Origin of the sequence: Palleniella muris (assembly GCF_004792655.1) — a bacterium.
GTDB lineage: Bacteria > Bacteroidota > Bacteroidia > Bacteroidales > Bacteroidaceae > Prevotella > Prevotella muris_A.
Genome location: NZ_SRZC01000016.1, coordinates 1 through 57671 on the forward strand (window position 1 = coordinate 1; position 57671 = coordinate 57671).

Below are 57671 nucleotides of genomic sequence, written 5' to 3' on the forward strand. Positions count from 1 at the left end.
AGAGGGTTTTCCACAGTTTCCACAGGATATAATAATCATCATAGTATTCTTTTTAAAATAATAAAAGGAATATATATATATTGATGGTCAGTGCCGACATCATTGACGCAATTGTCAGTACTGTCTGTGTTATCATTATTGTCAATTGTGGCAGTAGTGACAGTACTGTCGGGTCGGTCAATATTGTCATTCCTGCCACAATTGACAATGCTGTCGGAAAAAATCTCAAGAAAAATTTGGAATTCTTTGTGAAAAGCATTAACTTTGCAGAAGCACGGAAAGCGTGCGTTTCCAATGTATAACCTTTGTTTATAATAAAAAGACTACAATATTTATGGCAAAAAAAGCGGATGAGCTGACCCCTATGATGAGACAGTTCCGCGAGTTGAAGAGCAAGCATCCCGATGCGCTGCTCCTGTTCCGCTGCGGTGATTTCTACGAGACATACTGCGAGGATGCGGAGATTGCTTCGAAGATTCTCCACATGACCCTCACACACCGAAACAAGGGGGCGGCACAGGGAGAGGCGATGGCGGGATTCCCGTACCACGCCCTCGACACTCATCTGCCGAAACTCATCCGCGCCGGACAGCGCGTTGCCATCTGCGACCAACTGGAGGACCCGAAGAAGACGAAGACGCTCGTCAAGCGTGGCATCACGGAACTTGTCACTCCGGGTGTGGCGATGCAGGACAATGTGCTCGAGAACAAGGAGAACAACTTCCTCTGCGCCGTCCACCTCGGACGCGGGGCGGTGGGCATAGCGTTCCTCGACATCTCCACCGGTGAGTTCCTCTGCGGCGAAGGGTCTTATGACTATGCCATAAAAGCCATTGACAATTTCCAGCCCAAGGAGGTGCTTCTCGAACGCCGGCGCCGCAACGAGTTCTTCTCGCGCTTCCCGGCAAGGCTCTGCACCTACGAGCTTGACGACTGGGCGTTTGCCGAGGAGACGGCGGAAAAGGGGCTCTGCGACCATTTTGCCGTGAAGAGCCTGAAGGGCTTCGGCATCGACCACCTGAAGAATGGCATAGCGGCGGCAGGGGCGATAATGAACTATCTGGAGTTCACGGAGCATAAGATGTTAGGTCATATAACAAGCATCAGCCGCCTCGACACCGACAATTACGTGCGACTCGACACGTTCACCGTGCGCTCCCTCGAACTTCTGCAGCCTATGACCGAAGGAGGCGCATCGCTCCTCGGCATCATCGACAACACAGCCACGGCGATGGGCGGCAGACTGCTGCGCCGCTGGCTCCTGTTCCCACTGAAGGATGTGGCGAAGATTGTGGAAAGGCAGAACGTGGTGGAGCATTTCTTCCGCGCCACAGACCTACGCGCCACTGTCTCGGAACAGCTGCAAAGCATCGCCGACCTCGAGCGCATAACGGCGAAAATCTCCACTTTACGTGTCAATCCGCGCGAGCTCCGCTCCCTTGCCGAGGCACTCAGGGCGGTGGAGGTGCTGCGCACGGAATGCCTTGCCTCGGACAACAATGACCTCATAGCCCTTGCCCGGGAGCTTGACCCTTGTCCGGAGATGAGGGACAGGATACTGCGCGAGATAAATCCTGAGACACCCGTCCAGATTTCCAAAGGCAATGTCATCGGCGACGGCGTGGATGCGGAACTTGACGACCTGCGCCTTCTCCACCGCGACAGCAAGGACTATCTGCTCAAACTGCAGGCGGAGGAAGCCGAGAAGACGGGCATCCTGTCGCTGAAGGTTGGTTTCAACAATGTCTTCGGCTATTACCTTGAAGTACGCAACACGTACCGCGACAATGTCCCCGAGACATGGGTACGCAAGCAGACCCTCGCCCAGGCGGAGCGGTACATCACTCCCGAACTGAAGGCTTATGAGGAGAAAATCCTCAATGCCGAGACGCGCATCGCCGAGATAGAGCAGCGCGTCTACGACCGCCTGCTGCGCGACTGCCAGCGGATTGTCGTGAGGATACAGCGTGATGCTGCCCTTGTGGCGCGCCTTGACTGTCTCCTGTCGTTCGCCCTCGTCTCCCTGCACAGGAAATACAACCGCCCTGTCATCAACGACACGACCGCCCTGACCATAAAGGCAGGCCGCCACCCTGTCATCGAGGCGCGCATGGATTACGGTGAGGTGTATGTGCCGAACGACATACACCTTGACACGGAGAGCCAACAGATAATGATGATAACAGGTCCGAACATGGCAGGTAAGTCGGCTCTGCTGCGTCAGACGGCTCTCATCACACTGCTCGCCCAGACGGGATGCTTCGTGCCGGCAGAGAGCGCGGAAATAGGCATTGTGGACAAGGTGTTCACACGTGTGGGTGCGTCGGACAACATCGCCGCGGGCGAGTCTACTTTCATGGTGGAGATGACCGAGGCGTCGAACATACTTAACAACATCACGGCGCGCTCCCTCGTCATCTTCGACGAACTCGGGCGCGGCACAAGCACCTATGACGGCATTTCCATAGCGTGGGCGATTGTGGAGTATCTCCACGGCAGCAGCGACAGACCATCGGCGGCGCATCCGCGCACGCTCTTCGCCACGCACTACCATGAGCTGAACGAAATGGCGGAGCGGTTCCCGAGGATACACAACTTCAACATCTCCGTGGCGGAGGAAAAGGGCAAGGTGGTGTTCCTCCGCAAGCTCGTGCCGGGCGGTTCGGAGCATTCCTTCGGTATCCATGTCGCCGAGATCGCCGGTATGCCGGCGGAGATTGTGCGCCGTGCGAACATCATCCTGAAGAAGCTGGAGGAGAAAGGCAACGGCGCACGCAATTCGCTGACATCGTCGGAGCAGTCCGCCGGAACCGCCTCTGCGCCTGCCGTCGTCTCGGAAGGGCTGCCGGAGAGGAAGGGCACTGCCCCTGAGCTGTCATTCTTTCAATTGGAGGATCCTGTCTTGGAGCAGATAAGGGACGCACTCCTCTCGCTTGATGTTGACAATCTCACTCCTATCCAGGCTCTTAACAAGCTGAATGAGATAAAAGGAATTTTGGGAAACTGATGCCTTTGCAATTGTACATTTTGTAAAAAAATAAGCTGCCGCACGTGAAAGTGTATGTCTTTCTTACGTGCGGCAGCTATTATTACTGCTTTGTTTTTGTTTTTATTTCATCCGCGAGGTGCGCTGCTGAGTGTCGGAAGGGGATTCGTCGAACTGCTCACGGTAGCATTTGGTGAAGTAGCTTGGGGAGGAGAATCCGACGGCGTAGCACACTTCGGAGATTGTCAGGCGTGTGGATTTGAGCATCTTCTCGGCCTTGCGCAGGCGTATGATTTTCAGGAGCTCTGTCGGGGAATAGTTGGTGAGAGCCTTTATCTTGCGGTAAAGCTGCACACGGCTGAGCCCTGTCTTCGCGCCGAGGTCCTCTACGGTGAGGTCGCTGTTGCCGAGTTCCGCCTCCACAACCTCCACGAAACGGCGGTAGAACTCGTCGTCGATGTCACTCTGCGGCAGGAGATTGCTGTCAGGCTTGGTGAGTTCCGGAGCAGGTTTCTCCTTGTCTTCTGTCACTTGCAGGCTTATCCTTCGGCGGTTGAGAATCAGGGATTCGCACCTTGCCGTCAGCACGCGTGAGTTGAACGGTTTGGAGAGGTAAGCATCGGCACCGCATTCGTAGCCTGCCACGCGCTGCTCGTCGAGGGCACAGGCGGTGAGCAGAAGCACCGGAATGTGGGATGTCGTGACCTCGTTCTTCAGGTGTCGGCATGTCTCGAGACCGTCTGTTCCCGGCATCATCACGTCACAGATGATGATGTCAGGGATGTAGCGTGATGCCATTCGTATGCCCTGTGCACCGTTGGAGGCTTGGATGATATTGTATTTGTCGCAGAGCAGTCCGTAGACCAATGTGCGAATGTCCGCGTTGTCGTCTATGACGAGTGCTGTCGGTCTGCCGTCCGCCTCTTCCTGTTCAGGTTCCGGAGCTTCGATGTCGGCAAGTTCCTCGGTCACATCATCAGGGCTGTTAAGGCTCTCATGGCTTGAGAGATGCTTGTCGACATGGGTGACAGGCAGCTCTACAGTGAACACCGAGCCTTTTCCCTCCGTGCTTTCGACATCTATCGCACCACCGTGAAGCTCCACAAAGGATTTTGTCAGTGCCAGTCCTATGCCCGAGCCGTTAGGGGTAACCTGGTCGGCGCGGAAGAAACGTTCGAAAATCTGCTTTCTGTTCTCCTCGCTTATCCCCTGTCCGTTGTCAGAGACCTTTATGATGAGTTTTCCGTTCTCCTGTCTCATGTCCACCGCCACGCTGCCGTTCTGCGGTGTGTACTTGAATGCGTTGGAGATGAGGTTGAAGTAAATGCGCTCCAGTTTCTCTATGTCCACCGCCATGGAATAGCTTTCCGCCTCCATGATGTTCACCGTGAAAGCCAGATGCTTGCGTGCGGCAGCCCGGCGGAAGGCGTCCGACCAGTCCAGTATTGCCGTGCGCATATCGGTCTCCACGGGGTTGTAGGTCATCTTACCGTTCTCAGCCTTTCGGAAGTCGAGTATCTGGTTGATGAGCCGCATCAGCACCTTCACGTTCTTGTCCGCCAGGCGCATCATGGCAGACTGTTGAGGAGTGATGTTGTCCGCTCTGACCATCTGCGCCACAGGTTCTGCGATGAGCGTCAGCGGTGTGCGCAGGTCGTGGGAGACATTGGTGAAGAAGGTGAGTTTCGACTGTGTGGCATCGCGCAGCTGTTCGTAGAGCGAGGTCAGGGTCGCCTGCTGCTGTTCGAGCTGCTGTTTTTGTGCCATGATTGCCGCATAGTGGTGTTTTCGTGCCCAATAGTAGCGCAGCAGCATATAGAAAAGGATGGACAGCAGCACAAGAATCGCCACGACGGAGTACAGCACCGTGGTCTGTGCCGAATGCCGGCTCCAGTATTCGTCCACCTGCCCTTTCAGAGTCTTCACCTTGCGTGTCTCGTTCTGAATCTCTTGGTCAAGCATAAGCATCAGTTCGGCATTGTCCTTTGTCACCACGGTCGGTGTGGTGATGATTGTCTCTTCCTCAAACGGCGAGCCGTTGACAATGGCCAATGCTTTCCTGAACAGCAGGCTGCCCTCGGTAGGATAAAGGAATGTTGCGGTTATCACACCGTCGGCCACCGCCTTCAGACCTGTAGACGGGACACCGTCCACACCTATTATCTTCATGTCCTTGATGCCATGTTTCTTTGCCGCGTCCGAGGCTCCGATTGCCATACGGTCATTGTGTGCGTAGATGACGTTTATCTCCTGATGGACGGCAAGTATGGAGTCAGCCACGGCAAAAGCGTCCTCATAGTTCCAGTTACCGGCGGCTTTTGCCACAATCCTTGCCCTGCCGCCGTTCTCCGTCATCACCTCATCGAATCCGCTGCCACGCTTCATGGCAGGGGTGGAGCCCGGCAGTCCTGTGATTTCAAGGATGTTGAGTTCTTCATCGGATAGCAGCAAGGCATACTGTGCCGCCTTCACGCCGATGTCGTGATTGTCCGCTCCGACGAAAGCGGAGTAGCATTTCTCGCTTGCCTCACGGTCGAAGACCACGATTGGCATACCGCTATCGTGCAATGCCTTTATCTTCGGTGTGACGGCTTTTGCCTCGTTGGGCGAGACAATGATGATGTCAAAATCGTTCTTTGCGAAATATTCCAGGTCGGCTATTTGTTTGGCATTGTTGTCATCGGCGGAACGTATCTCCACCTCCACTTCCGGATGGAAGATTTCCTCGCGCATTATTTCTTCGTTAAGCGTCATGCGCCAGTCGTCGGTGCTGCATTGCGACACACCGATGCGCACTTTCTTTTCCTCGGTGCATCCTGTCATGAAAAAGGCAGACAGCAGAAACAGATACAGGAATAGTTTCATCTTAGGTTTCAGGTTATGGGTTGTGGTTTTAGTTTATTTCAGGTTCATCTGCAAAATTAATGCTTTTTGCGGAATTATCCACGTTACAATCGTTAAAAATGATGTTACATGAAACGGCATTACTAAATAATGTATCATTTTTTATCGCCTGAATGCCGATTGATTATTAATTTTGCAGCAGAAATCTGAATTAAAAACAAGTACAGACATGAAATCGACACTCGTAACACTAATCTTTATCCTGACAACCCAACTGGCATGGGGAGCACACCAATCCCTCAAATTCATGCACCCCGCACCCGACCACACACTGGTAAAGGTGAAGCCTACCGGAAAGTATCTCATCCTTCCCGTAGAAGAAAACCGCGAGGACTCCAGAATCGATGTCCTGGTGAACGGTGAGAAGGTGACAACGCTCTTCGTGCGCCTGGCAGAGAACAATGTGGACTACAGCGTGCCGTTTGACCTCTCGCCGTATGCGGGCAAGGGCGAGATTCTCCTTAGTATAATAAGCCCTGTTAACAACCGCGAACATTCGCGCCAGGCCACCGAGATTCTTTGCTGGAACGAGATGAGCGTCTCCGACTCCTTTGACACAAGCAACAAAGAGAAGTACCGCCCTACCTACCACCACACTCCGCTCTACGGATGGATGAACGACCCGAACGGAATGTTTTACAAGGATGGCGCATGGCATCTTTATTATCAGCATAACCCTTATGGCTCAAAATGGCAGAACATGACATGGGGACACTCCTCTTCCACCGACCTCGTCCATTGGACTCACCACCCGGAAGCCATACGCCCTGACGGACTGGGGACAATCTTCAGCGGCAACAGTGTCATCGACCATGACAACACCGCAGGCTTCGGCGCAGGTGAGGTGATAACCCTCTACACCTCATGTGACAAGAGCCAGGTGCAGAGCCTCGCGCACAGCAGTGACAACGGCATGACATTCACGAAATATCCGGGCAACCCTGTCATCGTCACTCCCAATGAGGCACGCGACCCTAACATATTCCGGAACAGCGGCATAAACAAATGGAACCTTGTCCTCGCCGGAGCCATGGACCACGAGATGCACATCTTCAGCTCGCCAGACCTCAAGGAGTGGACCTACGAAAGCTCTTTCGGCAAAGGCTACGGAGCACAGGACGGCGTGTGGGAATGCCCTGACCTCTTCCAACTCGATGTGCCGGGGACAAACGAGAAGAAATGGGTGCTCCTCTGCAACCTTAACCCCGGAGGAAAGTTCGGCGGTTCGGCAACACAATATTTCATAGGCGAGTTTGACGGCAAGAAATTCACCTCCGACTACGCCCCTGAGGACACTCTCTGGATGGACTTCGGCAAGGACCATTACGCCACCGTCACATGGAGCGACGCTCCCGAAGGGCGACGCACGGCGATAGGCTGGATGAGCAACTGGCAGTATGCCAACGAAGTGCCGACAAAACAGTTCCGCAGCGCAAACACTCTGCCACGCGACTTATCACTATTCCACAGCCCTGAAGGAAAACTCCTCCTCGCATCCAAACCTGCCAAGGAACTCGCCGATATGCGCGGAGAGGCACGAAGCTACGGCAGATTCTCCGTATCGCAGAAAGGCAGAACGTTCCGTCTCCCTGACGGCAAAGGTATGGAGATAGTCATGGACTACAGCCTCAATGCCAAGTCGGATGTATCACTGACCCTCTCCAATGCCAACGGCGACAAAGTCATCATGACCATCGATGCCAAGGACATGACCTTCACCATGGACCGCACAAAGAGCGGTGAGGTCAGCTTCAGCCGCCATTTCCCTGCCGTCACCGTTGCTCCGCTCTCCAAGGACGCTCCTGCGGGAACCATACGCATCTTTATCGACTCCTCGTCCATCGAGGCGTTCGACTCTGAAGGAAGGTTTGCGATGACCAACCTTGTCTTCCCTACCCAACCGTACTCCACCATCACCGTGAAGGGCAAAGGAAAGGGAAAAATAAAGAAACTGAATGCATATAAAATAAAGTAGATACGACAAATTGACAAGTTGACAAGTTGACAACTTGACAATCTGCCCCCCCCAAAAAAAAAACATCCTCAACAATGGAAAACAACAAAACCCTCGCTGCTGGACAAAAATCATTCCTGGCACAGATAATCCCAGTCATGCTGTGCTTCTTCGCCATGGGTTTCGTCGACCTCGTGGGCACAGCGTCCAACTATGTGCAGAAGGACCTCAGCCTTACCGACTCGCAGGCTAACCTCTTCCCGTCACTCGTGTTCTTCTGGTTTCTCATCTTCTCAGTGCCTACGGGACTGCTGATGAACAGGATAGGACGCAAGAACACTGTCCTCGTGTCGCTCGCCGTCACCCTCACATCGCTCGTCATCCCTGTCTTCGCTGACAGCTTCACGGCAATGCTCCTGGCTTTCTCCTTCCTCGGCATAGGAAACGCCATCATGCAGACATCACTCAACCCACTTGTGAGTAACCTCATGAGCTCCGACCACCTCGCCTCCACACTCACCTTCGGGCAGTTTGTCAAGGCGATAGCGTCATTCCTCGCACCTATCCTCGCGGCATGGGGAGCGACAACCCTCATGCCTACACTCGGCATGAACTGGAAAGTGCTCTTCCCTATCTATGCCGCAGTGTGCACCATCACCATCGCCATGCTCGGAGCAACACCCATCGAGGAGGAGCAGCCTGACAAGGCATCAAGCGTGACGGACTGCATCAGGCTCCTCGGACGCCCGTTCATCCTCCTCTGCTTCCTCGGGATAATGTGCCATGTGGGCATAGATGTCGGCACAAACACCACAGCACCGAAAATCCTCATAGAACGCCTCGGCATGACTCTCGAGACTGCCGGATTCGCCACAGGCGTCTACTTCATCTTTCGCACCGCAGGATGCTTCCTCGGCTCGTTCATCCTGCGCTCCTGCTCCGCAAGGAAATTCTTCACCGTGAGCGTGGTAATGATGCTCTTGGCGATGATAATCCTCTTCTCTGCATCCTCGCTCTACCTCATCTATGCCGCAATAGCCATGATAGGCTTCGGTAACTCTAACATCTTCCCGGTGGTCTTCGCACAGGCTCTGAACAACAGCCCGAAGGAGAAGAACGAGGTCTCGGGACTGATGATTATGGGACTCTTCGGCGGCACAATCTTCCCGCTTGCCATGGGCTTCGCCAGTGACATCCTCGGCGGACAGGCAGGGGCAATTGCCGTGATGACCATCGGAGCAGCGTATCTCCTGCTCTACTCCGCACGCATAAAGAAATAATCACCTTAAAAACAAATACAAATCTATGAACAAATTCATCGTAGGTCTCGGAGAGGCTCTCTGGGATGTCCTTCCGGAAGGAAAGAAAATCGGCGGCGCACCTGCCAACTTCGCATACCATGTCTCACAGTTCGGACTTAAAAGCCTTGCAGTGAGCGCAATAGGAAAAGACAAGTTGGGCGAGGAACTTCTCGAAAGGTTTGACGAGAACGGACTCAACTGCCACATCCCTGCCGTGGACTACCCTACCGGCACCGTGCAGGTGGAAATCGACCGGGCGGGCATCCCGCAGTACAGCATCAAGGAGAACGTGGCATGGGACAACATCCCTTTCACTCCGGAACTGGAGGAGATAGCCCGCAACACTCGCGCCGTATGCTTCGGTTCGCTGGCACAACGCTCCGTGGTCTCACGCACCACAATCCTCAATTTCCTCGATGCCATGCCGAAGGATGAGGACACTCTGAAAGTCTTCGATATCAATCTCCGCCAGGGATTCTATAACAAGGAAATCATCTGCGAGTCCCTCCGCCGCTGCAACATACTGAAAATAAACGATGAGGAGCTTGTCACCGTGAGCCGCCTGAAAGGCTATCCGGGCATAGACCTTCAGGACAAGTGCTGGATACTCCTCGGCAAGTATAACCTCAAGATGCTCATCCTCACCTGCGGTGTCAACGGCAGTTATGTCTTCACCCCGGGCAGCGTGTCCTTCAAGGCAACTCCTGTGGTGGAGGTTGCCGACACAGTGGGAGCAGGCGACTCGTTCACGGCGGCGTTCCTCTCCTCAATCATCAAGGGCAGGTCCGTGGAGGAAGCCCACGAGACAGCGGTGAACACCTCAGCATTCGTATGCACCCAAAACGGTGCGATGCCCATACTCCCGAAGGAGATTATCGGAGAATAAATAAGTGGTTAGTGTGGTGTGTAAGCAAAAATACACACGCACAAAAAAAATGTTAGTTGTTTTTATATTAAGAAAAGAGTGTCGCTCATCCCAATTGACGGCACTCTTTTTTTTACACTGATGATGTTTTTGTTGGTGTCGGTAAAATGCAAATACATCCCTTATTGTGTACGTAATGTACGGATGTTTCTGGGCAGAGAACCGCGTTAGTGGTGACGCGGTTCCCAAGCCCCCTTTTTTTGAAGAAAAACCTCATAAGATGGTGATATATGAGAGTTTTGCTGCTTATCATTGTTTTTTTTACAGGACGACACCAATATATTTTTTTACAGACCATAGCAGCTTGTCACACCAATCGATGTGCCTATCGCCGTAAGGATGGCGACAATAAGCTGGATAATGTATTTCACGGTTTCTTTCTTAGTCATGTTTTTTAGGTTTTGGGTTGATGGTTTTAGTAAAGAAAGGAAAAGGGTGCGCCCTCCCCTATTTTCCCGTTTTGGAGACCGGGGAGGGCGCAAAGGGTCAGGCAGCAGACTCCTTGACAATGTTCTCAGGAACCCTGGTGCACTTGGTGCCATAGGTGAGAACGGAGATTACCTTGCCGGAGGCAGTGTCCTTCTGCTTTGTCGGGAGGAAAAGCACCCTTGTGCCCACAATGTTCTTCTGGACAGAGAACTCCTCAAGGCTCTCGGCACCCTTGCTGCGGAGTGACATCTTGAAAGTGCCGAGACCGTCGAGCTTCACGGCATAGGAATTCTGGAGCTGGGTCTTTATCTCATAGATGAGAGCCTCTATGCAGCCCTTGACATCCGACTTGGTGAGGGAACATTTCTCCTCTATGCGTTCGGCAATCTTGTCCGTGGACACTGTGTTTACGATGACGGCATTGGCGTACCACTTGTTGTTCGCAGGGTCTACACGACCGTCTGAATACTTGCGTTCGATTTTCTTGACTTTGTAAAGTACTGGCATAATAAATTAAATGTGTTTGTGTTGTTAGAAAAAAGGTTAATTAAAAAAAAGACAGTAATGACAATTGTGTCAGTAATGACAGTATTGTCGGGTCGGTCAATATTGTCAATAATGACAGTACTGTCAATACTGACGACCCGTTCCCGGCGGCTCATCCCTACCCCACCTTCCGCAGTGCCTTGGCGGAATTGTCAGGCATCTCGTAGTGCATGAAATGCTGGCGGCGCAGATGCTCGATGCTGTACGAGACATGTATCCACTGCGCATTGTCCCTCCTGCGGCACTCGTAGATGAGCTGGTCGTAAGGCAGCGTCTGGCGGATGAAGTCAAACATCTTCTTCCCCACCTCCGCATTGGGGACAAAGATGTCGGCAGCCTCGCCGTAAAGATGCTGGGAGAACTCCGCCCCGCCCACAGCCTCGTTGACCTTCTTGGAACGGTAGCCGCTCGTGATTCTCAGCACACCGAACCTGCGCCTCAGAGGTTCAAGGACATTCTCGCAGAGCAGCCGCAGATTGACCACCGCAAGCTCCGTGGGCTTGTTGTCCCACCCATGGCGTATCGCCGTGGCAGAACGGCTCATCTCCGTAATGGTGAAATGTTCGCTGAGCTTCTCGCGCTCCGGTTCCCTGACCGGGAAAGGGTTCATCATGATTGTGTTTTCCATAGTAAAAAGAATGATTGTTAGGTTTTTCAATGATTGTTAAAGTGCTTGTTTCGTTTAGCTGGTGCAAAGGTACAACATTCTGCAAGCGATTCCAAATTTTATGGGGGTATGAATGGGGGTATCATGCCCAAAGCCTTACGGTCAGTGCTGAAAATACGGTCGGTACTGTCAGTATTGTCAGTTCTGTCACAACTGTCGGTACTGTCGTTGCATTCATTGCTGCCTTCATCTGACAATCCCCTCCCAGAACCGATCCAGTCCTGCCCTGCCGCCTGCCGAAGCAGCCGACTCCATCCTGCTGAAAAGGCTCGCCCTGCGAACCCCTTTCCTGCCCTCCGCACGGAACGCCTTGGAAGAAGGGTTGCGCGGAGGAACCATACCGAAAACCTTGAACACACGCCCCACAAGATACGTGAACGTGGCATAGCTCCCGTCCGCCATCACTATCCCGCAATGGTAGTAGACCTCATGAAGCAGTTCCAGAAGGTCCCTCTTCGTGCCCCTCCACTGCAAACCGTCCTTCTCCTGCATTGACAGCAGAAGCCTCACTTTCTCCGTCATCTCCACGATGACCATACGTCGTAATTCCTTCATTGTTCTTTGTTTATTCGCCCCGCCGTCACGCGACAGGGCACTGTTCTTACTCTCAGCGGCAACCCATCAGTCTGCACTCCCCTATTATATATATATATTACAGCTATATATCACAGCCAAAGCAGACTACACCACTGTTTCGGCTGCGAAATTACACTATAATCGTGAACAATAAGTTCACTCGCCCAATTTTCTTGGTTAAAAAACATTATATATTAAATAATTTTCAGTTAATGTTTCCATATATGCAATAAAATGCCTGATTGCCTTGGTTTGCATCTTTTTTCCTGTCTTGCAGGATTTCCAACAGCTGCTTATGCCAAAAGGTTACTCTTCAGTCGCATTTCCATTACCTTTTGGACGGTGGAGGGTAGGCTTTTGCATGGCAGGTGGTAACCTTTTGCAGCACGGAATGTGTGGAAAAGTCACGAAAAAGCGTGGAAAAGCGTGTATAAACGGTGGAAAACATGCGGAAAGCGATGTGGAAAAGGCGTGGGTTATCAACAGCGGCTTTTTCTTCAGAAGGCGTGGACGGTGGAGTGGGGATAACTCGCGGAGTTATCATCGTGCTTTCAACAGGTTGTTGTCATCAGGGCGTCGGAATGTAAAGTGCTGAGAGTAAGGGAGGAACAGGAGGGTGGGAGAGGGTTTTCCACAGTTTCCACAGGATATAATAATCATCATAGTATTCTTTTTAAAATAATAAAAGGAATATATATATATTAATGATCAGTAATGACCAACCCGACAATACTGTCTGAAAAAAATCCAAGAAAAATTTGGAATTCTTTGTGAAAAGCATTAACTTTGCAACCGCAATTGGTTCTCCGCATCCGCAAGGGTGACGGGGCTAAGATGGGAACGCGGTGAGATTCCGCGACATTACCCGATGCTGTGAGTCCTTTCTTTCAAGGGCAGCCACCAATCGCCACTGGACCGTCAACGGACATTAGGAAACTCCGTTGGCAATTTGTCCGGGAAGGCGGACTGCCACACATATAACAAGGATGAAGTCAGAAGACCTGCCAACTTTGCCAATAGTAACAAGTGCCCACGGGATTATGGACACGGAAAAAACAAATCTCCAATCATGACCTATGACAGAAGGGCTCTGCGGCTCATCATGTTCGTCTGTACCATTCTCATGTCATGCCCGTACTGTCATCATGTGCGGGCGCAGGACTCCTTTCCGCCTTCCGTGGCAGGGGAGGACCGGCAGGACACCATCGCCACGGTCAATGTCTACGGCAGACGGCCGCTTGCCACGCGCCAGACACTCGCCGGAAAGGAGCTGCAGGCTCTCTCGGCGACAAGCATCGCCGACGCCCTGAAATACTTTGCCGGCGTGCAGATAAAGGACTATGGCGGACTGGGCGGCATGAAGACCGTCAACGTGCGCTCCCTGGGCGCGCAGCATGTGGGGATATACATCGACGGCATACGTGTCACCAACGCACAGAACGGCACCGTGGACCTCGGGAAGTTCTCACTCTCGACCATGGAGACCGTGGAACTCTACAACGCCAACAAGCTCGACGACTGCCAGTCGGCGTCGGAATATGCGTCCGGGGCGACTGTCTACCTCCGCACACGCCGTCCGCAGAAGGACTCCCTCTCGGCACAGCTGAGGACAGGGTCGTTCGGGACATGGATGGCAAAGGTCAATCTGCAGGCAAAGCGGCGGGGATGGGCAGGCTTCATCGACATCGAGGGCTTGACCACAAAGGGCGACTATCCGTTCCGCTACAAGTCGGAATATGAGGACACCATCGGGCGTCGCAAGAACTCCGACATAAAGTACGGCAGGGTAGAGGGCGCACTGTTCAACGGCGGTTTCTCCTCGCACATCTACTACTACTATTCCGAACGAGGATGCCCGGGAGGCATTGTGCGCAGGCTCTCGGACAAGTACACGAACATCGGAAGGGAATGGGACGGCGATTTCTTCATACAGTCGGCTTACTCCCGGCAGTTCGGCAGCCACCGCATAAAGGTCAATGCCAAATATGCCAACGAGTACCTGCATTACTGCACGGACTATCCCGAGAACCAGAACACTGCCCGCGTCGACAACCATTATCGTCAGGAGGACCTCTACGGCGCGGCCTGCTACAGTTGGCAGCCGTGGCATTGGCTGTCGCTGAGCACAAGCTACGACATACGCTATTCTAAGCTGCATGCCGACCTGAAGTATTTTGACACTGTCCATCGCACCGACCAGAAGCAGGTCATCGCGCTGCAGACGGACTGGAGGGGCATACGCTTCGCAGCGTCACTGCTCCACCAGCACTATAAGGATCACACACGCACCCATGCCGGTGCGGCAGAACCGCTTGACAAGTTCACTCCTGCCGTCTCCCTCGCCTGGTCGCTCCGCGGACTGACCGTGAGGGCGTGGTACAAGAAAATCTTCCGCGTGCCGACGCTTAACGACCTCTACTATACTCAGACGGGCAACCGCAACCTGAAGCCGGAGTACACGAAGCAGTGGAACATCGGTGCGGAATGGCGGCACGCCACAAGGCTGTGGACATTCTCCGTGCAGGCTGACGGTTACATCAACAGGATTGAGAACCGCATCGTCTGTCTGCCGCTGAAAGGCACCTACACATGGTCGATGATGAACTACGGCTACACATTCTGCCGCGGACTGAACGCCACAGGCAACGCACGCCTGAACCTCCGCGACTGGAACTTCTCGCTGCTCACTTCCCTGACATGGCAGCGTGACCTTGACCGCACGGACACGGAGAGCGAGACCTACGACAAGCCGATATGCTATTCGCCGACCCTCTCCTACGGACTGACGGGCATCATCGGGTGGCGCAGTCTCTCGCTGACGGTCTCCGACCTCCATGTGTCGGAGCGCATGTGGTCGTATGCCGACCCGGAGGATGTCCTCAAGCCGTACAACAACATCGACCTGAAGCTCTCCTGCACATGGCGCAACTATGGCGTGACACTCGAAGTGAACGACCTCCTGGACGAGCAGTATGAGCATATCCCGCGCTATCCCATGCCGGGACGCAACTACCGCCTGACGGTCAGCTTCTCGCTGTGATTATTAACCCGACAATACTGACAATCCTGGCACAACTGACAATACTGTCGGAAAAAATAAAAAAATAACCAATGAAAACAACCCTCACAACCCTCCTCCTTGCCCTTCTCGCCCTTACGGCTTCGGCGCAGGAGAAAATCATCCTCCTCAACGAAGGCAACTGGCAGTCGGACAATGCGCGCCTGACCTACTTCGAGGACGGCCGCATAGTAAGCAACAAATGGTTCCGCGACGTGAACGGCTACAAGATAGGCGACACGCCCAACGACATCATACAAATCAACGACAACCTCATCGCCATCGCCGTCAACTGGTCAAACATCGTGCAGTTCATCACCCCCTCGGGCAAGGCGGTGGCTGCCACGGAGGATGTGCCGAACATCAGGAAACTGGCAACCGATGGGCGGTATGTCTACGTGACAAGCTATGCCCACGAGTGCGGAGCGATGACCTTCACAAAGGGCTTTGTGGCAAAGATTGACACCGAGACATTCAAGGTCGTGGCAGCCACCGAGGTGGGCTACGAACCGGAAGGCATAGCCTGCTACGACGGACACCTCTTTGTCGCCAACTCCGGAGGCTACGCCTTCCAGGAGGGGCATGACTACGAGCGGACGGTGAGCATCCTTGATGCCGCGACAATGCGGGTCGTGAAGACTGTTGACACGGGAGTGATAAACCTCTATGGCAAGATGTCGCAGAGCGGAAAGTTTCTCATGATAAGCTCTCCCGGCGACTACTACGAGAACCCTGCACGCAGCATCGTCTTCGACTGCCGCAAGGCTCTCGACGGCGAGGCGCAATGCTTTCAAGTGCTTGATTTCCCTGCCACTTACAGCACGGCGACAAGGGAGGGTGCGTTTCTCTGCATAGGTTCGTCGTACTCCTATCTCACAGGCAATTATGAGTTCTCCCACCACACCGTCAACCCTTCCGAGGTCATGGCATCGGGAGGGACAAGTGGAGTAGGGGAGGCGTTCCCCGGCACCGTGGCAAGGGACATTGAGGCATTTGCGCAGCCTTACGCCTTTTACATGAATCCGTACACCGGCTATCTTTACGCCACCGACGCCGCAGGCTATGTCTCCGGAGGAAAGATGCATCAGTGGGACAGCAACGGCAGGCACCTCGGCGAGTATGGCGTTTATATCAATCCCGGACATTTCCTTGCCCTTCCGCCCGACGGCAAGTTTACGGGAATCATGGAGGTTGCCGCCCCTGTGTCTGACGGCGCTTTCTACGACCTCACCGGCAGGCGCGTCACTGACCCTCTCCCCGGCGGTATCTACATAAGGGACGGCAGGAAGATAATCAAGAAGTAAGTTTTTTTTTATTATGTTATGTGGATGATTTGAAACGCATATCCTTCCGCGCCCCATGGTGTGGAAGGATATGCCCAAATCCCCTTTTACCCCTGTAAAAGCAAAAGCCATGAGAAAACTGTTCGCAATCATCAGCATCTACATCAAGAACGTGAGGAAAGCGATATTCCGGAAATAATGATGTCCGATTTTAACCTTTGCATAAAATATGCCGGTGTACATCGGAACCGCGTCAGACTCTATGGTCACAAAGGATGTTCGGGTGTAAACGTATATATAATCAGATATGTATTGTATTTTAAGTAAACAATTAATTTTGTAAATAATATTCCATTTTTATAAACCAAAAAAAATCAATGAGAAGAATCTTTACTTCCCTGCTTTTGACGGCAATGGCTGTCATAAGCGTTTCCGCAGCAAACGTTGTCGTGAAGATGAACAGCATCGCCAAGACAATGACTCTGGCAGAGAAGGCGACGGGAAAGGCTGTCGCCACAGGTGAGCCGTCAGGCACAACCTACACTTTCGAGGCTCCCTCGGGCGAGTATGTCCTCACAGGCTATGCCTCTGACGGCACTACTGTCACAGGAACGACGGAGCTGACTGTCACGGACGCCGGTGGGCAGGAGTTCGCAGTGTTCACCATAACAGCCTATGCCACAAACAAGAAGACTGTCCTCGTGGACGGTGAGGAGAAGAGCGTGGACTGGGAGGAAGGCACTGACTACTCCACCACTGCCTTTGCGTCAAGCCGTGAGGGAGAGACACGCACAATCACTCCGGGTAAGAGCACTTCAGGACAAACAACTTTCAACGTGCTGAGCGGTGACAGCTACCGTGTGGAGCTTGTCCCTTCAGAGGAGCACGCAACAGAAGGCTACCTGCCGTTCATGCAGAGCGGTACGGTGAATTTCAACGTTACAGTCAAAGGCGCTGTTCCTATGGGCTATGCCTACACTGTCACCGTGCCTGCCGATGCCGGACTGATTATAGGGCAGAAGACAGCGCATTTTGTGGACTTTGCGAAGGTTGAGCCTAAGAGCATTGCCAACGAAGGCGGTGCAAAGAAGTACAACTATGTCCTTGCTGCAGGCGGACAGTATAATTTCCGCACATGGCGCAAGGGTGGTTTGACAAATGCCGGTATCTTCACCATGAATGCCGACGAGGCGAAACGCCCTGTGCTGTCTTTCACCGATGAGGACTATAAGGCGGCAGACCCTAAGTTTGTTGACCGTGACGTGAAGTCCAACCAAGGCTACAACGTTGCGGACATCTTCGTGAACATAAACGAGAAAGGTCATCTCAGGATGAATGCCGGCGACTCATTCGACGCTCATGCCATGCGTTCATGGGAAATTGTCGACGGCATAACAAGCAACTATTTCATCGAACCGGATTTCCACTACACCGTGCTGAACGAGGACGGCACGCCTGACAACTCTGTCATCGCCATTGACCGGGAGCCGGGCAGCGCATGGGCGGCAATCAAGGCGAAGAAGGACGGCACTGCCATTGTCCTTGTGGGATATGACGCAATCAGTGCTTGCCAGTATAACAACAACGGCGAGAAGAAGGACATGACAGGCGGCTCACTGTGGGGCGCGATATGGCCGGAGAACACTGCCGCCTACGTTGTCACGGTAGGAGGGAAGGAGAGTGGCATAACTCCTAACATGACCGTCAATGCAGGACGCAACACTGCCGACAAGAAGCTCGCCGGTGACAATGTGGATGCGGAGCTGGATGTCTTCTACTACGCAAAAGGGACAGACGGCTATGCCTACACCTTCAAGCCGGAGGGCGTGCAGACGGTCACTGTGGCTTATCCCGAACTTAGCTCTGCGACAGCGACTTACAAGGGCTTCTCTGCCGAGGGTGTGAAGAAGAACGAGGACGGTTCTTTCACCATACTGCTGAAGCACGGACGACAGATTGTGAAGCTCGAGGCAGAGAACGGTGCTGCCGACTATCAGGTGATGACGGCGAAAGAGGTGGCTTACACTCTCACCAACGCCACAAACCCGGAGAGCGAGACTTTCAGCGCAGGCGACAAGGTGGACATAAGGTTCAGCACCCTGTTCCACCCTGCAAACAAACTTGCGGGAATACATAACTTCCGCGCTGCCATAAACTATAACAAGACCTCCGAGGGTGTTGTCCTCGGCAGTGCAAGCGCCAACCAGTATGCGTTCGCTTCCACAGAGAAGGCGCAGACCGTCTCCCTCACTCTCCCTGCCGATTGGGACGGAAAGGAGAATGTGAAGCTCTCCGAAGGCTCTGTCTGCATCACTTATTTCGGTGACCCTCTCGGCAGCCACCGCACTGTATCACGCCTGAACGGACGCAACCCTAACTTTACTGCTGTGCAGCAGAACACATTCCTCTGCTCACTGCCTGACATCGAGATAGGCAACCCTGCCGTCCACGGACTTGCCGTTGCCACTCTCGAGGATGTGGAGCTTGCCGAGGAAAGCCACATGCCGCAGTTCACCGCAGAGGACGAGGAGGCTATGGGCTTCCAGAGCGGTGATTTCTGGTTTGACATGTATGTGATGAGCGAGTATGAGACATGGTGGGGTTATGGCGTTGCCAACCACACGTCTACGGACTACAAGGAGTTTGCCGACCAGTTCAACTCCTGCACGGGAAAGGGTGCCGACGGTTCAAAGAACTATGGCATCGCTTATGTCAGTGACTACATGGGACCGGTCAATGTGACCCTCACCACCGATGAGATGACGGCTGTGCCGGGCGTACAGGTGACAAACGCCGCATGGAGCCTTTCTTCAATGGCTAACGGCGACGGTGTGGCAAAGAGGTTTGGCAAGGGTGACTGGTTCAAGCTCACTGCCACAGGCTATGACGATGAGGAGAACATCACGGGAACGAAGGAGTTCTACCTTGCCGACTGTCGTTCGGAGGACAACACGGAATGGTTCATCCTCAACGACTGGGCGTTCATGGATCTGTCCGGTCTCGGTGCCGTGCGTCAGATTCGCTTCACTCTCTCAAGCAGCGACAATGGCACATGGGGCATGAACACTCCTGCTTACTTCTGTTATGACAACCTCGGCTGTGAGGGCACGGAGGAGACTCCTAAGGGCAACTACAACGATGTTGTGACAGCGATAAGCAATGTCAGCACATCGACAGTCGCTCTCCGGCAGCGCTTCGACCTTCAGGGACGCCAACTCAATGGTGCACAGCGCGGCGTGAACATCATCCGCACCGCTGACGGCAAGGTGATGAAGGTGGTGAGTGGCAGGTAGTCAGTACTGACATAACTGACAATACTGTCAATATTGACTAATATCCTTAAAAGAGGCGGGCATCCACCACGGATGCCCGCCTCGATTACTTTTTTGTTTGCAGTGAAGCGGCAGACATTCAGAAGGCAGGATATCCCGGATTCTGAGTGTAGCGTCCTCCTGAGAAATTGTATTGTGGGACAGGGATAGGATAGTATTCATCCTTGCCTTCCGTAAACTTTGCGCCTGAGTAGTAAATGCGGTTGTCACATTCTGTCTCAAGGTAGGAATTCATCACTTTGTCGGCAATACCCCAGCGTACGAGATCGAAGAAACGCTCGCCTTCGAATGCTTTCTCAAGGCGTGTCTCGGTGCGGAGTGCCTGTCTCGCATAGTCCTGTGTCCATCCTGTGGCAGGATATTCCTTGATGAGATAGTTGGCGGCAGGCTTCGTGTTGTCGTTGAAATCCTTGACGCAAGGACTGCCGGCAGCGCGGCGGCGAATCTTGTTGATGATGTCGCGCGCTGTCCCAAGGTCATCACCTGTCTCGATGAGAGCCTCGGCTTTCCAGAGAAGGAGGTCGACAGTGCGGATAATCTGCCAGTTGAGCGATGATGCTCCCCAAGGCCAGCCCTGGTACATGTCGCCTGACTCAGGGGAAACCCAGAAACGCTTCACGCAGTTATGGCCGTAAGTCTCGCGGTCACGTACCCATGACCGGCATGGCGTGTCGGTGTAAGTCTTCCATGTTATGCCCGGGCGTCCGATGACAAAGTCAAGGCGAGGGTCAACGGTGTGGTCAGCGTTGGAGAGGATTTGTGTGTTGTCGTCTATGAATTTCACCACAGAGAAGTCAGGCAACGACTGATAGTTGAACACCGGCAGACCGTTCTCGTCAGTCTGGTAGGCATTGATAAGGTCCTGTGAAGGGAGGAAGAATCCGTCGCCATGGTAAGGAGAGTTGCCGCCGGGAGAGTTAAGGAGCTGGCTCCAGTTGATGCGTCCGGCAGAAGGGCTGCCGTCATTCATGGAGTACTGTACGGCGAAGACAGACTCTTTTCCGTTCTCGTTAGCTATAATGTCAAGTCCCTGGAAGTCAGAGAGCAGGCCGTAGCGTCCTGTTGCGAGCACTTGGTCGACGAGTGAGACTACCTCTCCCAAGAGTGTTTTGTCCACGCTGACAACCTTATGAGTTGTCTCATCCTGCTTGTAAGCCTGATAAAGCTTCACCTTTGCCGCATAAGCGAGTGCCACGTATTTATGTATGCGTCCCACCTCCGGTTGTGTCTCAGGCAGCATGTTGGCAGCCTCAAGGAGCTCGTTGGCAATCATTCCGAGCAGTTCGTCGCGTGAATACTTGTCGTTAGGGATGCTGACATAGTCCGGAGTCTCAACATTCTCGTCGAAATAAGGTACTTTCTTGAACAGGCGGACAAGGTCGAAGAAGAAGTGGGCGCGCAGCACCTTCATCTCTGCCATGCGGCTCTGCCTGTGATTTATCTCGGAATCAGAATAACTGTTAAGCACTTTGAGGGCAGCGTTGGTGCGCTGGAGCTGGCAGTAGAGGCGGTACCATTTGTTGTCAAGGTTCCAGTTGCTGGCATCGACATCGAAGATTTCCATACGGTGTATCTCGTTCACGTCACCGGTGCCGCCGCCGCCTTTGTAAGCATTGTCGGACCGCACTTCGCCATACGCCCAGTTGTTTGCAGGGTAGAAGCAGCCATTATCCTGTTCGTTTACTCCGCCGAGTGCAGCATAAGCCGCATTACATAGGAGTTCTGCGCCTTCGCTTGTTCCCATCACTCCGTCGTTGAGCGAACCTTGTGGGGTGTTCTCCAAAAAGTCGTCAGAGCAGGAGGACACAGTGGCTGCCATTATTATTGTCGGAAGGATATGTTTGAATTTCATGTTATTGCTTTTGTTTATTTGTATGAGTCAGTTTTGTCATTTTTAGAAACCGAATTGCAATCCGATTGTATAGTTGCGCGGAATGGCATAAGGATAGCCCAGTCCTTCGGGGTCAGCTCCGTTGTAGGCTGTGACGGTGAAGACGTTCTGCGCCTGGAAATACACGCGGGCATTGGTGAGGTGGAGCTTATTCTTCAGCGTTTGTGGCAGGGTGTAGCCAAGAGTCAGTGTCTTCAGCCGGAGGTAGGAACCGTTCTCCACATAGTAGCGCGAAAGTTCATTCTCGTTGTTGCTGTTGTTGGTTGTCGGCGCAGGGATGTCGCAGTTGTAGACACCTGTTGTGAGGTAGTCCTCATAAGCATTGGCAGCCTCAAGCAGTCGTGTGGAATGGTTGCCTGTCCAGAGCTGGAAGAAGTCGGTGTAGTACTTGGAGTTGTTGTAAGCGTCCCTGAATGTCGCACTGAGGAATGCAGAGAGGTCGAAGCCCTTCCAGTTCAGTCCGAGGTTGAGTCCGAGCTGTGCCTTAGGGAGGTCGCAGCCGAGCCATGTGCGGTCGGCGGAGCTTATTCTGCCGTCATTGTTGGTGTCAACATACTTCAGTCGCCCCACTTCCGGCTTGCCGAACTCTATCTGATATGTTGAGCAATAGTCGTCAACCTCCTGCTGTGTCCGGAACACGCCGTCAGTCTCGTAGCCCATCCATGAGCCGTAAGGCTGTCCCACGAGTGATTTGTCGATGCCGTTGCCACCGCCGTAAGTGTAGTAGATGTCATCAAGGAGTGATGTCACCTTGTTCTTTGTCACAGTGATGTTGAAGCCTATGCTGTAGTCAACCTCTCCGGCATGGTCACGCCAGTTGAGTTGTGCCTCAAAGCCCTTGTTGACCATTTCTCCGCCGTTGTACCAGCAGTAGCCTCCTTCGCCGATGATGGCGATGTAAGGTTTTTCCACGAGCATGTCCTTTGTCTTCTTGTGGAAGTAGTCAAGCGAGCCATACAGTCTGCCGTTGAGCATGGAAAAGTCGATGCCGACGTTGGTTTGGCAGGTCTTCTCCCATGTAAGGTCAGGGTTTCTATCCTGAATCTTGTAGGCACCTGGGGAGAGAGTTGTGCCGTCGCCGTTCATGTTATAGGAGCTTGCCTGAAGGCTCACGAGATATTTTGTGTAGAAAGCCTCATTGTCGATGATGTCATTGCCGTTGACGCCCCATGCCGCGCGCAGCTTGAGGTCGTTGAGCCATGGCTTTGTGTTCTCCATGAACTTCTCCTCACTGACGCGCCATCCTGCCGAGAATGAAGGGAACACGTCAGCGTTGTTCTCATGGCTTAGGCGTGAAGAGGCGTCGCGGCGTATGGTCACGGAAGCAAGATAGCGGTTGTCGTAAGAATAGTTTATCTTGCCGAAGGCGGAGTACATGGTGTAGTTGCTTGCTCCTGCGCCCACGGTCTGTCCTGCTGTCGTTGAAGAGAGGTACTGGTAGTTAGGGTCTTCGATGGCAAGTTTTGTGCCGAATCCGTTCATGTCCTCAGTATGGTATTTCTTTGCTTCGATGCCGAGGAGTCCCATGAGTGAGTTTTTTCCTGATTCAATGTTATATTGCGCTGTGTTTGTCCACACCCAGTCGGTACGCTTCACTGTTGACTGTGAGAGCTTGTTGACATCATCGCGAAGCCATTTTGGCTCGAAGGTCTTGTTTGTCTCGTTGTAGTAGTTTATGCCGAAGTTTGTCTTCAGGATAAGGTTCTTGACAGGTTCGACGGAGAGATATGCGTTGCCAAGGATGCGCCAGTACTCATGGTTGTTGTTGGAGTTCATCTCTATGAGGCGCAAGGCGTTTGACGTATCGCCGAGTACATCAGATATAGCGTCGTTGTATGCGCCGGAAGCGTCGTAGACAGCCTTTGCCGGATGCTGCTTCACAGCGTTCTCCTCGATGCCGTCAGGAGCATAGTGAGCCTTCCACCAGTTGACTGTAGCATTGCCGCCAACCTTCAGGTGGTTGTCAAGGAAAGCGTAGTCAGAGCCAAGGCGTGAGTTGACGCGCTGGAAGTCAGTGCCTTTGACGATACCGTCATGGTCGAGGAAACTGAGAGAGAATGCCGTTGAGCCGTTCTCAGAGCCGCGCCGTAGCCCCACGGTGTAGGTCTGCATGAGGGCGGTGCGGTGAATCTCGTCCTCCCATGATGTGCTTTGCGGAAGCACGTCTTCGCCGTTAAGGTTCTTGTAAGTCCGGAGGGAAGGAGTGGCACCGTTGCCATAGATGGCACTGTTGGGAGTGGCACCGTTGTTGGCGTTGCGGAAAGCAGTCCAGTAAGTCTGTCCCCACTGGTCGGCGTTCAAGAGGTCAAGCCCCTTGTTGTAAGTCTGGATTTGCAGCGAAGCGTCGAATGTCACGTGGCATTCGCCCTTCTTTGCGCGCTTTGTTGTAATGATGATGACACCGTTGGCAGCCTGTGCACCGTAGATGGCAGCAGACGAAGCGTCCTTAAGCACCTGTATTGACTCAATGTCGGAAGCGTTGATGACAGTAGCGATGTTATCGCGTGTCATCACGCCGTCGATGACATAAAGCGGACTGTTGGCGTCGCCGCGGAAGGAAGAAGCGCCGCGGATGGATGTTGATGTTGATGTGCCGCCGGGAGTGCCGTCGGTGACGATGTTCACACCTGCCACTCTGCCTTGCAGAGCCTGCATCACGTTGCCCGTAGGAGTGTCAGCCACGTCCTTCATCTTCACCACGGAGACAGAGCCGATAAGGTCGGCTTTCTTCTCTGTGGAATAGCCGACGACGACAACTTCCTCGAGGAGTGCGTTGTCCTCTGACATTTTAACGACCATGCCGTCCTTTGCCGGTGCGGTCCGGTTAGTGTAGCCGATGTACGAGACCACGAGTTCCGCGCCTTCAGGGACTTTCACGGTGAAGTTGCCTTCGATGTCCGTCAGCACACCGGTGTTCTGGCCCTTGCACACGACTGAGGCGCCGAGCAACGGCTCGTTGTCCGCCTTTGACACGACAGTGCCGTGCACCGTGATGTCCTGTGCCGCTGCTCCCAATGAGGTGAGGAGAGCGAAGAAGAGAATGATGAGTTTCTTGTTCATAGATATAAAGTTTGATTATTGTTTTTCTTGTTGAAGTTGTTTAAACTAATTGTGTTGCCTTGGTTGATGATTTTCACTCCATGATTATGTTTTTTTTCAAGCCTTGTCAGGTTTTCGTGGTGCAAATTTATGCTTTATGTCTTTAACGTGCAAGCAAAAGGGTTGCATCTGCTGGAAATAGTGTTACATGCAACGAAAATGGCATCGAATGTAACGTGAGTTTGACGAAATTGCAACAATGTGCGGAGTATCATCAAGTTTTTTTCAGGGTGAGCCGCCGTTTCACGGTGCAGAATCACTTGCCCTGAGACATGTCGCTTCACGCTCTGCATGACAAAAGGTAACGTTTTTTCGACAGAGCCTTACCTTTCACCATGCAAAGCCTTACCTTTCGTCATGAAAAATGATATGGCTCTGAGAAAAAAGAAACAAAAGAATTGTTCCTTTGCGACATTTTCGTGATGTTCCTCATGTGGAATTGGCAAGAGAAAGAGCCGTATCACACTCTGTTCTTATGAGTAATGATACGGCTCTTTCTTATGCTTTGTCATCATGTAGCAGGGAATTGTAGAGGCTTTCGTATTGCCGTGCCACCTTGCGGTGGTCATGGTGTCGCTGCACATACTCCACGGACCGGCGTTTGAGTTCCGGGATGCGCTCGCGGTGGTGGATGAGGTTCTTCAGTTGGGCATAGACACTCTCGTAGGACGGCAGCACGTTGATGATTGGGCGCAGCTCATGCTCGTTGATGATCTTGTAGCTCTCCGGTTCTCCTCCTCCGATGTCGATGATGCCCTTTGACATGGCGAGGAGGGAGTTCATGGACGGTGTGTAGCTGTAGAGCTGGTCGAGGATGGCGTCGCTGCCCTCCATAATCTGCTTGTACTCGTCATAGGGCACGTTCTCCACGATGCGCAGTTCGGCGAGGTGGGGGAAGTCGCGCACGATGTCTTGTGCCGCGCGGAGCATGATGTCCGTGCCTTTGACGATGGTGCGGTCCTTCTGTATGCCGATGAAGAGCTTCACCTTGTCGCCCACGGAGAACTCTGTCGGCGTGTTTTCCATGATTATGGGCAGAGGGATGAAGGACAGTTTTTCGGGATAGACATTGCGGTAGCATGCCCAGTATTCGTAGAGGCAGGCAACGATGTGGTCGCAGTCCTTGGCGACATGGCGGCATATTCCCACCTCGTGGCGGGAGTCCTCTATCCACTGTTCGCGCTGGAGTGTGGCAGCACTGTCGTGCCTTATTGTTGCGCCAATCCTTTGGTCGCTGTAGCGCAGGGCGTCGGAGTGGAGCATCTGTTCCACGATGTGCGGGTCGTCGCCGAAAGAGCCGAGGATGATGTGGCGGTTATGGCGTCGGATGAAGTTGTAGAACGGTCGCAGGTGCGTTCCGCGCAGTTCGAGGAACATGGGGTTGCTCAGCTGCACGATGTCGTAGCCCTTGCACCGGCGGAAGATGGGCAGCAGGTGACGGAGGTAGTCGATGAGTGCCAGTTTGCCGTTGATGTCCGTGCGCCGTTCGAGGCAGATGTCGTAGGCGGGGAACCGGTGCCATGCTGTCCTGTTGCTTATGCAGCGCACCTCGTGGCCTTGTTCTGCGAGTCCTGTGGCGAGGTTGCTATGGAGAGTGCTCGGATTACCGAAGAGCAGGATTTTCATTGTTTGGTTGTGGGTTGGTCATTGCTGACAGTACTGTCAATTGTGTCAGTTTTGACGGGTCAGTATTGTCAGTACTGACAGTTATGTCAATATTGACTTGAAGATTCTCAGCCATTGCGCCATGATTGGTGCCGGCCGGAAGAGTGTGGCGCGCCGGAGGGCTGCCTGTCCCTTCTCCTTGCGCAGTGCCGGGCTGCTGGTTAGCGCGGAGATGCAGTCCGCCATGAGTTTGTTGGAGGAGGCGTTTCGGCAAGGCACGAGGAATCCTGTCTTGCAGTCACAGCCGTTTGTCGCTTCGTCCTTTTCCGCCATTACCTCCCGCGGGCCATACGGGCAGTCGAGGGAGACAATGGGCAGACCGCACATCATCGCCTCTGCTATCACTATGGAGAAGCCTTCCGTCTTTGACGTGACGATAAGCATGGAGCTGCCGATATATTCCTCCACGATGTTTTCCGCCAACCCTTTGAGTTCCACGGAACTGTCGAGGTGCAGCTCACGGATGCGCCGTTCGAGGCTTTGGCGTTCCTCCCCTTCGCCGAAGATGTCGAGATGCCAGTCCGGATGCTGCTTTATGGCCAACGCCCAGATGTCGAGAAGGCGCATGAAATCCTTCTCCTTGCACAACCGTCCCACGGCTATGCACCGTTTCGCCGTCAGTGGGGCAGGGTGGGGCGGAGTGATTTCGGTGAAGTTATGAATCACCTCCACACGCTTTGCCTTCGGGAACTCCAGTGCATCCCCTTTCGTCAGGCACACCACGGCATCCGCGCGCCGTTCCATGAAGCGGTAAATCCACTTGTGGTTCATTGTCTGGCGAGGCTGGTGGGACTCATAGATGATGCGCCCTTTCCATGAGGTCAGTGCAGTGAGGAACGAGCCTACGGCGCGAAAGACTATTGTCACGTCAGGATTCAGCCGCTTCACCTGCTTGTTGAATCGCTGCAAAGCCCATGGCAGGGTGAGCATGTAGCCTCCCGGGATCGGCGGCAGCGGCACGTTGAGCCGCACATGCCTTACGTCAGGGTGGAAAGGATATGCCGGCGGCACACTGTCGTGCCACACGGTCATCAGTGTCACCTCATGGGCGGTGTGTGCGGCAAGATAGTTGATTTTGTCGGTGATAATCCGCTCCATGCCTCCCCGGCATGACATCTTTTCCATGACGTAGAGTATCTTCATTCTATGATGTTTCTGATGTTGTTGAATCCCATTTCCATGATAGCCTCACGCCTTGCCTTCAGTTCTTCAGAGGAAGGCTGTCGCTTCATCAGGGCGGTGATTGTCGTGAGGATGTCCTCCGTTGAGTCAGCCTTATGGCAGAGCGTTCCGAGGGAGTTGCCGTGGAGCATGGGGCTGTTGACGAGACAATGGCCCTGTCCTTTCCATAAAGAGTTGAGGAGTTTCAGTTTTATTCCCGTAGGCTGGAAAGTCAGCAGAAGGTTGATGTGTGCCTTGCTTATCAGGCTGTCCATCTTCTCTTCGGAAGGGTCGTGGATAATCTCCACATGGTTGGTATGCTCTGCGGTGTGCATCATTTTCCCGGACGGACGGCGTCCCGCAATGATGAGCCGCATGCCTTCCGGCAGATGCGGTGCGATGTCGGAGATGAGGTAGTGTACGGTCTTTATGTTCTCGATGATGGACAGGTTGCCGTGGTAGAGGATATACGGCTTTTCCTCTCCGCCAATGTTCCCTGCGCTGTTGTCATGGGAGGTGTCAAAGAAGCAGTTGAGCAGCCGTACATCATTATGTGGGAACCGTTGGCGGTAGTATGCGGTGTCCGCCTCCGTAATAGGCAGTATTCTGTCGGCATGGGCGAGGATTCTCTCGAAATGTCTGAGTTTCAGAGCTTCCATGGTGTAATAGAAGCGTTTCATGCCCCATGGGCAGCTTGCTGCGAAGCGTCGGAAATACTCGTGTTCCACGTTATGCATCCTGACGATTTTCTTTCTGTCCTTCAGCCGTTTGTCAGCGAGTGGGAAGCACGACTGTATCCCTTCGAAGAGTATGGGGTGGCTGTCCTTCAGCAGGTCATCGAGAAGGCGGCTGTCGTCCCTGCTCCTGATGCTGAACGGCAGCAAGGACAGTTGCCGTATGAGCCCTGTGCGGCGAGGGTAGTAGTGAATCTCTTTGGCTATGCCGCGCAAAGCATCCTCCTCCTTTCCGTGGTAAAGGAAGATGTGGAGAATAAGCCCTATGCCTGCGTCGTGCAAGGCTTTCAGTTTGTAGTACATGTCCACCGCCCCTCCGTAGGTGGGAGGATAAGGCTGGTCAAGGCATATTACGTGAAGGGTCATTATGCTTTTCTGTGCATTGGTGTCGGCATTATTCGCCGTAAATCACTTGTATGACTGTCTGTCCCACAGCCTTGAGGGTCTCTTTTGAGATGTGGTCCATGGTGTCGTTGACGGTATGCCATGTCGGTCCGAAGGACGAAGCCTTGCAGTCCGGGTAGTAGGGGATGATGTCGATGCATGGGATTGCCGCCACCTCGTTGACAGGGACATGGTCATCGGTGACATATCCTCCGGCGGAGGAAGGGAAATGTGTGCCGTAGCCTGCCGTGGAGGCTGCCGACCACACTTTCTGCACAAGCTGCTGTGCGAACTGCAGGGACATGCCTTCCTGGTGGAATTTCGCGCCTTCGCCGCCCACCATGTCGAGGAGGATGCCGAAAGAGATGTTGCCGGAAGGGTTCTTGGCATATTCCTTTGCCCAGTGCTGTGCACCGAGAGCCCATGAGTCGTCCACTTGTGGTTCGCCCTTGTACCATTGCGGTGTGCCATAGTCCTCGGCATCGAAGCATACAAAGTCCACATCGACATTGGCGGAGTCGGCAGTGTTGAGGAGTCGTGCCACTTCGAGCATGACGGCTATTCCCGACGCGCCGTCATTGGCACCGATGACCGGTGTGTGGTGGTTCTCCGGGTTCGGGTCATTGTCAGCCCACGGACGGCTGTCGTAATGGGCGCAGAGGAGTATGCGCGGGCGTTCCGTTGCGGTGCTGTCGGAGGATGTGTGGCGTGCTATGATGTTCGTCGAGCGCAGCATTGTGCCGTCATAGGCTTTAAGGTCGGCTTGCTGGAGCTCCACGGTGCATCCGTGGCGTTGGAACTCTTTGGCTATCCAGTCGCGGCAGCGGTCGTGTGCGTCGGTGTTCATCGTGCGTGGTCCGAAGTCGCACTGTTTCTTGCAGTAGATGTATGCGGAGTCGGCGCAGAATTCCGGTCCTGTGGCAATGGGTTCTTCTGTTGTCTGCGATGTGCCGCTGCTCTTGCAGCTTGCCATGGCGAGGAGTATGGAGAAGAGGAGGATTATTCTCATGGGTTGTGGGTTGTTTTTTTAGGTCAGTATTGTCAATACTGTCAGTGATGTCAATATTGACTGAGGATTATTGTTGTTGTGCCTGTCGCATCACTCTCAGCCAGTTGCCGCCCCAGACCTTTGCAATGTCGCTGTCGGAGAATCCGAGGCGCACCATACGCTCTGTGATATGCACCAGTTCCGATGCATCGGAGAGTCCCGGCACACCGCCGTCACCGTCGAAGTCCGTTCCTATGCCCACGTGTTCGATGCCCATGATGTCTGTGGCATGGGCAAGGTGGCTGAAGAAGTCGTCGATGGAGACATCGCCTTCGCCAAGGAATCCGTGGTAGAGGGTCAGCTGCATCACGCCGCCGCGCTCTGCCAAGGCACGCATCTGGCTGTCGTGAAGGTTGCGAGGGTGGTCGCACAGTGCGCGGCAGTTGGAGTGGCTGCACACTATCGGTGAGGAGGAGAGTTCGAGAGCGTCCCAAAACGAGCGTTCATGGGCGTGGGAGAGGTCGACAAGAATTCCCTGGCGGTTCATCTCCCTGACGACTTCCCTGCCGAAAGGGGACAGTCCGCCGTGCGTCTCCGTTGTCCGTGCAGAGTCGCAGATGTCATTGTCTCCGTTGTGGCACAATGTGATGTAGGTCACGCCACGACGGCGGAAATGGCTTATGTTGCCAAGATTATGTTCGAGGGCTATGCCGTTCTCTATTCCCGGAACTATGGAGTGTACGCCACGGTGCTTGTTGCGGAGAATTTCTTCCGGAGTCCCTGCCACAGCTATCCTACCGCCTGATTTGCTGCATATTGTCTCAATCTTGTCAAAGATGCTGTCGGCGAATGCTTTAGGGTTCTGAGGTGCAGGGTTCTGCGGAAGATAGCAGACCATCTGCACGGCGTCAATCATTCCCTCATCCATTTTATGAAGGTCATAGAGGATGCGGGAATCACGGGTGAGGAAATCCACGTTCTGCGGGAAAAACATCGGTGTGTCGCAGTGGCTGTCGATGGTTACCATGCTGCGGTGCAGGCTCTTAGCCTTGCGGAACAACGCCGCCTCACCGACAATCCATTGGAACAGCGGCAGCCCGTTGCCGGCAAGCTGTTCGGGATGCCATTGCACACCAAGAATCTGCCTGTGCTCCGCGGATTCCATAGCCTCTATGGTTCCGTCACAGGCTTTTGCCGTAGGGCGGAACTTCCCTCCGCAACGGTCCACTGCCTGGTGGTGGAAAGAGTTGACGTCGATGCGTTCCGCATTGTAGAGTTTGTGGAGCAGGCTGCCTTTCTCGAGCGTCACGCTGTGGGATGTCTCTGTCTTTGGCTTCGTCTGGTTATGCTCCGGCAGAGCGATGTCTTGCAGGACATGCCCTCCGAGAGCCACGGCAAGAGTTTGCATGCCACGGCATATTCCGAGCATAGGGATATGGCGGTTGTAGGCAAGGCGGCACAGTGTCAGCTCATGTCTGTCGCGTATCTCGTTGAGTGACAGAGTGTCCGTCCATGGCTCTTCGCCAATCCACAGCGGGTTATGGTCAGCACCGCCACTGAAGATTATGCCGTCGACGACAGCGAGCTGGGAGAGAAGAATCTCTGCATCTTGCTCTGACAATCGCTTGTCCTCGGTGAAGGTCATTGGGGGAAGGAGCACGGGCACTCCTCCGGCACGCTCCACTTGCTCACAATAACGCTGGCGGAGAGAAAAATCCTCTCCGCCGGCGTTTGTTGTTATTCCTATCACAGGCTTGTCGGCAGTCTCCCGGCAACCATTGTACACAGGTTCAAGAAACTTGTCAAGCATTGTTTGGTTGTGGGTTGTGGGGGTTGGGTTGCGGGGTTGTGGGTTATGGGTTGGACAGCACTGTCAGTATTGGCAATTTTGTCTAAAAAACAACCCATAACCCACAACCTCCGACCCAAAACCGGTTTCTTATTTCTCGGATTTGCAGGTCACAGGGATTTCTCTCTTTATGGACTGTTCAAGAGAGATGAGAGTCTCGGTGGAAACCACTCCCGGGATGCTCTGGAGGTCATCATTAAGGAGGGTCATAAGCTGCTCATTGTCACGTGCATAGAGCTTTACAAGCATTGTGTACGGGCCTGTTGTGAAATGGCATTCCACAATCTCGTCGATATGTGAGCAGCGTTCTGCCACTTCGCGGTACATGCTGCCTTTCTCGAGTCGGATTCCCACGTAGGTGCAGGTGTTGTAGCCGAGGGATTTTGGGTTGATGTTGAATGAAGAGCCGAGGATGACACCAATCTCTATGAGGCGCTGCACGCGCTGGTGGATGGCTGCTCGTGACACTCCGCATTCTGCTGCCACGTCCTTGAATGGCATGCGTGCGTTTTGTGACAGAATGTTAAGAATTTTTTTGTCCAGTTCGTCGATTTTATCTGCCTTCTGCATGTTTTATTTTCTTTAGTTGTTATAATTATTACAATGTGATAGCAAAAGTACTAATTATTAGTGTAAAAACCAAGTATTTTCACACTTTTTTGTAAATTAATGATATTCTTTTTCGCTACATCCACTGTCGGGTGGCTGTATCACCGGTGTAACGCCCCATTCTTTTCAGTGTGCCTCAAGCCAGTTAGTGCCCCACCCGAAGTCGGCGATTAGTGGAACGGAGAGTTTGGCGGCAGACTGCATCTCCTCGATTACAATGCGCTCGACCTGCTCCTTTTCTTCCGGAAGGACAGAGAAATTCAGTTCGTCATGGACCTGGAGGAGCATTTTCGATTGGAGGTGCTCTTCACGGAACCGCCTGAAAATGCGCACCATGGCAATCTTTATTATGTCCGCCGCGGTGCCCTGCACAGGGGAGTTCATCGCCTCGCGTTCGGCAAGGGCGCGTTCCGTGCCGTTGCCGCTGGTGATGAGCCGGAGATAGCGGCGGCGCAGCAGCATGGTCTCGGCATATTCCTTCTGCCTTGCCTTCTCCTTGCACTCCTCCATGAAGTCCCGGATTTTAGGGAAGGTGATGAAGAAACCGTCCATAAGTTGCTTAGCCTCAGAGCGTTCTATGCCCATGTTCTGTGCCAGACCGAACTGTGTGATGCCGTAGATGATGCCGAAATCCGCACGCTTTGCCTTTGAGCGTTCTTCTGGAGCGACCTCCTCCGGCTGCTTATGGTAGACGGTGGCTGCCGTTGCGCGGTGGATGTCCTCACCGTTCCGGAACGCGCTGACCATGCGTTCGTCGGCAGAAAGATGCGCCATGACGCGCAGTTCTATCTGTGAATAATCGGCAGAGAAGAAGAGGTTTTTGGTATCTTCCGGTGAAGAGGTTTTAAATGTTCCACGTGTAACAATTTCACTGTTTCCTTGCAGCGGGATGAAGCATTTCCTTATCTCTTTTCCGTCCTCGTTGCGGACAGGAATGTTCTGCAGGTTAGGGTCTGACGAGGACAGTCGTCCGGTGGTCGTGACACACTGGTTGAAGGTCGTGTGGATGCGTCCTGTCTCAGGGTTCACAAGCAGCGGAAGTGCGTCGACGTAAGTGTTGATAAGTTTCTTAAGTCCCTTATATTCAAGTATTTCGTTGATGATAGGATGCTTCTTGCGCAGAGGGGTGAGTATCTCCTCGCCTGTGGCATACTGACCTGTTTTTGTCTTCTTCGGCTTCTCCATGAGACGGAGTTTTTCAAAGAGAATTACACCGAGCTTCTTGGGGTTGGTCAGTGTGAACTCCTCTCCTGCCAGCTCATAGATTTTCTGCTCGTGGGCAGCAAGGCGTTCATTGAAAACGCGCGACACTTCCTTCAGTGCGTCGAGGTCTATGGCGATGCCGGTCAGCTCCATGTCGCAGAGCACTTCCATGAGTGGCATCTCGATGTCATTGAAAATGTGCCACTGCCCTTCTGTCTCCTCAAGTCTCTTCCGGAAGATGTCCCACGAAGCGGTGGCGATGAAAGCACGTTCCGTTGCGTAAGCCATCGCTTTCTCCACAGGGAAGTCGCGGAGAGTCATGTCGCGGAGGTACGGCGCTTTCTTTCCTTCCGCCTTCATCTCTTCGCGGATAACCTTTTTTAACTCTTCGAAATTAGCAGGGATATGCTTGAAGCAGTCGAAGGCAATGTCGTTGATGGTGTGCTTAGGGTTCAGTCCGCACTCAAGGAGATAGTGGGCAATCATCACGTCGCGCATGGTTCCGCGCATGGTTATGCCATAGCGGTGGAGCAGAATCATCTTCGCCTTGAGGTCATGTCCGACTTTCTCAATCCTTTCGTTGCTGAAGATTGGCTCAAGGATGGCGAGCCGCTTCTCCGCTTCCCGGCGTTCAGGGGGCAGAGGGACGAAATAGGCTTTTGAACCACTGACGAGTGTCAAACTGACAATTTCTGCGGTCATTGGTGCGGAAATTGTCGTTTCGAGGTGAAAACCGACACTCTTTGTTGTCAAAATAAAGTCACAAATATTCTTTGTTTGTTCCTCTGTTTCAATAAGTTTACTGGTGTAGTGTGGTAGCGATAACCCTGTATTCCTTGCGATATTTTCTTGCACCTGTCCACTCGGAGGGGTATGGGTGTTAATTTTTTTAACCTTTACCGTCTTGTATACAGGTTCTCCGAAAAGGTCATAGCCGCTTACGACCTTTTCCTCTATGGTCTCCGAATTCGGGTCTTCTGCCGAAAGGTTTGCTTCCTTGTCATCACCGTTGGCGATGGCGAGGAATTTTTTCTTTATCTGGCGTAGCTCGAGGAGGTCAAGCTGTCGCGTGAGTTCCCGGATGTCCCATTCTCCATATTCCATGTTGCGGAGGAGGGTAGGGAGGTTGTCGGAGATTTCCGGAATGTCGGTGCGTATTTCGGCGAGGAACTTCGAGATGCGTATGTCCTCGATGTGCTCCTGCACTTTCTTGCCGAGAGCACCCTTCACTTCCGAGGCATGTTCGATGAGGTTCTCGCAACTGCCCCATTCGTTGATGAGTTTGACGGCAGTCTTCTCGCCCACACCGGGACAGCCCGGAAAGTTGTCGGCGGAGTCACCCATGAGTGCGAGGATGTCGATGACCTGTTTTGCCGATGAAATGGAATATTTCTCACATATTTCCTTTTCTCCGAGAACATCATATCCGCCCTTGAACCTCGGTTTGTACATGAAGACATTCTCCGTGACAAGCTGTCCGTAGTCCTTGTCAGGAGTGAGCATGAATATCTGTTTTTCCGCGGTTTCATCGCTGTTTTCCTTATCAAGCTGTGTGGCGAGAGCTCCGATTATGTCGTCCGCCTCGAACCCGTCGACCTGCAGGATAGGGATGTTCATGGCAGTGAGCAGGTCCTTTATCACAGGCACGGCAGCCTTGATGTCCTCCGGAGTCTCCTGACGCTGAGCCTTATACGGCGGATAAGCCTCATGTCGGAATGTCTTTCCGTGGTCGAAAGCCACACCGACATGTGTGGGTTTCTCCTTTGACAGAACCTCCTGCAGAGTGTTCATGAATCCGTGGATAGTGCCGGTGTTCATCTGCATCTGCGTGCTGTAGAAGTTGCTGTTCAACAGTGCATAGTAGCTTCGGTAGATGAGCGCATAGGCATCGATAAGAAATATTTTTTCCATTATTATGGTTGTTGATTTATTGATTCCACTACTGTAGTGTATTGTTTTCGCTGCTGAACTTCTCTGTTAAAGCACCGCAACGCGGTGGCTCTTCGTTAACCCCACATGCCGCTTGAGGCATGTGGGGTTGTCCATAGAGCGTCAGCCTGCACCGTAAGACGGTGCCTCATACAGAGTTTGCGTAATGAGCATATTTTCCATGAGGCACCATCTTACAGTGCTGTAAAGAGGGTTTGTTAACCGCGCATGTTCGGCTTCGCATCCATACGTTAGAAATGGAGGAATCGCCTCGCGGTGCGCTATCACTCATTTTTTATTCGCTGACCGGGCACGAGATATTTGTTTATTTGCAAATTTGTTGTAAAATTACTCAAAAGTTTTCATTAATACCAATATTTTATATTAATTTTGCACTAAATATTGTTTTATGGCTGATACACTGTCACACATAAAGGCTCCGATTACCGATGAAATGGCGCGTTTTGACGCTATCTTCAGGGAATCGCTGTCCAATAACGGTGGCTTGCTTGACAAGATGCTTGAGTACATCATGCGTCGCGGGGGCAAGCGCATGCGCCCTATACTTACCCTTCTTGTCGCCAAGGCGTTCTCCAAGGGGAAAGGGGCTGCAGAGGAAGATAATGCTGTCATTTTCAAGGCTTTGCACGCCGCTTGCTCTCTGGAACTTCTGCACACCGCATCGCTGGTTCACGATGATGTGGTGGACGAGAGCGACCAAAGGCGCGGACAGGCTTCCGTGAATGCTTCGTTTGACAACAGGCTGGCGGTGCTTGTGGGAGACTTCATCCTTGCCACATCGCTGCGAGAGGTGGCGACGGCGGACTGCGGCGCGATGACCGATGCCGTGGCGCGCCTTGGGCAGACGCTGGCAGCAGGGGAGGTGAAGCAGATAGAGAACATCTCTTGTGAGGATTTCTCTTTGGAGAATTATTTCGAGATAATCGACAAAAAGACGGCTTCGCTCTTCGAGTGCTGCTGCCGTTTGGGTGCACTCTCGGCAGGTGCCGGAGAGGAGCAGACGGCGAAGGTCTGTGAGTTTGGCAGGAACATCGGCATACTGTTCCAGATTCGTGACGACATCTTCGATTACTCTGATTCCAAGGCTATTGGAAAGCCTACGGGGAACGATATGTGGGAGGGAAAACTGACTCTTCCTGCGCTTCATGTCCTCCGTTCTGCTCCCGATGAAATCGTCGCTTTGGCGCATAAGGTCAAGACTTTCAATGTCACGGCGGCGGACATCTCGTTGCTCATGGCGTACACGCGGGCGCATGGCGGCATAGAGTATGCGGAGAAGGTGATGGGCGAGTACTATGCGAAGTGCATGGACTATATCGCCGGCAATATCCCGGATGCCGCCATAGCCGATTCCCTGCGGATGTACGTCGATTTCGCGGTGGGCAGGGAGAGCTGATTTTCTTCTCTGTCTTATTGTAAAACAATGACAAGCAGCAAAGCTCTCATATATCACAAAAGGTGGCTTGTCTTGGGAACCGCGTCAGCGGTGACAAGAAAGTAGCCGTACATTGCGTACACAATCAGAGATGTATCTTGTGTTTTTATCGGACGACACCACGTATTTTGGTATAATGAAAGGTCACTTTTTGTATAGCAAAAAGTGACCTTTTGTGTAGTCTGTCATTACCTTTCGCAGCACGAGAGGTAATGATTTGTAATTAATTGGTAATCAATTGATTTGGTGGCTTTGAATATGTTGTCAAGATTTCTGATTATATGTTATTAACTTTTTGACTGCTGTGATTTTTATTTGATTTAGTTGTATGGTTGTACAACTTTTATTATCTTTGCAGCATGGCATGAAAAATAAAAGCCTTTGGCAGTCATTTCTATGATTTCATGTCAAAGTTAAGCGTGATAGAGCAAAAGAAGGTAAGGAAATCTCTGTTGTTGTTTTCAGAAAATGACCGCTTTCCAAGGCATTTTGTGAAATACATTGAGGATGGAATTTATGAATTCAGGGTTACGTTAGGTAACAATTAGTTCAGAATATTTTTCATTTACGACGGGGAAACGCTTGTCATTCTGTTTAATGCTTTCCGCAAAAAGACGCAGAAGACACCAAGAAATGAGATTGAAAGGGCTAAACGATTAAAGGTAGAATATTATGAACAAAAAGACGGAAATTTATGACATAAGTGCCGAACTTGACAAGGAGTTTGGCGCACCGGGGACAGAGTCTCGCGAGAAGGCTATTCAGGAAGCGTGGGAAGAGTATAACGCCCAGATTCTTTTTGACGCCCGTAAGCAGTCAGGGTTGACGCAATCGGAGCTTGCCGCAAAGATAGGGGCGGACAAAAGCTATATTTCCCGCATAGAGAGAGGCTTGATAGTGCCCTCTATTTCAACATTTTACAGAATGGTTTCCGCCATGGGGTTGTCGGTAGAATTGAGGTAGGGGATATAAGAAATTTGTTTACGAGAAACGCTACATCCCGACAGTTGTTGCAGGCTGTCAGGATGTAGCGTTTTGTGTTGGTTGTGGTTTGTTTTCTTGAAGAAAAATGCGAGTTTAGAAGAACTTCACTTCCTTGCCCTCGATGTCGGAGAGGAGGAGGTTGGCAAGGCGTGATGTGCCGAGACGGAGCCACTTGTTTGTGAGCCATTTCTCGCCGAGAACTTCCTTGACGATGGTGTAGTAGGTGACGGCATCCGCCACGGTGTTGATGCCGCCGGCAGGCTTGAAACCTATCTGTATGCCGGTCTCGTCGTAGTACTCCTTGATAGCCCGGCACATGATGTATGCAGCCTCAGGAGTTGCGCTGACTTTCTCCTTGCCTGTGGAGGTCTTGATGTAGTCCGCGCCGGCGTACATGGAGAGGATGGAAGCTATCTTTATGTCCTTGGAATCGCGCAGGTCGCCGGTCTCGAGTATGACCTTCATGGCAGCGTCGCCACAAGCATTTTTCATCTCGGCGATGTCTTCGGCAACACCTTCGTAGTCGCCTTCGAGGAATTTTCCTACAGGCATGACGATGTCAATCTCTGTCGCGCCGTCGGCAATGGCGAGGGATGTCTCAGCGATTTTCACCTCCATGCGAGCCTGTGAGGAAGGGAAGGAGCCGGAGACGCAGGCGATTTCCACGCCCGGGACGCGCAGAGCCTCTTTCACAGCCTCTGCAAAGCAAGGGTAGACGCAGATTGTTGCCACGTGAGGGAGGTCGGGATAAGCGTCATCAAACTGGTTTACTTTGTCCGTGAACTCCATGACGGAGCGGTCGGAATCGGTGGTTTTGAGAGTTGTGAGTTCGATGCTTCCCATGAGGAATTTCTTCACTTCAGGGGTCATGTTCTCTTCGAGGTGAGCGTCAAGGAGAGCCTTTGTTTCCTCTGCCACCTGTGCGTCGTTGAGGTCAAGGTTATACTTGCCGAGGGCTTCCTGGATTTTGTTTGTTTCCATGTGGTTTAGGTTTTTGGGTTAATGGTTGTGGGTTATTGGTGGTTGCAGCATGGCTGCCATGCTGCAACGATGCAACATGATGACTCATGATGAATCATGTTGCATCATGATAATTATTCCTTGTTGTGCGAGTCGATGAAAATCGTCACGGGACCGTCGTTGATTAGTTCCACTTTCATGTCCGCTCCGAAGATGCCTCTCTTGACTTCCTTGCCTATGGCGGCGGACATTTTCGTGCAGAATTCCTCGTAGAGCGGCTCTGAGATGTCGCCCTTTGCCGCGCGGAACCATGACGGTCGGTTTCCCTTTTTGGTGCTTGCGAAGAGGGTAAACTGGCTTATGGCGAGGCATTCGCCGTCAACGTCCTTCAGGGAAAGGTTCATAATTCCGTTCTCGTCGTCGAAAATCCTCAGCTGTGAGGCTTTGCCCACGAGCCAGTCGATGTCCTCTGAGAGGTCGGTTTCCTCGACGCCTACGAGTATGAGAAGGCCTTTTCCGGTCTCTTGGCGGTGGGTGATGTGGTCGTTTTGGTATTCGAAGCCCTCCTCGTAGACTGTCACTGCGGAGCGGCTTACACGTTGGATTATTAGTCGCATGGTTGGTTGTTGTTGTGTTTTTTTTGTTGTGATATCGTGATGCGGCATGATTCAACATGATACATCATGATGCTCTTGTCATGCTTGTCGCTGCATGAGACTTTCTTTCACTATCTTTGCCTTCGCCGGTCCTATCACTTCCGCGATGCTTTCGTAGTCCGCCTCCTTTATGCGCTTGACGGATTTGAAGGCTTTCAGCAGTGTTTCGGCGGTCTTCGGACCAATGCCCTTGATGTTGTCCAGTTCGCTTGCGAGGGCGTTCTTTGAGCGTTTGTCGCGGTGGAATGTTATGGCGAAGCGGTGAACCTCATCCTGCAGCTGCGTGAGGACATGGAACAGTTCGCTGTCCGTCTTCAGCTGCACCGTGACAGGCTGCTGTGAGGCGTTCCTGCCCACATCCCTGAGGTAAAGAAGCTCGTTTGTGCGGTGCTTGTCGTCCTTTGCCAGACCCGCGATAGGTATGTCAAGGCGCAGCTCTCCCCATACCACCTCCGCCACGCAGTGCATCTGTCCTATGCCGCCGTCGCAGACGATGAGGTCGGGAAGAGACTGGTTGGCGAGCGTTGTCTCCACGCTTTTCGCCTGTTCGAGAGTGATTCTGTCGTCCGTTTCGAGGACAGAACGCAGTTCGTCAGCCGTCTTGCCGTATCTTCGGCGCACAATCTCCTGCATTGAGGCGTAGTCGTCGGGACCTTCGACTGTCTTGATGTTATACTTCCGATAGTCCTTTTTCGACGGTTTCATCTTCTTGAACACGACACAGCTTGCCACCGCATCGGAACCTGAAATATTTGAATTGTCAAACGCCTCGATACACATCGGCAGGGCAGGGAGAGCGAGTTTGTCGCGGAGTTCCTGCATAAGGCGTGTGGCACGCTGCTCGGGATTGAGTTTTTCCGACTGTTTCAGGCGGTCAACCTTATACTGGCGGCAGTTCATCCGCGATAGTTCGAGAAGGTGCGCCTTGTCGCCTCGCTGCGGCACAAAGAACTCTGTTCCGGGAATGTTCCATTCCAACGGCTTCTCGACGATAATCTCCCGTGCCGTGGATTGGAACCGTTCGCGTATCTCAGGGATGGCTTCGACAAGGATTTCTTCCGCCGTCTCGCCCAGGCGGCGCTTGTATTCGAAGGTGAAACTCTGGTTTATCTGGCCGTTCGTGACATGGATGTAGTTGACATACGCATTGCCGTTGTCGTCATCAGGCAGACAGGTGAACACGTCCACATTGGTCACTGTGTGGCTCACAACCTCACTTTTCGCGCAGAACTGCTCCACAAGGAAGTACTTTTCCTTCAGACGTTGCGCGTCCTCGAAGCGCATTTCCTCGGCAGCCTGCTGCATCTCGTCCCAAATCATGCGGAGGAGCTGGCGTGTGTTTCCTTTCAGAATCTCGCGTGCAGCCTGCATGTTCGCCTGATAATCCTTCATGGACTGCTTGCCGATGCAGCAGCCCCCGCAGTTCTTTATGTGATACTCCAGGCACGGTCTGTATTTCCCACGCGCAATGTCCAACGGCTGGATGTTCATGCGGCAAGTGCGAGGGTGATAGAGTTTCTTTATGAAGTCGAGCACGGCATACATCGAACCGACATTGGCGTATGGGCCGAAAAACGTGCCGAAATTCTTGTTTATCTGCCTTGTCGGGAATATTCTCGGGAAATATTCGTTGGTTATGCAGATGCTGGGGTAGGTCTTTCCGTCCTTCAGGAGTATGTTGTAGCGCGGATTATACTTCTTGATGAGTGCGTTTTCCAACAGCAGTGCGTCGTCCTCTGTGTTCACCACGGTGTACGTAATGTCCGCAATCTTCGAGACAAGCACCTTTGTCTTGAATCTGTCCACCTCCTTATGGAAATAGGAAGAGACACGCCGCTTTAGGTTCTTTGCCTTGCCTACATAGATTATAGTGCCCTCAGCATCGTAATACTGATAGCTGCCCGGCTTTTCAGGCATGTTAAGCACTATGTTCTTCAAGCGTGCAATGCGCTCCTCATTATTCTCTTTCATAAGGTTTTATGTGTGTTCCACGTGAAACAAGTTTATGGTTTTTGTGGGGAGTTTCTCGGACAATACTGACAAAATTGACAGAACTGCCAATGTTGACAATAATGTCAGTACTGTCCGGATTGTCAATAATGGCAGTATTGTCCGAAGAACTCCATTCAATCGTAATCTACGCTTACAACCCGGTTAAACAACCATCAGGGTGGTTATTTCCGTCCCTTCATCGAACATGTCGCGTCCATGGAGACCCTCAACGGTGAGTTCGATGATAAAGTTGATGTATATTTTCTTCGGGTTGAACTTCTTCACAAGGTCGTAAGCTGCGCGCATGCTGCCTCCTGTTGCAAGGAGGTCGTCATGGATAAGCACAACATCGTTTTCATCGATGGAACCTTTGTGAATCTCGATTGTGTCCTCGCCATATTCCTTTTCGTAAGACTCGCTGATTGTCTCTCCCGGGAGTTTTCCCGGTTTGCGGCAGAGGACGGCACCCGCACCGAGTTCCACGGCGGTGACGCCGGCAAGCATGAATCCTCGCGATTCTATGCCCACGACTTTCGTGATACCCTTGTCCTTGTAAAGTTCCACGATTTCATCGCGCATGATTCGCAGGCATTCGGCGTTTTTGAACAGGGTGGTGACATCCTGGAATTGGATTCCCGGTTTTGGGAAGTCATGGATGACACGGAGATTTTCTAAGAGTTTTGGATTGTTCATTGTTTATGGTTGTTGTTTATGGATTGTAGGTTGTTGGTTATGGGTTGTGGGTTAATGGTTGTGGATTAGGCTGTTTTGTGGTTAAAAAAGCACGATTCCAACGAGGTTGTTCCACATAAGAGCAAAACTTGTTCCTCACTCCTTTTTTCGTTGAAACCGTGCATTTTATATATGTTCCACGTGAAACATTAGCGTCCCATGTACACTAACAGCACATTGATGTCCGAGGGTGACACTCCCGGTATGCGTGAAGCCTGTGCGAGAGTCTGTGGGAGGCGCGCCGAAAGTTTCTGCCTTGCCTCGGTCGAAAGGCTTTGCAGGGAATTGTAATCGAAGTTTCCAGGGATTTTGATGTCCTCAAGGCGGTGCATCTTTTCCGCATATTCCCGTTCCCGTCGGATATATCCGTCATACTTTACCATTACCTCTGTCGCCTCGATGATTTCGGATTTGAGGGAAGGGAGATGTTTCACGGATGATTCGATTGATTCGGATAATTCGAGTGATTCGATTGATTCGGGCAAAATACCATATTCGATGAGACCGTCGATTGTCACACCCGGGCGGGCAAGAAGGTCATCAAGGTGATAAGAGCCACGGAGAGGAGTTGAGCCGATTCGTTCGAGATAAGGATTTATTTTCTGCGGTTTCACCGTCGTGTTGTGCAGAATCTCCCGAAGAGTCTCTATGCCTTTCTCCTTTTCAAGCCAGCGGTTCATGCGGACGGAAGTAGCAAGTCCCGCGGAGTAGGATAGGGCAGTGAGCCGTCGGTCGGCATCATCCTGACGGAGCAGTATGCGGTATTCCGCCCTGGAGGTGAACATACGGTACGGTTCATCGACACCCTTCATCACAAGATCATCGATGAGTACGCCGATATAAGCCTGGTCACGGTTGAGCACAACACCATCCTCGCCGCTGGCAAGGCGTGCCGCATTGAGACCCGCCATGAGCCCCTGACCCGCCGCCTCCTCGTAACCCGTCGTGCCGTTGACCTGTCCTGCGAAGAAAAGACCCTTGCAAAGTTTCGATTCGAGAGTATGCTTCAGCTGTGTAGGGTCGAAGAAATCGTACTCTATGGCATAGCCCGGACGGTAAACCCTCAAATCCCTGAACGCCGGAATCTCGCGGAGCGCGTCAATCTGCACCTCCATCGGCATGGACGAAGAGAATCCGTTAAGATACATCTCGTTGGAGTCCGTCCCCTCAGGCTCGAGGAACAGCGGATGCGATGTGCGGTCAGGGAACGTCATAAGTTTCGTTTCCACCGACGGACAGTAGCGCGGTCCGATGGATTCTATCTGTCCGTTGTACAGCGGAGAGTCGGCAAGTCCCGAGAGAAGTCGTTCGTGGCAGCGGCTGTTCGTCTCCGTCGTCCAGCACGGCAGCACCGAACCGCCCGCGCAATTCCCGTCGGAAAGATAAGGCAGGGCAAAATTCCTGCGGTCGTCCGTGAACTGTCTCTCGAACGTTTCCGAGTCAAGGTAACTGAACATCCTGTCCGCCTGCTCGCCGTCCTGCCGCACCATGTCCTCATAATGCACGGAGCGCGCGTCGATGCGCACCGGCGTTCCCGTCTTCATTCGTGCCGACCTGATGCCGAGAGCGTTTATCGATTCTGTGAGATGTGCCGCCGCCGGTTCGGCGATTCTTCCCCCCGGAACCATCTTGCGTCCGATGTGCAGCAGACCGTTGAGGAATGTTCCGGCGGTGATGACCACCGCCTTTGCGCGGATTTCCACGCCCCAGATGGTCGTCACGCCGCAGACACAGCCGTTCTCCGTGAGCAGTCCGTCCACCTGGTCCTGCCAGATGTCGAGATTAGGCGTTATGTCCAGTTGGTGGCGCCATTCCCAGATGAACTTCCCACGGTCACACTGTGCGCGAGGGCTCCACATCGCCGGACCCTTCGAGCGGTTGAGCATGCGGAACTGTATTGCCGTCCTGTCCGTTACGATTCCCATCCTTCCGCCCAGCGCGTCCACCTCGCGGACAATCTGTCCCTTGGCGATTCCGCCCACGGCAGGGTTGCACGACATCTGTGCAATCTTGTTCATGTCCATCGTCACGAGGCAAGTCTTTGCGCCGAGACCCGCGCTTGCGCAAGCCGCCTCGCACCCTGCGTGTCCGGCTCCGACGACTATCACGTCATAGAAAAGTGTCATTGCGTAATTTTTTTTATTTTACTGCAAAAGTAAGAAAATATTTTGAATTCTTTGGAAAATATTTTGATTAATCAACAATAATTATTAATTTTGCAGAGGAAACCACGCACATACGCGTGTACAATCTGACAGAGAGCGTCTCCGCGCGCCCTGTATGCCGTCGTGCCCGACCACGCGGGAGGCATCCCGTGGCGTGGAATTTTATGGGCTCAGGCGCGAAAAGCCGTGGGGCAAGGAAACGATGCCGGCGGCGGATTGTGGCGCAGGACTTTGCGAGGCGTTACCTTTTGCCATACGAAATGTTACCTTTCGCGTGGTAAAGCGTTACCTTTCACATAGTGAAGCGTTACCTTTTGGCAAGGGGCGTGGGGTGCGAAGTGGCGTGGCTGATAAACCATGATGCAACATGATGCGCCATGGTGAATCATGATGTAGCGCGATGTGGCATGATGTAACATGGTATCTCATGATGCAGCTTGACGAAAAACCTATCGGAACAAATTCAAAAACATAATTAATTCAATCAACATTCAAAAATCTATGTGGTTATTAAACTCTCCAATCGGTAGAAAGGTAGTTATGTCCGTGACCGGCATCTGCCTTATCCTTTTCCTGACGTTCCACATGAGCATGAACGTAGTCGCGCTGTTCTCAGCAGAGGGCTACAACATGATCTGTGAGTTCCTTGGAGCCAACTGGTACGCCGTGGTTGCAACACTCGGTCTTGCCGGTCTGGCAGTGATTCACATTTTCTACGCTTTCTGGCTGACAATGCAGAACAAGAAGGCGCGCGGAAACAACGCCTACGAGGTGACAGAGAAGCCGGCAATGGTGGACTGGGCATCACAGAACATGCTCGTCCTCGGCCTTATCATCGTCCTCGGCATGGTGCTCCACCTCTACCACTTCTGGTGGAACATGATGGCTGTAGAGCTCCTCGACCCTGCTGCTGCCATCTACGGCTGCGGTGCAGGCGTTCCGGGTCCTGCTGACGGCTATGCGTGGATAGAGCTCACATTCAAGAACCCTGTGTGGACAGTCCTCTACCTCGCTTGGTTTGCCGCAATCTGGTTCCACCTCACCCACGGTTTCTGGTCAGCAATGCAGACCCTCGGCATCAACGGCAAGGTGTGGTTCAACCGCTGGAAGGTAATCGGCGTTGCCTACACCACAATCCTTATGCTCGGATTCGCCGTGGTGGCAATAGTGTTCACATTGAAATAATCGAACCTTGAAGAAACAAGAAAACAATGGCTAAGCAATTAAACTCAAGAATACCAGAAGGACCGGTAGCCGAGAAATGGACCAACTACAAGGCTCATCAGCGCCTGGTCAACCCTAAGAACAAACTGAAGCTCGACGTCATCGTTGTCGGAACAGGTCTGGCAGGTGCCAGTGCTGCCGCATCACTCGGCGAGATGGGCTTCAACGTCTATAACTTCTGCATCCAGGACTCACCGCGCCGTGCGCACTCTATCGCAGCGCAGGGTGGTATCAATGCCGCTAAGAACTATCAGAACGACGGTGACTCCGTCTATCGCCTGTTCTACGACACAGTGAAGGGCGGTGACTACCGTGCACGCGAGGCAAACGTCTATCGCCTTGCCGAGGTGTCCAATGACATCATCGACCAGTGTGTAGCCCAGGGCGTTCCTTTCGCACGCGAGTACGGCGGTATGCTTGCAAACCGCTCTTTCGGTGGTGCGCAGGTTTCACGTACATTCTATGCCAAGGGACAGACAGGCCAGCAGCTCCTCCTCGGTGCCTACTCTTCTCTCTCAAAGCAGGTTAACGACGGTAAGGTCCGTCTCTACACACGCTACGAGATGGAGGATGTCGTAATCATCGACGGACGCGCTCGCGGTATCATTGCCAAGAACCTTGTCACAGGCAAGCTCGAGAGATTCTCAGCCAATGCCGTGGTAATCGCCACAGGTGGTTATGGCAACGCTTACTTCCTCTCCACAAACGCCATGGGCTGTAACTGCACGGCAGCCATCCAGTGCTACCGCAAGGGTGCGATGATGGCAAACCCTTCATACGTGCAGATTCACCCTACATGTATCCCTGTACACGGCGACAACCAGTCAAAGCTGACCCTTATGTCAGAGTCTCTGCGTAACGACGGCCGTATCTGGGTGCCTAAGAAGATAGAGGATGCGAAGGCTCTCCAGGCAGGCACAAAGCAGGGCTATGAGATTCCTGAGCAGGACCGCGACTACTATCTCGAGCGCCGCTATCCGGCCTTCGGCAACCTCGTGCCACGTGACGTTGCCAGCCGTGCTGCCAAGGAGCGTTGCGACCACGGATTCGGTGTCAACAACACAGGTCTCGCCGTGTTCCTCGACTTCTCCGAGTCTATCCAGCGCCTGGGTATCAATGAGATACGCCAGCGTTATGGCAACCTCTTCGACATGTACGAGGAAATCACCGACGTCAATCCGGGCGAGCTTGCACAGACTGTGGACGGCGTAGAGTACTATCATCCGATGATGATCTTCCCTGCCATACACTATACAATGGGCGGTATCTGGGTTGACTACGAGCTCCAGACAACCATTCCGGGACTCTTCGCCATCGGCGAGTGCAACTTCTCCGACCACGGAGCAAACCGTCTCGGTGCGTCTGCCCTCATGCAGGGTCTTGCCGACGGCTATTTCGTTCTTCCTTATACAATCCAGAACTATCTCGCCGACCAGGCTATCTGGCCACGCCTCTCTACCGAAATGCCTGAGTTTGAGGCTGCTGAGAAGGCTGTCGACGCAGAGCAGGAGCGTCTCCTCAACATCAAGGGCAAGCGTTCTGTGGACTCTCTCCACAAGGAACTCGGTCACATCATGTGGGAGCATGTCGGCATGGGACGCACAAAGAAGGGTCTCGAGGAAGGTCTGAAGATGCTCAAGGAGTTGCGTAAGGAGTTCAATACCAATCTGTTCGTGCCGGGAACAAAGGACGGTCTCAACGTTGAGCTTGACAAGGCTATCCACCTCCGTGACTTCATCCTTATGGGTGAGCTTGTCGCTTACGACGCCCTCCACCGTGAGGAGTCCTGTGGCGGACACTTCCGTGAGGAGCACCAGACAGAGGAAGGTGAGGCAAAGCGTGACGACGAGAACTTCTTCTATGTCGGCTGCTGGGAGTACCGGAACAACGACGAGACAGCTCCCGAACTCTCAAAAGAGCCTCTCGAGTACGAGATAATAAAGGTACAGACACGTAACTACAAGAATTAATAATCTCAGGGTGAGAGTTTTTTTCTGATGCTACATGATGAATCATGGTTAATCATGATGCAACATGACTTCATGACAGAACATGTCGAACCATGATTCATCATGTTGCATCAGAGAAAAAAAACTCCCAACCCACAACCTTAGAATAACAATGGCAAAGAATATAACTGTAACAGTAAAATTCTGGAAGCAGAACGGTCCAAAGGACCAGGGACACTTCGAAGAGCAGCTGATGAAGAATGTGCCGGACGACACATCATTCCTCGAGATGCTCGACATGATGAACGAACAGCTCATCAATGACGGCAAGGAACCATTCGTATTCGACCACGACTGCCGTGAGGGTATCTGCGGCATGTGCTCACTCTACATCAACGGCACACCGCACGGAAAGACAGAGCGCGGAGCAACAACATGCCAGCTCTACATGCGTAAGTTCAACGACGGTGACGTAATCACCGTAGAGCCTTGGCGCTCGGCAGGCTTCCCTGTAATCAAGGACTGTATGGTGGACCGCAACGCCTTCGACAAGATTATCCAGGCAGGTGGCTACACATCTATCCGCACGGGACAGGCTCAGGACGCCAACTCTATCCTTATCCCTAAGCAGGACGCTGACGAGGCAATGGACTGCGCCACATGTATCGGCTGCGGTGCTTGTGTCGCTGCCTGCAAGAACGGCTCGGCAATGCTCTTCGTGTCCTCTAAGGTGAGCCAGCTCGCCCTCCTCCCACAGGGACGCCCTGAGGCAGCAAAGCGCGCAAAGGCAATGGTGATGAAGATGGAGGAGCTCGGCTTCGGCAACTGTACAAACACTCGTGCCTGCGAGGCTGTTTGTCCTAAGAACGAGTCCATCGCCAACATCGCACGCCTGAACCGTGAGTTCATCAAGGCAAAACTCGCTGACTAATCCCATGAAGGGAACAACTCTATAACTACCGACCGCCCGTGACGACAGTCCGGGCGGTTGTTGTTTTCTGTCAGTGTTGTCAATGTCAATACTGTCAATCTTGTCAGAACTGTCAATACTGACACCACTGTTCCCGGTCAATACTGACACTATTGTCATTACTGACAGTACTGACTTTCAAAAATCACTCATGAACCATCTCCGCTCCTTCAAGCTCCCCATCGCAATGATTATGGGCGTGCTTGCCTACTACCTCTTCCGTGCCCTTCCCCTCGACACAGAGGGCGAAAGGATGCTCTACGCCACCATAACGCGACTGGTACAGCCGTCGCTAATCTTCGTCATGCTCTTCCTCTCCTTCCTCAGAGTAAGCCCCCACGACCTCAAGCCCCACCGCTGGCACGGCATTCTCCTGCTCACACAAGGCGGAATCTTTGCACTCCTTTCCCTCGCCGCCTGTGCCTGCACCCTGCTGCCCACTACCATTGCCGGGGAAGCAAAACTGCTCCTTGAGGGCGCGATGCTATGCTTCATCTGCCCCACAGCCACCGCCTCGGCAGTCATTGTGCGGAAACTCGGCGGCTCCATGTCAGGCATAGTGACCTACATCCTCCTCTGCAACCTTATGGTAAGCATCCTCGCACCCGCCTTCCTGCCACTCGTGGAACCGCACGCCGGCATGGACTTCTTCACCGAACTGTTCCTCATAATGGGACAAGTGTTCCCCCTGCTCCTATGCCCACTGCTCCTCGCTATCATCATAAGGCACTATTGCCAAAAGCTCTGCGCAAAGCTCCTCAGTGTGCCCGACCTCCCTTTCTACCTCTGGCTCATAGCCCTTCCACTCGCTATCACAGTGACCGTGCGCACCATATACAACAGCCATATCGCCCTTTCCCTGCTCCTGTGGCTGTCCCTCGTCTCCCTTGTGGCATGCATAGTCCAGTTTGCTCTCGGTAGGATGATAGGCAGACGCTATCCGCAACAAACCCATAACTCACAACCCATACCTCCGGAAGAGCGCAGCGCAATCACTGCAGGACAGGCCTTCGGGCAGAAGAACACCGTCTTTGTCATCTGGCTCGGCCTCATGTTCCTCAATCCCGTTACCTCCGTCGTAGGCGGATGCTACAGCATCTGGCACAACATCATCAACTCTTGGCAGCTCTATAAGGCAGGGAAATGACAGCAATCCGACAGGTCATCAACTTGCCAACTTGGCAGTTTGTCAAACAGAAAACTTGACAATTTGCCGGATTGAAAAAACAACATTTTCCCCTTTCAATCCAAAAAAACATGGAAAATCATTGACAATACAAAATATTTTATTAACTTTGCAGATACCTGAAACAAAAAGCTGAGACAATCGAAAAACAAAACATAATCAAACAAACTAACAAAACTACAAGAAAACATGAACAGTAGCAAGTACAATGGTGTGGTTGTCCCTATGGTGACACCGGTGACCAAGAACGGATTCCTGGACAAGGAAGCAGTGGAGAGAATCATCAAGTCGTTCGTCAAGGCAGGCGTAAGCCCGCTGCTCATGGGCACCACGGGAGAAGGAAACTCCGTGTCCACAATCGACGGACAGGCGTTCATCGAGACTGCCGTCAACGCCGCAGAAGGCAAGATAACAATCTATGCCGGACTGACCGGCAACTGCTTCATAGAGCAGCTCAAGCAGGCAGGATATTACAGTGCATCGGGCGCGGACGTCATCGTGGCGACACTGCCAAGCTATTACGCGCTTACTCCGGAGCAGATGGAGAACTACTACACAAAGCTTGCGGACTCCATAAAAGGTCCGCTCATGCTCTACAACATTGCGGCGACGACACACATGTCCATCCCGGTCGATGTCATCGAACGCCTTTCCCACCACCCGAACATCGTGGGTCTGAAGGACTCAGAGCGCGACATGGAGCGCATGGAGAAGTGCATCGCCATCGCTCAGGGCAGGGACGATTTCGCTTATTTCTGCGGATGGGCGGCACAGTCGGCACGCTCTCTGGAACTCGGCGGCAACGGTATTGTGCCTTCCACAGGCAACTTCGTGCCGGGAATGTTCAAGGAACTTTATGACGCAGCCGTAACAGGCGACATGGAGACTGCCAACCGCCTGCAGGACGAGACAAACGAAATCGCCAAGATTTACCAGGCAGGACGCACCCTCGGACAGTCGCTGACAGCACTGAAGGTCATGATGCAGACACGCGGGCTGTGCACCCCTGACATGCTCATGCCGCTCACACGCCTCTCCGAGGACGAGGAGAAGGCTGTCGCAGAGAAAGCCATGACAATCACCAACGAGTAAAATTGGCGGAGTTATGGCAGACATTCACTGGGTGGACTACGCCATCGTAGTCCTTTCTATCCTTCTTGCCATAGGCATGGGCGTGTTCTTCGCCCACAGGCAGAAGGACACTTCCACCTACTTCACAGGCTCCGGAAAGGTGCCTGTGTGGGCGGTAGGAATGAGTATTTTCGCCACACTGATAAGCAGTGTGACGTTCCTCGCCTATCCGGGAGCGGCTTACGGCGGCAACTGGATACTCCTTGTGCAGGGACTTATGGTGCCCTGCATCTTGGTTTGCTGCATAGGAATCATTGTGCCTCTGTTCCGAAAGGTCATCCGACTCTCCACGTATGAGTACTTCGAGCGACGCTTCGGACCTTTGGCACGCTACTATTCCAGTGTGGCGTTCATCCTCACCCATTTCACGAAGATGGGCTCCGTCTTCTTCCTTGTCTCAATGGCGCTGGCGGCGTTCATGAACATCGACATCTACATCATCATCGCCGTCCTCGGTGTGACGATAATCCTGCTCACTTTCCTCGGTGGCATGGAGGCGATAATCTGGATGGATGTGGTGCAGGGCGGACTGCTCATCGGCGGCGGACTCCTTTGCGTTGTCATGCTCCTCTTCCCTTACGGCACGGACATAACCTCCGGAGAGATACTCTCCACGGTATGGAATGCCACGACAAATGTCGGACCTTACGAGGTCAGCAAGATAGGTGTCGGGCCGTTTGAGTGGGACTTTGTCGAGACAACCTTCTGGGTGATGGTGTTCAACGGCATCTTCTACGCCCTGCAGAAGTATGGCACAGACCAGACAATCGTGCAGCGTTACCTGACCGCAAAGAGCGACCACGAGGCGAAGAAGGCAGCCTTCATCGGCGTGTTCCTCTCCGTTCCCGTGTGGACGATGTTCATGTTCGTGGGCTCACTGCTCTTCGCCTACTATCAGCTTGCGCCGGATGCTGCCGTGGAAGGCATGAAACCGGATGCCGTCTTCCCGCATTTCATCTCCACACAGCTCCCTATGGGCGTGCGCGGAATAATCATTGCGGCAATCGCGGCGGCGGCAATCTCCTCGCTCGACTCCGACCTCAACTGCCTTTCGGCTATCGCCGTGCAGGACTATCTTGTGCGCTTCAAGCCGGATGTCAGTGACAGGACGAAACTCATCTTCGGCCGCTGGATAGTTGTCCTTGCAGGACTTGGCGCGATAGGTATCGCAATCCTCTATGTGCAGAGCAACGGTGGCGCGGTTCTTGAGACAATCTTCAGTTTCTATGCCATCTTCTCCGCCGGCATCGTGGGCATCTTCCTCCTCGGTCTGCTGAGCAAAAGGACAAACAAGCAAGGACTGTATGTCGGTCTTGCCGTCTGCATCCTGTTCACCGCTTATGCAATGCTCACCTCCCCGCAGAAGATGCCTGACGGCTCAAAGCAGGCGCTTCTCGACCTCGGCGCGTGGAACTACACCCACTCCAAGTATATGCTCGGCGTCTACAGCCACATCATTGTCCTTGTCGTGGGCTATGTGGCGTCCTTCTTCTTCAAGGGCGAAAAGATTGACGAGGAGCTCACTCTGTGGGGCTGGCTGAAGTCAAGGAAGAATTAATTAATCAAGGTTGGAGATAGTGGTTCTGCATCATGATGCAACATGTTTAACCATGATAAATCATGATGCTGAACCATCAACCCTTAATCCTAAACCCACTAAATAAACAACAAACAATGAACCCAATAGAACTTAAGCAGCCGCAGCGCATCGTCTTCGGCACCGGCTGCATGAACAAGATGTGCGAGGAATACCTCGCTTCCGGACTGAAAAACCTTTTCATTCTCACCGCTGACCCGATACTCCCGCTCATCTCACCGGTCATCAAGCACCTCGAAGAGGGTGGGGTGAAGACCATGGTCGAGACAAAAATCCTCGGCGAACCTACCGTCAACGACTTCAAGCGCATACTCAAGGAGGCGCAGGAATTCGGTGCGGACTCCGTGATAGGCATCGGCGGCGGCTCTGTGATGGATGTTGCAAAACTTGTCGCTACATTCATGCACACCGAGCAGACCATCGAGGAATGCTACGGCATCGGTTTCGTCAAGCAGCGCGGAGTATGGTTTGCCTGCGCTCCTACGACAGCAGGCACAGGTTCGGAGGTGTCCCCTAACGCCATTCTCCTCGACGAGACGGACAACGGAAAGAAGGGCATAATCTCCAATTTCCTCCTTGCCGACGTCGCTTACCTTGACCCACAGCTCACCGCTACAGTGCCTCCGCGCATCACCGCCGAGACAGGTATGGACGCGCTGACCCACTGCATCGAGGTCTACACCAACAAGTTTGCCCACCCATGCGTGGACATGTACGCCCTGAAAGGCATAGAGCTTATTGCCAAGAACCTTGAGCGTGCCGTCAAGAACGGTAAGGACATGGAGGCCCGCGAGGCAATGCTCCTCGGTTCGATGTACGGCGGTCTCGGTCTCGGACCTGTCAATACGGCAGCTGTACACGCCCTAGCTTACCCTGTGGGCGGCATGTTCCATAAGAGCCACGGCCTCTCCAACTCCGTCCTTCTGCCTACGGTGATGAAGTTCAACATGGAGGCAAATGCCAAGAGATATGCCGACGTGGCTGTCGCTTGCGGATGTGAGCCGGGCGCGACTGACGAGGAGACTGCTCTCCGCGGCGTGGAGTTTGTGGCACAATTGTCAAAGAACTGTGGCATACCGCAGACTCTTGCCGAGATTGACATCCCACAGTCGGAGGTTCCGGCAATGGCAGCGGCAGCAATGCTCCAGCAGCGTCTGCTGAAGAACAACCCTCGCCCTGTCACCGAAGAGGATTGCAAGGACATATATAACGCGCTTTATTAATAATTAGGGGGGATCATGGTCATCATGATATCACATGATGTAACATGATGCATCATGATGACCATGCCCCCTCTCCAACCCACAACCAATGAAACACGGACTCACTGCCTGCCTGCTCGCCTTCGCTGCCGTCCTTTCGGCACAGGCGCAGACAGCACGCAAACTGACATTACCTTTGTCAGACGACGGAAAGGCGGAGATGACTGTCTACCTTCCTGAGCACCCGCGGTCGTCAGGAATGGCGATTGTCGACTGCCCGGGTGGCGGCTATTCCCACCTTTCCATGGAGAATGAGGGACATAACTGGGCACCGTTCTTCAACGAGAACGGTGTCGCCTACTGTGTCCTGCAGTACAGAATGCCTAAGGGCGACCGCTCGGTTCCTCTCACTGACGCCTACAAGGCGATGCAGACCGTGAGGGACAGCGCCACGGTATGGCACATCAACCCTGCCGCAGTGGGCATCATGGGATTCTCCGCCGGCGGACATCTCGCCTCCTCTGTCTCCACCCATGCCCCTATGGCAGTGCGTCCGGACTTCTCCATACTGTTCTATCCGGTCATCTCCATGGACCAAAAAGTCACTCACAAAGGCTCTTGTGTCAATTTCCTTGGCGACGGACTCAATGATGAGCAGCTCATAAAGGAATGGAGCAGCCACCGTGCCGTGCGCCGCCATCTCACTCCGCCTGCCATCATCCTGCTTGCCAGTGACGACCGTGCCGTGCCTCCGGTGACAAACGGCATAGCGTATTATTCCGCCATGCGCAACGCCGGAAACGACTGCTCGCTCTTCGCATGGCCGTCGGGAGGTCACGGATTCGGCTTCCGCACGACCTTCGCTTACCACGAACAGATGAAGGTGGAGCTGCTCCGCTGGCTCGACACTCTCCGTCTTCCGCAGCAGGGAGCGAAGAAGATTGCCTGTGTGGGCAACTCCATCACTGACGGCATGGGCATTGACATGGCGGGCAGGAACGGCTATCCTGCCGTCCTCGGCAAGCTCGCCGGAGAAGGCTATGTGGTAAAAAACTTCGGTGTCAGCTCACGCACGGCAATAGACAATGGAGACCTCCCTTACCGAAAGGAAAAGGCTTGGCGCGACTGTCTTGACTGGCAGCCGGACATTGTGGTGATAAAGCTCGGTACGAACGACACTAAGGAGCATAACCGCAATGGGCTTGAGAAGACTTATCCTGCCGCCGTGCAGAAGATGATTGATGAGCTTCGTGCACTGCCTTCCTCACCGCGCATCTTCCTTGCCTCGCCGATTCCTGCCTTCAAGTCTTCATGGACTATCAATGATTCCATCATTTCCGCTGTTGAAGTCCCTGCCTTGAAGAAGCTGTCGAAGAAGAACAAGTGCGGATTCATCGACCTCCACACTCTCTTTGCACCACATTCCAACCTCATGCAGAAGGACGGCATCCACCCGACTGATAAGGGGGCGGCAAAGATAGCGGAGATAGTTGCCGAGGCAGTGCTGAAGAATTAATAATGATGCGACATGATACAACATGATGACTCATGATTCATCATGTCAAATCCAACTAAAAAACCACAACCACACCATGAAACCAATATTAGCAATAACCATGGGCGACCCTGCCGGCATAGGACCTGAAATCTGCGTCCGCTCCCTCGCCCGCAAAGAGACATATTCCCTCTGTAAGCCACTCGTCGTAGGCGATGCGAAGATTATCAGCCTCGCCATCGACCTCCTGAAACTCGACCAACCGCTCTCCGTGAACGCCATTGCCGACGTCAAGGAAGCCAAGTTCGAGCATGGCACAATCGACGTTTACGACCTCGACCTCATAGACCTTGACACATTCAAGTTCGGCGAAGTGCAGGTGCAGTGTGGCAATGCTGCCTTCCAATACGTGCGCAAAGCTATCGAACTCGCCATGGCCGACGAGGTTGACGGCACATGCACAGCACCGCTTAACAAGGAGGCGATACACCTTGCAGGTCACAATTACGACGGGCACACAGAGATTTACGCCACCTTCACCAACACGAAGAAGTATGCCATGCTCCTTGCCGACGGTCCTATGCGTGTGATTCATGTCTCCACACACGTATCGCTCCGCGAGGCTTGCGACCGTTGCAAGAAGGAGCGTATCATAGAGGTTTATGAACTTATTGACGACGCCTGCCGCCAGTTTGGCATCGACAATCCGCACATTGCCATAGCAGGACTTAACCCACACTGCTCGGAGAACGGACTCTTCGGCTGGGAAGAGGCGAAGGAAATCATCCCTGCCGTGGAGGAACTCAAGGCGCGTGGCTTCAATGTTGAAGGTCCTGTGCCGCCGGACTCAGTGTTTGCGAAGGCAAAGAGCGGCAAATATGACGGTGTCGTGGCACAGTACCATGACCAGGGACACATACCTTTGAAGGTCGTTGGATTCAACTGGGACGCAGCGACAGGCAAGATGCTGCCACAGAAAGGTGTGAACATCACCCTCGGACTCCCTATCATTCGCGTGTCCGTCGACCACGGCACAGCCTTTGATGTGGCAGGAAAAGGTGTCGCTGCCGAGGACGCTCTCATCTCTTCCATTGAGTATGCGACAAAGATGGCGATAACACGCCGCCAGAGACTTGCGTAAAGGGTTATCATTATTGTCAGTTTTGGTCAATACTGTCAGTAATGACACTATTGACACTACTGGCAATAATGACAATAATGACAGACCTGACAATACAGACCAAACTGATCCATAACCCATGCTCTACGTTATTGCTGACGACATCACAGGCGCGGCGGAAATCGCCGGTATGGCTCACCGCTACGGCCTGAGCACAACTCTCACGACATCCGTACCTTCTTCCATAGAGGAAGGCACGGATGTCATTGTCTTTGCCACCGACGCACGCTCCGTCACCGCTGCCGAGGCTTATGCCATGACGGTAGAGGTCACCAAGGCGGTCATGGCTTTCCCGTGCACCGACGGTGACGAAAGGAAACTCATCTTCCGCAAGACAGACTCCGCCCTGCGCGGAAATGTCTGCGAGGAATTGCAGGCAATACTTGACAACAGCCCTTACAACCGTGCGCTTTACGTTCCAGCCAACCCCTCAAAAGGCCGCATAATAAAGGACGGAACATACTATGTCAACGGCACACCGATAGCGGAAACCGACTTCCGCTTTGACCCTGAGTTCCCTGCCGTGACAAGCAGCGTGGCGGAACGCTTCCCCGATTTGCCCTTCGCAAATGCCGAAAGCAAGACCGATATAGACCGCGCCGTAGCTTCCGCACTCACCGCCGGCGACACGCTCCTTGCCGGTGCGGCAGACTTGTTCTGCTCCCTTGTGGAGCAACTTTTCAACAAAGAGCCTCATGAACCTCTTGAGAAACCCTCCCCACTGTCCCTTTCCTCACCGATGATTGTCGTCCGCGGCTCCACACAGAGCAAGGCTCTCGACCTCGGAATGCCTGTCGAGACAATGCCGATGGACGTCTTCTATGAGCGCGCCGACGCATCCTCATGGACAGAAGCCATACTGCCGCGCTACACAAAGGCAGGCAGTGCCGTACTCACCATAGGCGACAAGGAGGTCCGCCCAGGCAAGGATGCCGCCGTCTACTTGCGCCAGACAATGGCAGAAGTATGCTGCGCCATGCTCGATGCCGTCCTCCCTGCAGAACTTGTCATAGAAGGCGGTGCCACTGCCTTTGCCATACTCTCCCGCACTCCTTGGCATACGTTCACCGTTACTGACGAAATCGCACCCGGTGTGGTGCGCATCAAGCCCCTCGATGCCGATATCCACATCACCATGAAGCCCGGCAGCTACGACTGGGGAAACTTATTCGCTTAATAGGACATGATGTGTCATGAAAATTCATGGGACATCACGATTCGTCATGATTTTCCCCATGATACAACATGATGCCTCATGTTAAATCATGAAATAACCCTCCATAACCCATTAACCATCCCAATGAAATCCAAGGAACTTA

41 protein-coding genes and 1 riboswitch (1 of these 42 running past the window's edge) are annotated in these 57671 nt (G+C 53.0%); of the genes, 22 read left to right on the plus strand and 19 right to left on the minus strand.

Annotation, left to right across the window (positions count from 1 at the left end):
• The first annotated feature begins 334 nt into the window (after positions 1 to 334).
• Entirely contained in the window at positions 335 to 3007 is a 2673-nt protein-coding gene (gene mutS, locus E5358_RS09945; protein WP_135940041.1) for a DNA mismatch repair protein MutS, read from the plus strand.
• A 102-nt stretch (positions 3008 to 3109) separates the two neighbouring features.
• On the opposite strand, the gene E5358_RS09950 is transcribed toward mutS, so the two are convergent.
• Positions 3110 to 5851 (minus strand): hybrid sensor histidine kinase/response regulator transcription factor, encoded by a 2742-nt coding sequence (locus E5358_RS09950; RefSeq protein WP_135940042.1) that lies wholly within the window; start codon positions 5849 to 5851, stop codon positions 3110 to 3112.
• A gap of 208 nt (positions 5852 to 6059) precedes the next feature.
• Between E5358_RS09950 and E5358_RS09955 the strand changes: the two genes are divergently transcribed.
• From E5358_RS09955 to E5358_RS09965, 3 genes are all read left to right on the plus strand, one after another.
• Positions 6060 to 7865 (plus strand): glycoside hydrolase family 32 protein, encoded by a 1806-nt coding sequence (locus E5358_RS09955; protein WP_277821248.1) that lies wholly within the window; start codon positions 6060 to 6062, stop codon positions 7863 to 7865.
• Positions 7866 to 7939: 74 nt separating this feature from the next.
• Positions 7940 to 9124: an MFS transporter gene (locus E5358_RS09960; protein WP_168354636.1), complete on the plus strand. Its 1185-nt coding sequence runs from the start codon at positions 7940 to 7942 to the stop codon at positions 9122 to 9124.
• Between the two features lie 25 nt (positions 9125 to 9149).
• Positions 9150 to 10031 (plus strand): carbohydrate kinase family protein, encoded by an 882-nt coding sequence (locus E5358_RS09965; RefSeq protein ID WP_135940043.1) that lies wholly within the window; start codon positions 9150 to 9152, stop codon positions 10029 to 10031.
• A 326-nt stretch (positions 10032 to 10357) separates the two neighbouring features.
• Here E5358_RS09965 and E5358_RS15115 read toward each other — a convergent pair whose 3' ends face one another.
• The 4 genes from E5358_RS15115 to E5358_RS09980 form a co-directional block, all read right to left on the minus strand.
• A complete protein-coding gene (locus E5358_RS15115) occupies positions 10358 to 10459 on the minus strand; it encodes a smalltalk protein (protein WP_168354637.1) in 102 nt (33 codons plus the stop codon).
• A gap of 97 nt (positions 10460 to 10556) precedes the next feature.
• A complete protein-coding gene (locus E5358_RS09970; protein ID WP_135940044.1) occupies positions 10557 to 11006 on the minus strand; it encodes an HU family DNA-binding protein in 450 nt (149 codons plus the stop codon).
• A gap of 157 nt (positions 11007 to 11163) precedes the next feature.
• Entirely contained in the window at positions 11164 to 11673 is a 510-nt protein-coding gene (locus E5358_RS09975) for a D-Ala-D-Ala carboxypeptidase family metallohydrolase (protein WP_277821249.1), read from the minus strand.
• 225 nt (positions 11674 to 11898) lie between these two features.
• A complete protein-coding gene (locus tag E5358_RS09980) occupies positions 11899 to 12267 on the minus strand; it encodes a hypothetical protein (protein ID WP_135940045.1) in 369 nt (122 codons plus the stop codon).
• A gap of 803 nt (positions 12268 to 13070) precedes the next feature.
• Positions 13071 to 13311, plus strand: a riboswitch (cobalamin riboswitch).
• Between the two features lie 46 nt (positions 13312 to 13357).
• On the opposite strand from E5358_RS09980, the gene E5358_RS09985 reads away from it, so the two are divergent.
• The 3 genes from E5358_RS09985 (at position 13358) to E5358_RS09995 (ending at position 19922) form a co-directional block, all read left to right on the plus strand.
• Positions 13358 to 15328, plus strand: coding sequence for a TonB-dependent receptor plug domain-containing protein (locus E5358_RS09985; protein ID WP_135940046.1), 1971 nt, complete (start codon positions 13358 to 13360; stop codon positions 15326 to 15328).
• A gap of 71 nt (positions 15329 to 15399) precedes the next feature.
• Positions 15400 to 16650 (plus strand): YncE family protein, encoded by a 1251-nt coding sequence (locus E5358_RS09990; RefSeq protein ID WP_135940047.1) that lies wholly within the window; start codon positions 15400 to 15402, stop codon positions 16648 to 16650.
• Between the two features lie 356 nt (positions 16651 to 17006).
• Positions 17007 to 19922: a DUF4465 domain-containing protein gene (locus E5358_RS09995; protein ID WP_135940048.1), complete on the plus strand. Its 2916-nt coding sequence runs from the start codon at positions 17007 to 17009 to the stop codon at positions 19920 to 19922.
• 118 nt (positions 19923 to 20040) lie between these two features.
• On the opposite strand, the gene E5358_RS10000 is transcribed toward E5358_RS09995, so the two are convergent.
• The 9 genes from E5358_RS10000 to polA all read right to left on the minus strand — a co-directional run bounded on the left by E5358_RS10000 (position 20041) and on the right by polA (position 35455).
• Positions 20041 to 21813: a RagB/SusD family nutrient uptake outer membrane protein gene (locus E5358_RS10000; protein ID WP_135940049.1), complete on the minus strand. Its 1773-nt coding sequence runs from the start codon at positions 21811 to 21813 to the stop codon at positions 20041 to 20043.
• 42 nt (positions 21814 to 21855) lie between these two features.
• The gene (locus E5358_RS10005; protein WP_135940050.1) at positions 21856 to 24912 is read right to left on the minus strand and encodes a SusC/RagA family TonB-linked outer membrane protein; all 3057 of its coding nucleotides are present in this window, start codon (positions 24910 to 24912) and stop codon (positions 21856 to 21858) included.
• 537 nt (positions 24913 to 25449) lie between these two features.
• Positions 25450 to 26577, minus strand: a complete 1128-nt coding sequence (locus tag E5358_RS10010) for a glycosyltransferase family 4 protein (protein WP_135940051.1) — start codon at positions 26575 to 26577, stop codon at positions 25450 to 25452.
• Between the two features lie 81 nt (positions 26578 to 26658).
• Positions 26659 to 27759, minus strand: coding sequence for a glycosyltransferase family 4 protein (locus tag E5358_RS10015; protein ID WP_135940052.1), 1101 nt, complete (start codon positions 27757 to 27759; stop codon positions 26659 to 26661).
• On the minus strand, positions 27756 to 28877 hold the full coding sequence (locus E5358_RS10020) for a glycosyltransferase (protein ID WP_135940053.1): 1122 nt from the start codon (positions 28875 to 28877) through the stop codon (positions 27756 to 27758). Before E5358_RS10020 ends, E5358_RS10015 begins: the two co-directional genes overlap by 4 nt.
• A gap of 28 nt (positions 28878 to 28905) precedes the next feature.
• A complete protein-coding gene (locus E5358_RS10025) occupies positions 28906 to 29904 on the minus strand; it encodes a M28 family peptidase (RefSeq protein ID WP_135940054.1) in 999 nt (332 codons plus the stop codon).
• Between the two features lie 67 nt (positions 29905 to 29971).
• Positions 29972 to 31693, minus strand: coding sequence for a gamma-glutamyl-gamma-aminobutyrate hydrolase family protein (locus E5358_RS10030; protein WP_135940055.1), 1722 nt, complete (start codon positions 31691 to 31693; stop codon positions 29972 to 29974).
• A 129-nt stretch (positions 31694 to 31822) separates the two neighbouring features.
• Complete coding sequence (locus E5358_RS10035) at positions 31823 to 32302, minus strand: Lrp/AsnC family transcriptional regulator (RefSeq protein WP_135940056.1); 480 nt, start codon at positions 32300 to 32302, stop codon at positions 31823 to 31825.
• Positions 32303 to 32467: 165 nt separating this feature from the next.
• Positions 32468 to 35455, minus strand: a complete 2988-nt coding sequence (gene polA, locus E5358_RS10040) for a DNA polymerase I (RefSeq protein WP_135940057.1) — start codon at positions 35453 to 35455, stop codon at positions 32468 to 32470.
• 427 nt (positions 35456 to 35882) lie between these two features.
• On the opposite strand from polA, the gene E5358_RS10045 reads away from it, so the two are divergent.
• From E5358_RS10045 to E5358_RS10055, 3 genes are all read left to right on the plus strand, one after another.
• Positions 35883 to 36890 carry a polyprenyl synthetase family protein gene (locus tag E5358_RS10045; protein ID WP_135940058.1) on the plus strand — a complete coding sequence of 336 codons (1008 nt, stop codon included), beginning with the start codon at positions 35883 to 35885 and terminating at the stop codon, positions 36888 to 36890.
• A gap of 593 nt (positions 36891 to 37483) precedes the next feature.
• The gene (locus tag E5358_RS15360) at positions 37484 to 37627 is read left to right on the plus strand and encodes a type II toxin-antitoxin system RelE/ParE family toxin (RefSeq protein ID WP_338400495.1); all 144 of its coding nucleotides are present in this window, start codon (positions 37484 to 37486) and stop codon (positions 37625 to 37627) included.
• Complete coding sequence (locus tag E5358_RS10055; RefSeq protein ID WP_135940059.1) at positions 37602 to 37892, plus strand: helix-turn-helix domain-containing protein; 291 nt, start codon at positions 37602 to 37604, stop codon at positions 37890 to 37892. Before E5358_RS15360 ends, E5358_RS10055 begins: the two co-directional genes overlap by 26 nt.
• 114 nt (positions 37893 to 38006) lie before the next feature.
• On the opposite strand, the gene deoC is transcribed toward E5358_RS10055, so the two are convergent.
• The 5 genes from deoC to mnmG form a co-directional block, all read right to left on the minus strand.
• The gene (gene deoC, locus E5358_RS10060) at positions 38007 to 38894 is read right to left on the minus strand and encodes a deoxyribose-phosphate aldolase (protein WP_135940060.1); all 888 of its coding nucleotides are present in this window, start codon (positions 38892 to 38894) and stop codon (positions 38007 to 38009) included.
• A 113-nt stretch (positions 38895 to 39007) separates the two neighbouring features.
• Complete coding sequence (gene dtd / locus E5358_RS10065) at positions 39008 to 39490, minus strand: D-aminoacyl-tRNA deacylase (RefSeq protein ID WP_135940061.1); 483 nt, start codon at positions 39488 to 39490, stop codon at positions 39008 to 39010.
• A 78-nt stretch (positions 39491 to 39568) separates the two neighbouring features.
• Positions 39569 to 41500 (minus strand): excinuclease ABC subunit UvrC, encoded by a 1932-nt coding sequence (uvrC, locus tag E5358_RS10070; RefSeq protein WP_135940062.1) that lies wholly within the window; start codon positions 41498 to 41500, stop codon positions 39569 to 39571.
• Positions 41501 to 41683: 183 nt separating this feature from the next.
• The gene (locus E5358_RS10075; RefSeq protein WP_135940063.1) at positions 41684 to 42214 is read right to left on the minus strand and encodes an adenine phosphoribosyltransferase; all 531 of its coding nucleotides are present in this window, start codon (positions 42212 to 42214) and stop codon (positions 41684 to 41686) included.
• A gap of 188 nt (positions 42215 to 42402) precedes the next feature.
• A complete protein-coding gene (gene mnmG, locus E5358_RS10080; RefSeq protein WP_135940064.1) occupies positions 42403 to 44379 on the minus strand; it encodes a tRNA uridine-5-carboxymethylaminomethyl(34) synthesis enzyme MnmG in 1977 nt (658 codons plus the stop codon).
• A gap of 116 nt (positions 44380 to 44495) precedes the next feature.
• Between mnmG and E5358_RS10085 the strand changes: the two genes are divergently transcribed.
• The 12 genes from E5358_RS10085 to E5358_RS10140 all read left to right on the plus strand — a co-directional run.
• On the plus strand, positions 44496 to 44699 hold the full coding sequence (locus tag E5358_RS10085; protein ID WP_135940065.1) for a hypothetical protein: 204 nt from the start codon (positions 44496 to 44498) through the stop codon (positions 44697 to 44699).
• A gap of 220 nt (positions 44700 to 44919) precedes the next feature.
• Positions 44920 to 45603, plus strand: a complete 684-nt coding sequence (locus tag E5358_RS10090; protein ID WP_135940066.1) for a succinate dehydrogenase cytochrome b subunit — start codon at positions 44920 to 44922, stop codon at positions 45601 to 45603.
• Positions 45604 to 45629: 26 nt separating this feature from the next.
• Entirely contained in the window at positions 45630 to 47612 is a 1983-nt protein-coding gene (locus E5358_RS10095; protein ID WP_135940067.1) for a fumarate reductase/succinate dehydrogenase flavoprotein subunit, read from the plus strand.
• 151 nt (positions 47613 to 47763) lie between these two features.
• On the plus strand, positions 47764 to 48522 hold the full coding sequence (locus tag E5358_RS10100) for a succinate dehydrogenase/fumarate reductase iron-sulfur subunit (protein WP_135940068.1): 759 nt from the start codon (positions 47764 to 47766) through the stop codon (positions 48520 to 48522).
• Positions 48523 to 48604: 82 nt separating this feature from the next.
• Positions 48605 to 49708, plus strand: coding sequence for a transporter (locus tag E5358_RS10105; protein ID WP_135940069.1), 1104 nt, complete (start codon positions 48605 to 48607; stop codon positions 49706 to 49708).
• Positions 49709 to 49936: 228 nt separating this feature from the next.
• Positions 49937 to 50839, plus strand: a complete 903-nt coding sequence (locus tag E5358_RS10110; protein WP_135940070.1) for a dihydrodipicolinate synthase family protein — start codon at positions 49937 to 49939, stop codon at positions 50837 to 50839.
• A 13-nt stretch (positions 50840 to 50852) separates the two neighbouring features.
• Positions 50853 to 52436, plus strand: coding sequence for a sodium:solute symporter family protein (locus E5358_RS10115; protein WP_135940071.1), 1584 nt, complete (start codon positions 50853 to 50855; stop codon positions 52434 to 52436).
• A 116-nt stretch (positions 52437 to 52552) separates the two neighbouring features.
• Positions 52553 to 53698 carry an iron-containing alcohol dehydrogenase gene (locus E5358_RS10120; protein ID WP_135940072.1) on the plus strand — a complete coding sequence of 382 codons (1146 nt, stop codon included), beginning with the start codon at positions 52553 to 52555 and terminating at the stop codon, positions 53696 to 53698.
• Between the two features lie 88 nt (positions 53699 to 53786).
• Positions 53787 to 55193, plus strand: a complete 1407-nt coding sequence (gene axeA1, locus E5358_RS10125) for an acetylxylan esterase AxeA1 (RefSeq protein WP_135940073.1) — start codon at positions 53787 to 53789, stop codon at positions 55191 to 55193.
• Between the two features lie 76 nt (positions 55194 to 55269).
• A complete protein-coding gene (gene pdxA / locus E5358_RS10130; protein ID WP_277821250.1) occupies positions 55270 to 56313 on the plus strand; it encodes a 4-hydroxythreonine-4-phosphate dehydrogenase PdxA in 1044 nt (347 codons plus the stop codon).
• A 118-nt stretch (positions 56314 to 56431) separates the two neighbouring features.
• On the plus strand, positions 56432 to 57529 hold the full coding sequence (locus E5358_RS10135) for a four-carbon acid sugar kinase family protein (protein ID WP_135940074.1): 1098 nt from the start codon (positions 56432 to 56434) through the stop codon (positions 57527 to 57529).
• A 78-nt stretch (positions 57530 to 57607) separates the two neighbouring features.
• Positions 57608 to 57671, plus strand: the 5' end (the start) of a protein-coding gene (locus E5358_RS10140) for a DUF4230 domain-containing protein (RefSeq protein ID WP_135940075.1). 665 nt of this gene lie beyond the right edge of the window; only the first 64 of its 729 coding nucleotides appear in the window; it begins with the start codon at positions 57608 to 57610; its stop codon lies beyond the right edge, outside the window.

What these genes read in the sequence shown, in the direction of transcription:
- mutS (WP_135940041.1), top strand. Translation starts at nt 335, where the DNA reads ATGGCAAAAAAAGCGGATGAGCTGACCCCTATGATGAGACAGTTCCGC.
- E5358_RS09950 (WP_135940042.1), bottom strand. Translation starts at nt 5,851, where the DNA reads ATGAAACTATTCCTGTATCTGTTTCTGCTGTCTGCCTTTTTCATGACA.
- E5358_RS09955 (WP_277821248.1), top strand. Translation starts at nt 6,060, where the DNA reads ATGAAATCGACACTCGTAACACTAATCTTTATCCTGACAACCCAACTG.
- E5358_RS09960 (WP_168354636.1), top strand. Translation starts at nt 7,940, where the DNA reads ATGGAAAACAACAAAACCCTCGCTGCTGGACAAAAATCATTCCTGGCA.
- E5358_RS09965 (WP_135940043.1), top strand. Translation starts at nt 9,150, where the DNA reads ATGAACAAATTCATCGTAGGTCTCGGAGAGGCTCTCTGGGATGTCCTT.
- E5358_RS15115 (WP_168354637.1), bottom strand. Translation starts at nt 10,459, where the DNA reads ATGACTAAGAAAGAAACCGTGAAATACATTATCCAGCTTATTGTCGCC.
- E5358_RS09970 (WP_135940044.1), bottom strand. Translation starts at nt 11,006, where the DNA reads ATGCCAGTACTTTACAAAGTCAAGAAAATCGAACGCAAGTATTCAGAC.
- E5358_RS09975 (WP_277821249.1), bottom strand. Translation starts at nt 11,673, where the DNA reads ATGGAAAACACAATCATGATGAACCCTTTCCCGGTCAGGGAACCGGAG.
- E5358_RS09980 (WP_135940045.1), bottom strand. Translation starts at nt 12,267, where the DNA reads ATGAAGGAATTACGACGTATGGTCATCGTGGAGATGACGGAGAAAGTG.
- E5358_RS09985 (WP_135940046.1), top strand. Translation starts at nt 13,358, where the DNA reads ATGACCTATGACAGAAGGGCTCTGCGGCTCATCATGTTCGTCTGTACC.
- E5358_RS09990 (WP_135940047.1), top strand. Translation starts at nt 15,400, where the DNA reads ATGAAAACAACCCTCACAACCCTCCTCCTTGCCCTTCTCGCCCTTACG.
- E5358_RS09995 (WP_135940048.1), top strand. Translation starts at nt 17,007, where the DNA reads ATGAGAAGAATCTTTACTTCCCTGCTTTTGACGGCAATGGCTGTCATA.
- E5358_RS10000 (WP_135940049.1), bottom strand. Translation starts at nt 21,813, where the DNA reads ATGAAATTCAAACATATCCTTCCGACAATAATAATGGCAGCCACTGTG.
- E5358_RS10005 (WP_135940050.1), bottom strand. Translation starts at nt 24,912, where the DNA reads ATGAACAAGAAACTCATCATTCTCTTCTTCGCTCTCCTCACCTCATTG.
- E5358_RS10010 (WP_135940051.1), bottom strand. Translation starts at nt 26,577, where the DNA reads ATGAAAATCCTGCTCTTCGGTAATCCGAGCACTCTCCATAGCAACCTC.
- E5358_RS10015 (WP_135940052.1), bottom strand. Translation starts at nt 27,759, where the DNA reads ATGAAGATACTCTACGTCATGGAAAAGATGTCATGCCGGGGAGGCATG.
- E5358_RS10020 (WP_135940053.1), bottom strand. Translation starts at nt 28,877, where the DNA reads ATGACCCTTCACGTAATATGCCTTGACCAGCCTTATCCTCCCACCTAC.
- E5358_RS10025 (WP_135940054.1), bottom strand. Translation starts at nt 29,904, where the DNA reads ATGAGAATAATCCTCCTCTTCTCCATACTCCTCGCCATGGCAAGCTGC.
- E5358_RS10030 (WP_135940055.1), bottom strand. Translation starts at nt 31,693, where the DNA reads ATGCTTGACAAGTTTCTTGAACCTGTGTACAATGGTTGCCGGGAGACT.
- E5358_RS10035 (WP_135940056.1), bottom strand. Translation starts at nt 32,302, where the DNA reads ATGCAGAAGGCAGATAAAATCGACGAACTGGACAAAAAAATTCTTAAC.
- polA (WP_135940057.1), bottom strand. Translation starts at nt 35,455, where the DNA reads ATGGAAAAAATATTTCTTATCGATGCCTATGCGCTCATCTACCGAAGC.
- E5358_RS10045 (WP_135940058.1), top strand. Translation starts at nt 35,883, where the DNA reads ATGGCTGATACACTGTCACACATAAAGGCTCCGATTACCGATGAAATG.
- E5358_RS10055 (WP_135940059.1), top strand. Translation starts at nt 37,602, where the DNA reads ATGAACAAAAAGACGGAAATTTATGACATAAGTGCCGAACTTGACAAG.
- deoC (WP_135940060.1), bottom strand. Translation starts at nt 38,894, where the DNA reads ATGGAAACAAACAAAATCCAGGAAGCCCTCGGCAAGTATAACCTTGAC.
- dtd (WP_135940061.1), bottom strand. Translation starts at nt 39,490, where the DNA reads ATGCGACTAATAATCCAACGTGTAAGCCGCTCCGCAGTGACAGTCTAC.
- uvrC (WP_135940062.1), bottom strand. Translation starts at nt 41,500, where the DNA reads ATGAAAGAGAATAATGAGGAGCGCATTGCACGCTTGAAGAACATAGTG.
- E5358_RS10075 (WP_135940063.1), bottom strand. Translation starts at nt 42,214, where the DNA reads ATGAACAATCCAAAACTCTTAGAAAATCTCCGTGTCATCCATGACTTC.
- mnmG (WP_135940064.1), bottom strand. Translation starts at nt 44,379, where the DNA reads ATGACACTTTTCTATGACGTGATAGTCGTCGGAGCCGGACACGCAGGG.
- E5358_RS10090 (WP_135940066.1), top strand. Translation starts at nt 44,920, where the DNA reads ATGTGGTTATTAAACTCTCCAATCGGTAGAAAGGTAGTTATGTCCGTG.
- E5358_RS10095 (WP_135940067.1), top strand. Translation starts at nt 45,630, where the DNA reads ATGGCTAAGCAATTAAACTCAAGAATACCAGAAGGACCGGTAGCCGAG.
- E5358_RS10100 (WP_135940068.1), top strand. Translation starts at nt 47,764, where the DNA reads ATGGCAAAGAATATAACTGTAACAGTAAAATTCTGGAAGCAGAACGGT.
- E5358_RS10105 (WP_135940069.1), top strand. Translation starts at nt 48,605, where the DNA reads ATGTCAATACTGTCAATCTTGTCAGAACTGTCAATACTGACACCACTG.
- E5358_RS10110 (WP_135940070.1), top strand. Translation starts at nt 49,937, where the DNA reads ATGAACAGTAGCAAGTACAATGGTGTGGTTGTCCCTATGGTGACACCG.
- E5358_RS10115 (WP_135940071.1), top strand. Translation starts at nt 50,853, where the DNA reads ATGGCAGACATTCACTGGGTGGACTACGCCATCGTAGTCCTTTCTATC.
- E5358_RS10120 (WP_135940072.1), top strand. Translation starts at nt 52,553, where the DNA reads ATGAACCCAATAGAACTTAAGCAGCCGCAGCGCATCGTCTTCGGCACC.
- axeA1 (WP_135940073.1), top strand. Translation starts at nt 53,787, where the DNA reads ATGAAACACGGACTCACTGCCTGCCTGCTCGCCTTCGCTGCCGTCCTT.
- pdxA (WP_277821250.1), top strand. Translation starts at nt 55,270, where the DNA reads ATGAAACCAATATTAGCAATAACCATGGGCGACCCTGCCGGCATAGGA.
- E5358_RS10135 (WP_135940074.1), top strand. Translation starts at nt 56,432, where the DNA reads ATGCTCTACGTTATTGCTGACGACATCACAGGCGCGGCGGAAATCGCC.